The 57,671-nt window shown below is 37.8% G+C and carries 44 protein-coding genes and 1 pseudogene (2 of these 45 cut by a window edge); 30 read left to right on the top strand and 15 right to left on the bottom strand.

Going from position 1 to position 57,671, the window contains the following annotated elements; translation table 11 throughout:
- Positions 1-1,109, bottom strand: partial view of a hypothetical protein gene (locus AMQ68_RS12680; protein WP_123905692.1) — the 5' portion only. 220 nt of this gene lie to the left of the window's left edge; only the first 1,109 of its 1,329 coding nucleotides appear in the window; the start codon lies at positions 1,107-1,109; its stop codon lies beyond the left edge, outside the window.
- Between the two features lie 236 nt (positions 1,110-1,345).
- Complete coding sequence (locus tag AMQ68_RS12685) at positions 1,346-2,086, bottom strand: LytTR family DNA-binding domain-containing protein (RefSeq protein WP_054510994.1); 741 nt, start codon at positions 2,084-2,086, stop codon at positions 1,346-1,348.
- Positions 2,087-2,807: 721 nt separating this feature from the next.
- On the opposite strand from AMQ68_RS12685, the gene AMQ68_RS12690 reads away from it, so the two are divergent.
- The 4 genes from AMQ68_RS12690 to AMQ68_RS12710 all read left to right on the top strand — a co-directional run bounded on the left by AMQ68_RS12690 (position 2,808) and on the right by AMQ68_RS12710 (position 8,060).
- Positions 2,808-3,656, top strand: coding sequence for an RteC domain-containing protein (locus AMQ68_RS12690; protein ID WP_054510995.1), 849 nt, complete (start codon positions 2,808-2,810; stop codon positions 3,654-3,656).
- Between the two features lie 387 nt (positions 3,657-4,043).
- Positions 4,044-4,337 (top strand): helix-turn-helix domain-containing protein, encoded by a 294-nt coding sequence (locus AMQ68_RS12700; protein WP_054510997.1) that lies wholly within the window; start codon positions 4,044-4,046, stop codon positions 4,335-4,337.
- 97 nt (positions 4,338-4,434) lie between these two features.
- The gene (locus AMQ68_RS12705) at positions 4,435-5,943 is read left to right on the top strand and encodes a DUF4099 domain-containing protein (RefSeq protein ID WP_054510998.1); all 1,509 of its coding nucleotides are present in this window, start codon (positions 4,435-4,437) and stop codon (positions 5,941-5,943) included.
- Positions 5,944-5,975: 32 nt separating this feature from the next.
- The gene (locus AMQ68_RS12710; protein WP_054510999.1) at positions 5,976-8,060 is read left to right on the top strand and encodes a type IA DNA topoisomerase; all 2,085 of its coding nucleotides are present in this window, start codon (positions 5,976-5,978) and stop codon (positions 8,058-8,060) included.
- A gap of 79 nt (positions 8,061-8,139) precedes the next feature.
- Here AMQ68_RS12710 and AMQ68_RS12715 read toward each other — a convergent pair whose 3' ends face one another.
- Positions 8,140-8,316, bottom strand: a complete 177-nt coding sequence (locus AMQ68_RS12715) for a histone H1 (RefSeq protein WP_054511000.1) — start codon at positions 8,314-8,316, stop codon at positions 8,140-8,142.
- A gap of 143 nt (positions 8,317-8,459) precedes the next feature.
- On the opposite strand from AMQ68_RS12715, the gene AMQ68_RS12720 reads away from it, so the two are divergent.
- From AMQ68_RS12720 to AMQ68_RS12730, 3 genes are all read left to right on the top strand, one after another.
- Entirely contained in the window at positions 8,460-8,897 is a 438-nt protein-coding gene (locus AMQ68_RS12720; RefSeq protein ID WP_054511001.1) for a DUF1896 domain-containing protein, read from the top strand.
- Positions 8,884-14,241 (top strand): N-6 DNA methylase, encoded by a 5,358-nt coding sequence (locus AMQ68_RS12725; RefSeq protein WP_054511002.1) that lies wholly within the window; start codon positions 8,884-8,886, stop codon positions 14,239-14,241. Before AMQ68_RS12720 ends, AMQ68_RS12725 begins: the two co-directional genes overlap by 14 nt.
- Before the next feature lie 391 nt (positions 14,242-14,632).
- Positions 14,633-14,956 carry a hypothetical protein gene (locus tag AMQ68_RS12730; RefSeq protein WP_123905693.1) on the top strand — a complete coding sequence of 108 codons (324 nt, stop codon included), beginning with the start codon at positions 14,633-14,635 and terminating at the stop codon, positions 14,954-14,956.
- 18 nt (positions 14,957-14,974) lie between these two features.
- On the opposite strand, the gene AMQ68_RS12735 is transcribed toward AMQ68_RS12730, so the two are convergent.
- The 7 genes from AMQ68_RS12735 to mobA form a co-directional block, all read right to left on the bottom strand.
- Complete coding sequence (locus AMQ68_RS12735; protein WP_082384062.1) at positions 14,975-15,862, bottom strand: PorP/SprF family type IX secretion system membrane protein; 888 nt, start codon at positions 15,860-15,862, stop codon at positions 14,975-14,977.
- An 85-nt stretch (positions 15,863-15,947) separates the two neighbouring features.
- A complete protein-coding gene (locus tag AMQ68_RS12740; RefSeq protein WP_054511004.1) occupies positions 15,948-22,121 on the bottom strand; it encodes a gliding motility-associated C-terminal domain-containing protein in 6,174 nt (2,057 codons plus the stop codon).
- A 257-nt stretch (positions 22,122-22,378) separates the two neighbouring features.
- The gene (mobC, locus tag AMQ68_RS12745) at positions 22,379-24,373 is read right to left on the bottom strand and encodes a conjugal transfer protein MobC (RefSeq protein ID WP_054511005.1); all 1,995 of its coding nucleotides are present in this window, start codon (positions 24,371-24,373) and stop codon (positions 22,379-22,381) included.
- Between the two features lie 531 nt (positions 24,374-24,904).
- Positions 24,905-25,969, bottom strand: coding sequence for a TlpA disulfide reductase family protein (locus AMQ68_RS24930; RefSeq protein ID WP_160317988.1), 1,065 nt, complete (start codon positions 25,967-25,969; stop codon positions 24,905-24,907).
- An 84-nt stretch (positions 25,970-26,053) separates the two neighbouring features.
- Entirely contained in the window at positions 26,054-26,281 is a 228-nt protein-coding gene (locus tag AMQ68_RS12755) for a hypothetical protein (RefSeq protein WP_054511007.1), read from the bottom strand.
- A 145-nt stretch (positions 26,282-26,426) separates the two neighbouring features.
- Entirely contained in the window at positions 26,427-27,728 is a 1,302-nt protein-coding gene (mobB, locus tag AMQ68_RS12760; RefSeq protein ID WP_054511122.1) for a conjugal transfer protein MobB, read from the bottom strand.
- Between the two features lie 10 nt (positions 27,729-27,738).
- On the bottom strand, positions 27,739-28,167 hold the full coding sequence (gene mobA, locus AMQ68_RS12765; RefSeq protein ID WP_054511008.1) for a conjugal transfer protein MobA: 429 nt from the start codon (positions 28,165-28,167) through the stop codon (positions 27,739-27,741).
- Between the two features lie 783 nt (positions 28,168-28,950).
- Here mobA and AMQ68_RS12775 point away from each other — a divergent pair.
- From AMQ68_RS12775 to AMQ68_RS12800, 6 genes are read left to right on the top strand one after another with little or no spacing between them, the layout of a single operon-like run.
- Positions 28,951-29,718, top strand: coding sequence for a ParA family protein (locus AMQ68_RS12775; RefSeq protein ID WP_054511010.1), 768 nt, complete (start codon positions 28,951-28,953; stop codon positions 29,716-29,718).
- Positions 29,719-29,723: 5 nt separating this feature from the next.
- A complete protein-coding gene (locus tag AMQ68_RS12780) occupies positions 29,724-30,122 on the top strand; it encodes a DUF3408 domain-containing protein (RefSeq protein WP_054511011.1) in 399 nt (132 codons plus the stop codon).
- 12 nt (positions 30,123-30,134) lie between these two features.
- Positions 30,135-30,407: a DUF3408 domain-containing protein gene (locus AMQ68_RS12785; protein WP_054511012.1), complete on the top strand. Its 273-nt coding sequence runs from the start codon at positions 30,135-30,137 to the stop codon at positions 30,405-30,407.
- A gap of 49 nt (positions 30,408-30,456) precedes the next feature.
- Complete coding sequence (locus AMQ68_RS12790) at positions 30,457-31,089, top strand: hypothetical protein (protein ID WP_054511123.1); 633 nt, start codon at positions 30,457-30,459, stop codon at positions 31,087-31,089.
- Between the two features lie 44 nt (positions 31,090-31,133).
- Positions 31,134-31,943 (top strand): hypothetical protein, encoded by an 810-nt coding sequence (locus AMQ68_RS12795; RefSeq protein WP_054511013.1) that lies wholly within the window; start codon positions 31,134-31,136, stop codon positions 31,941-31,943.
- 7 nt (positions 31,944-31,950) lie between these two features.
- Complete coding sequence (locus tag AMQ68_RS12800; protein WP_054511014.1) at positions 31,951-32,574, top strand: hypothetical protein; 624 nt, start codon at positions 31,951-31,953, stop codon at positions 32,572-32,574.
- A 68-nt stretch (positions 32,575-32,642) separates the two neighbouring features.
- Here AMQ68_RS12800 and AMQ68_RS12805 read toward each other — a convergent pair whose 3' ends face one another.
- The gene (locus tag AMQ68_RS12805; protein WP_054511015.1) at positions 32,643-33,410 is read right to left on the bottom strand and encodes a DUF5710 domain-containing protein; all 768 of its coding nucleotides are present in this window, start codon (positions 33,408-33,410) and stop codon (positions 32,643-32,645) included.
- A 285-nt stretch (positions 33,411-33,695) separates the two neighbouring features.
- Between AMQ68_RS12805 and AMQ68_RS12810 the strand changes: the two are divergent.
- The 11 genes and pseudogenes from AMQ68_RS12810 to AMQ68_RS12860 all read left to right on the top strand — a co-directional run bounded on the left by AMQ68_RS12810 (position 33,696) and on the right by AMQ68_RS12860 (position 42,763).
- Positions 33,696-34,000, top strand: a pseudogene (locus AMQ68_RS12810) (DUF4134 domain-containing protein).
- An 11-nt stretch (positions 34,001-34,011) separates the two neighbouring features.
- Positions 34,012-34,344, top strand: a complete 333-nt coding sequence (locus tag AMQ68_RS12815; protein WP_054511016.1) for a DUF4133 domain-containing protein — start codon at positions 34,012-34,014, stop codon at positions 34,342-34,344.
- A complete protein-coding gene (locus AMQ68_RS12820; protein ID WP_054511017.1) occupies positions 34,341-36,839 on the top strand; it encodes a TraG family conjugative transposon ATPase in 2,499 nt (832 codons plus the stop codon). Before AMQ68_RS12815 ends, AMQ68_RS12820 begins: the two co-directional genes overlap by 4 nt.
- 29 nt (positions 36,840-36,868) lie before the next feature.
- Positions 36,869-37,498 carry a DUF4141 domain-containing protein gene (locus AMQ68_RS12825; protein ID WP_054511018.1) on the top strand — a complete coding sequence of 210 codons (630 nt, stop codon included), beginning with the start codon at positions 36,869-36,871 and terminating at the stop codon, positions 37,496-37,498.
- Positions 37,499-37,518: 20 nt separating this feature from the next.
- Entirely contained in the window at positions 37,519-38,511 is a 993-nt protein-coding gene (gene traJ / locus AMQ68_RS12830; protein ID WP_054511019.1) for a conjugative transposon protein TraJ, read from the top strand.
- 23 nt (positions 38,512-38,534) lie between these two features.
- The gene (gene traK, locus AMQ68_RS12835) at positions 38,535-39,158 is read left to right on the top strand and encodes a conjugative transposon protein TraK (protein WP_054511020.1); all 624 of its coding nucleotides are present in this window, start codon (positions 38,535-38,537) and stop codon (positions 39,156-39,158) included.
- A 12-nt stretch (positions 39,159-39,170) separates the two neighbouring features.
- A complete protein-coding gene (locus AMQ68_RS12840) occupies positions 39,171-39,437 on the top strand; it encodes a hypothetical protein (RefSeq protein WP_054511021.1) in 267 nt (88 codons plus the stop codon).
- Positions 39,438-39,471: 34 nt separating this feature from the next.
- Positions 39,472-40,755 carry a conjugative transposon protein TraM gene (gene traM / locus AMQ68_RS12845; RefSeq protein ID WP_241775120.1) on the top strand — a complete coding sequence of 428 codons (1,284 nt, stop codon included), beginning with the start codon at positions 39,472-39,474 and terminating at the stop codon, positions 40,753-40,755.
- 25 nt (positions 40,756-40,780) lie between these two features.
- Positions 40,781-41,701 (top strand): conjugative transposon protein TraN, encoded by a 921-nt coding sequence (traN, locus tag AMQ68_RS12850; protein ID WP_241775121.1) that lies wholly within the window; start codon positions 40,781-40,783, stop codon positions 41,699-41,701.
- A gap of 51 nt (positions 41,702-41,752) precedes the next feature.
- Positions 41,753-42,283 (top strand): conjugal transfer protein TraO, encoded by a 531-nt coding sequence (locus tag AMQ68_RS12855; protein ID WP_241775128.1) that lies wholly within the window; start codon positions 41,753-41,755, stop codon positions 42,281-42,283.
- 93 nt (positions 42,284-42,376) lie between these two features.
- Positions 42,377-42,763: a DUF3872 domain-containing protein gene (locus AMQ68_RS12860; protein WP_054511124.1), complete on the top strand. Its 387-nt coding sequence runs from the start codon at positions 42,377-42,379 to the stop codon at positions 42,761-42,763.
- A 127-nt stretch (positions 42,764-42,890) separates the two neighbouring features.
- Here the strand turns inward: AMQ68_RS12860 and AMQ68_RS12865 are convergent, their stop codons facing one another.
- Positions 42,891-43,286: a hypothetical protein gene (locus tag AMQ68_RS12865; RefSeq protein WP_054511024.1), complete on the bottom strand. Its 396-nt coding sequence runs from the start codon at positions 43,284-43,286 to the stop codon at positions 42,891-42,893.
- A gap of 269 nt (positions 43,287-43,555) precedes the next feature.
- Here AMQ68_RS12865 and AMQ68_RS12870 point away from each other — a divergent pair, with 269 nt between their 5' ends.
- From AMQ68_RS12870 to AMQ68_RS12895, 6 genes are all read left to right on the top strand, one after another.
- Positions 43,556-47,044, top strand: coding sequence for a DUF6443 domain-containing protein (locus tag AMQ68_RS12870; RefSeq protein WP_054511025.1), 3,489 nt, complete (start codon positions 43,556-43,558; stop codon positions 47,042-47,044).
- A 3-nt stretch (positions 47,045-47,047) separates the two neighbouring features.
- Complete coding sequence (locus AMQ68_RS12875) at positions 47,048-47,596, top strand: Imm26 family immunity protein (RefSeq protein WP_054511026.1); 549 nt, start codon at positions 47,048-47,050, stop codon at positions 47,594-47,596.
- Positions 47,596-48,450, top strand: coding sequence for a tetratricopeptide repeat protein (locus AMQ68_RS12880; protein ID WP_054511027.1), 855 nt, complete (start codon positions 47,596-47,598; stop codon positions 48,448-48,450). Before AMQ68_RS12875 ends, AMQ68_RS12880 begins: the two co-directional genes overlap by 1 nt.
- Before the next feature lie 252 nt (positions 48,451-48,702).
- The gene (locus AMQ68_RS12885) at positions 48,703-49,476 is read left to right on the top strand and encodes an AraC family transcriptional regulator (protein WP_054511028.1); all 774 of its coding nucleotides are present in this window, start codon (positions 48,703-48,705) and stop codon (positions 49,474-49,476) included.
- A 146-nt stretch (positions 49,477-49,622) separates the two neighbouring features.
- The gene (locus AMQ68_RS12890; RefSeq protein WP_241775122.1) at positions 49,623-51,152 is read left to right on the top strand and encodes a DoxX family protein; all 1,530 of its coding nucleotides are present in this window, start codon (positions 49,623-49,625) and stop codon (positions 51,150-51,152) included.
- A 24-nt stretch (positions 51,153-51,176) separates the two neighbouring features.
- The gene (locus tag AMQ68_RS12895; RefSeq protein ID WP_054511029.1) at positions 51,177-51,431 is read left to right on the top strand and encodes a DUF6520 family protein; all 255 of its coding nucleotides are present in this window, start codon (positions 51,177-51,179) and stop codon (positions 51,429-51,431) included.
- A 42-nt stretch (positions 51,432-51,473) separates the two neighbouring features.
- On the opposite strand, the gene AMQ68_RS12900 is transcribed toward AMQ68_RS12895, so the two are convergent.
- The 3 genes in view from AMQ68_RS12900 to AMQ68_RS12910 are tightly spaced (at most 2 nt apart) and all read right to left on the bottom strand, a layout consistent with a single transcriptional unit that may run on beyond the window.
- A complete protein-coding gene (locus AMQ68_RS12900; RefSeq protein ID WP_054511030.1) occupies positions 51,474-53,954 on the bottom strand; it encodes a S9 family peptidase in 2,481 nt (826 codons plus the stop codon).
- Positions 53,941-55,329, bottom strand: a complete 1,389-nt coding sequence (locus AMQ68_RS12905; RefSeq protein ID WP_071254796.1) for a RagB/SusD family nutrient uptake outer membrane protein — start codon at positions 55,327-55,329, stop codon at positions 53,941-53,943. The genes AMQ68_RS12900 and AMQ68_RS12905 overlap by 14 nt, the downstream gene beginning before the upstream one ends.
- Before the next feature lie 2 nt (positions 55,330-55,331).
- Positions 55,332-57,671 carry the 3' portion of a SusC/RagA family TonB-linked outer membrane protein gene (locus tag AMQ68_RS12910; RefSeq protein ID WP_071254799.1) on the bottom strand. Its footprint extends 738 nt past the window's final position, so the window shows 2,340 of its 3,078 coding nt (coding positions 739-3,078); its start codon lies beyond the right edge, outside the window — the gene reads right to left on this strand; it ends in the stop codon at positions 55,332-55,334.

A 57,671-nucleotide genomic window follows, 5' to 3' on the forward strand; every position in this document is an offset into this window, starting at 1 on the left:
GCCCTATTTGCTGCTAGACCAGGAGTTAAATCGTGTGTTGTGTTGTCAAAAACATTAGTATAGTAGGTAGGGAATCCAATAACAACATGGCTCATAGGTACATCTAATTCAGTACTTGAGGATCCATCAAGATTCGTCCAAACCCATTTAAGTTTAATATTATTTACACCAGCCTCCTGCCAATTAGCTGTAGTAGTTTTTACAAAGGTGAAGGTTTCACAGTCAGTGTGCTTGTTAGCCTCTGTATCAGCTGGTGGAGTTGTGCCGCCACTACCGCCACCTCCAATACCTGTGTAACCTCCATCAAATACGCCACCACCACCAGGTCCGGCACTTCCTGGTACACAATTAATTACATCTAGCGAATAAGAATATATCCATGTACATGTGGTTCCAAGTTCAGGCATGCCTTGAATACTTGCACAACTTTCATAATAAACATCATATGTCTGTATGTCGCAGTCGTCATTAGTATTATAAAGCATGAGCTTGTCTTCAGAACCTGTACCAAGTGAACGTCTTGACTCTTTCAATTGTAATAATTGATTTTGGCTAAGGGCAGATTTTGTTAAGCTTTTGACGATCTTGCCAGAGCTTATAGTATATCCATTTTCAAACTTGCCTGAAAAATTGTAATATGAAAGCATCCCCGTAAAAGATCCAAAATCTTTGTAGTGCACTTCACTTATCTTTTGCGGATTGTCACTTTTTAGCATCATGTAGGCTCCAGTAACTGTTTTGCTTCCTGATAAATTAAAAAGTATTAATTTGATATTTGTTTTGGCTAAAATTTTGTCTTTTTCAGCATCTGTCTGTGCTCCATTGGCAATAACGACTTTAGTTGGGTTGCTGAAGCTGATCTCCGTAACATTGTAACCATCCACCGAGGATGTTTGAGCAGTTCCCCAGTCGGGTATATATGCAGTAAATATATTACTGTTTGCATTTTGACCTTTAGATTGCTGATCATACCAGCTTTTGAGCTGGGAGATGGTTAATTCAGATGGTTCTAGTTTTTCGTTTTTTTTACAAGAGATTGTAAAAATTAACATTCCAAAGAGGAGTATACTTACCGCTCGCGTTAGTTTTAGTTGATTGAGGTTCATCATGTAGATGTTGAAAGTGAAAATTTATAAAAGTTAATTAATCAGGTATTTACTGATTGAACAGCATCTAAATTCCTAAGTATTTTTTAATAATTCAAATAGGTACAAGCCATATTACACGAATTGGTTACTTTCTCGGACGTATTGTCCTTCTGCAAGGACTAAACTATAAAATGTCAATAGATACGATAAGATGGACATTGAAATTAGGGGTGATTTATTAGAAGCTTAGTGCGAAGCTATATTGCAATTGTTCTTTTTGTAATGAAAGTTCTGTCTTTTAAAAATTTTCGAAATGCTTGAGTGTGACTTGCAGCTATAGGAATGATAAGATTATTTGCCATTTTTACGGTATCAATTTCAACGCTCTGAATGTGATTGGTATTGATAATAAATGACTTGTGTATTTTCATAAAATCAGGAAATTCCTGCAAGGATTCCTGCATTTCTTTTAGGGAATGATAGCCGATTGTTGCCTGAGAAGAAGTATAAACAGTTACATAATTTTTTGCAGCCTCTACAGCAATTATTGTGTCCACATTAATTTGATTAAAAGTGTTTTTGTTGGGCCCCTTTAAATAAAATAGTTTTGAAGCATCTCTGGACTTCTGCTCCTGGTAAAATTCACGTATCATGTGGTTAATGACGGTGAAAAAACGAAGTTCATTAAATGGTTTGAGTAAAAACTGATCAGCATGGACCTGAAAAGCTTTGATTGCATATTTTGAGTGCGCTGTTACAATAATTACATGTTTTGCCTGTTGTCTAACGATCGGAATTAAATCCAGACCGGAAATGCTACCAATTTCAATATCTAAAAACAGGAAATCAATGCTTTGGTTTTTATCCATTGATTCTAGAGCCAATATTGGATTTTGAAACGCAGCTACCAGTTGCAGGTTAAAAGACATTTCGATTAATTGAGTCAGGTATTCTATTGATTTTACATCATCATCAATGATTACACACTTGTATTTCATAATTATTATTCTAAGTACAGATGCGAGTGCATTTAAAACATACGCAGGTAAATTCTAAAATATTGTCAATCAGGGATGATCAGGATGTTGGGACAAACATATTAATAATTCTATTAATTATCATATATATTAATACACAAATTTATTTATGGCGAAGACAGGTACCATGCATTTATTTATTACAGCTGTGGACATCCTATACTTCATTAAAATAAACGTTGATTTAAGCTTATGACTTTGTTTCCTTGTTTATTGATGTGATATGCATTCTCAAGAATGGTAAAGTTTGCTTTTACTTAAATGATAAATATTTTTGATTCCATTAGATTAAAATAAGAAAGAAACTATTGAGATAAATTTGGTTTTTGTAGCATTATGGATGAAAATGTCTATAATACAGTAGAAGGTATACATTTTTACAATTTTTGTTTGTGCATATTTTCGACTTTTATACTCTAAAATGTTTTCAAATAAAGCGTACGGCCGCTGTAATCTTATTTGATCTTGTAACTAACACTATGTGCTACACAAATTAGATTTACAAGGTGAGTATATATTGATAAAAAAAGTAAACATAAAACGGTAGCGAGATAATTGTGAAAAATAACTTGTGATTATTTTTTATATCTCTGTAACGAGAGTTAATTGTGAAAAATTATTAAGTTGCTGATTAAAAAGGCATCCTTGTAGGATGTAATCATTAACTAAATCCCAAATAACCATGAAAGCTTTTTACAAAACCATTCAGGAAAGAATCAAAGATGCTGAACAGCAGGTCAGTTTGGATTCTGAAAATGCCATTGAAGAATCAAGAAGAATGGCCATTTTATTAAAGGAACTGCTAAATGAGTTACGAACGCGCGTTTTAACAGTCGGATTTCAGGACGAAAATGAGGAAATAGATTTTTTTAGGAAAATCAAGCCTGAGGTTCAGGGGAAACTGCTGTACTATAATAAGGTGTTCCGTATTGAAACTGGGCGGCCTGTTAATTTTGGCACCATGTATCAAACTTATTTTTTGACCCAATTGCATCGATTGGAGGAAAATTTCAAGGAACATATTTCCAATTCTGAATTTTATAGATATTATCGATCCGATAGTAGGGAGCGGGATAATTCTTATTTTACTCGTGGGAAAATGGATTTTAACACTGGCCTGCAGAGTCACTTTTTTGAATCAGATCCACTTTTTTCAACATACTATGATTATAAAGTATCTCGTATTATTGAAACCGATTTGCTTTATCAGTACCTTCTGATGCGTACTAGTAACGATCTTGAAAATACGCGGGTTTTACTATCTGATTTTGGGAACGAATCGGTTAACTGGACGGATTCCAAGAATGCACTGATTGAACTTATTTATGCACTATATGCTACGGAATGTATTGGGAATGGTAACATAGGTATTAGAAAGGTTGCCTTGGCATTTCAAAGTCTTTTTAACATTCAGCTTGGCGATGTTCATCATGCCTTCCATCGGATGAAATACAGGTCAGGAAGCCGCAGTATCTTTTTGGAACGTATGAAATCTTCTTTAGAGCAATATATGGACAAGGAATTTATGTAATTTTTTTGATTACAAATCACCTAGACTCAATAGTAAAGGCAGCTGTGCCTGTTGATTGATTATTGAAACTGCCTTTATTATCTGCTCTACAACTCTCTTTCTTTTATCGCATTTACCCATGCGCTGCCCATTGGCATGTTATCATTTTTTTATGCTTCTTTAGTTATACTTCCAATTCTGGGGGAGAATTTAGTGCTTTTTCTTTGAAAACAAATTTCTCCGGCAATAGAATTACTCATCGCGGATAGTTCACTGCCCATATTCTTTTCAAAAAAACTTGGCAGAAAATGCAATACACTCTGCTCAATTTTGTATGGCATCACCCTGATACTGTAAGGAGGGGTTGCGGGTTTATAAAGAGAGTACAAACGAAAAAAATTAAGAGCCATGGAAATAGACAAAATGGAATTTAGCTTTTGGATGAAAAGAATTATGCAGCGATTTGATATCCTTTCTGATCAAATGAATTTGAACGCGCGAGATCGTATGGTATTGGACGATGAAGAGTTATTGGATAATCAGGATGTACTGCACACGCTTAAAATTAGTCAGCGGACGCTACAGCGCTACCGCTCTTCCGGGAAATTGAAGTATTTCACTATTAGTGGCAAATTGTATTACAAATTATCTGATGTGAGAAGTTTTATACACAATAGTTCTAACAATATGAGCCCAAAATAGGGCCAATAAAAGACAAATAGTACCACCACAAAGCCAATTCAAGGTTACAAGGTGATATGACTTATACTTTTGATCATAAATCTTAAACAATCATATCATGAGTGAAGAAGTCCAAACAACACAAACCCCTAAACAAGAAGTGCCTGGCCCGTTATCCCCGGATCAGCTGTCCGATATTTTGCTGGTTCTAAACAAGGAAAAAATGAGAATTGAAGCTGTAAAGGGAATTGGAAAAAATGGTGAGCTCGAAACTGTATCAACTGATAAGAAGAATGAGAACCAGTTTATGAGAGTGGATAAGCATGGAGATGTGTTTTCCAACTTCTTTTCCAATTTTATCAGCCAGCTTAAAAACCCGACCAAATTTTCATTTTTTAAGGTACCCTTTAAAATTGCACTTAACACTGCCGATGAAATTCAAAAGTCTATTGATGCTCCCTCTGAAAAAGGTAGTAAAATCCTTTCTAAATACCTAATAGATGCTGAGAAACAGCATGAAAATAAACCTCAAAATCAAAATAATATGGAAACGCAACAAACAAACCAGCAAGCTGGGCAAAATACGCCGGAAACCAGTCAAAATGCACCGGCTCAAACTGAAAATCGCTATAAGGCAGAAGACATCGATTGGAATACCATGTCTAAGCTTGGTCTTAATCAGGAAAAGTTAGAGAAAATGAACGTCTTTGAGGATTTATTGAAAGGCTTTAAAACAGATAAACTTATTCCTGTTAGTCTTAATCTTGGTACGGTTATCACCCGAATGGATGCTAGACTATCTCTGCAAAGGAATGCCGAGGGTGAAGTTACCGTTGCCATTCACGGAATCCGTAAAGAACCCAATTTAGACTATAAGTTCTTCGGACATGAGTTCACAAATGAAGACAAGAAGAATTTACTGGAAACGGGAAATATGGGCCGAGTAGTTGAACTTGATAATCTTAAAAATGGTGATAAAATCCCTTCTATCATTAGTATTGATAAGCTGACAAATGAAATCGTGGCGTTAAGAACAGACAGGATCAAGATCCCAGACACGCTCAAAGGGCTTGTATTGAATACCGAACAAAAGCAGACTTTGATGGAAGGTAAACCTCTTTATCTGGAAGGAATGACCTCAAATAAAGGGGAGCCCTTTGACGGACGTGTGCAGTTTAATGCTGAAAAACGTTATGTGCAATTTTTGTTTGACAACACCATTGTGGCAAAACTACAGGATAATCAGGTTAAAGAAATTCCGAAAGTTTTCAGGGATAAAGAGCTAACTGATAAACAGCATGCAGATCTAAAAGACGGAAAGAGTGTGAAAATATCGGGATTAGTGGATAAAAAAGGAAAGGAATATGAGGGTTACATCACTCTTAATAAAGAAACGGGAAGAACAGATTTCACTTTTAATAATCCCAACGAGATAAAAGCAAGCGCCCAACCATCAGAAGAATACAAAACGCAGGTTGCAGTTAATTCAGAAGGAAAGACCAATGAGGCTACAAAAAATATTACAGAGCCATTAAAATCAGGACAGAAGGAGCCGGATAGTAAGAAACAAGCGGATCAACAGGCAGAGAAAAAGGAGCCCGCTAAGAAAAGAGGTCTTAAAGCATAATTCGGGTATACTAACATTAAAACCTAATTAATATGAAATTGATAATCGCAGAAAAGCCAAGTGTTGGCCGCGAAATTGCCGCCTTATTGGGCGCTTGTGAAAAACATGATGGTTATCTATCCGGAAATTCATATTGTGTAACATGGGCTTTCGGACATCTGATCACCTTAGCTATGCCTGAAGATTACGGTATAGCTGGCTTCAATAAAGAATCACTACCGATTCTTCCCAATCCATTTGAACTGACCATTAGGAAAATAAAAAAGGAAAAGTCTTACGTAGCTGATCCTGGCGCATTAAAACAGCTTAAAGTCATTGAAAGGAAAATAAAAGAGTGTGAGAGCATTATTGTAGCAACAGATGCGGGACGCGAGGGCGAACTGATCTTCCGATATATCTATCAATACCTAAAATGCAATAAACCGTTTGAGCGTTTGTGGATCAGTTCTCTGACGGAAAAGGCCATCAAACTGGGCTTTATGAACCTTAAGGCGGGAAATGATTTTGATAATTTGTTTTATGCTGCACAAAGCAGGAGCCAGGCAGACTGGCTGGTAGGTATTAATGCTTCACAAGCGCTGACGATTTCTGCCGGATACGGCATCTATTCATTAGGGAGGGTTCAGACACCAACATTGGCACTGATCTGTAAAAGATTTATTGATAATAAAAATTTTTCCGTCCAGAAATACTGGCAGATTCAATTGAACCATACCAAAGAGTTGATAACTTTTAAAAGTAGCTCTCAAACCAGATGGAATGATCAGAAAAAAGCGGAGGATGCATTAAAATTAATCATTAGTAAAGGAACAGTTACGGTTAGGAGTGCTGAGACAAAAAAGGTTTCAGAGCAGTCACCGCTGTTGTTTAATTTAACCGGTTTACAAAAGGAATGCAATAAGAAGCTGAATCTTACTGCCGAAGAAACTTTAAATATTGCTCAAAGTCTCTACGAAAAGCAGTTTATTACCTATCCGCGCACGGGAAGCTGCTATATTCCAGAAGATGTGTGGGTTGATGTTCCACATTTGATTAAGGCATTGAATGACCGCAAGTCTTTAATCGAAGCTGTCTCAAAATTAAAGTGGGGTCACTTTAGCAAAAGGATCGTTAATGATTTAAAGGTAACCGACCATCATGGTTTACTCATTACGGATAAAATTCCTACTGCATTGTCTGGAAACGAATCAGCCGTTTATGATATGATCGCCCTTCGCCTGTTGGAATCTGTCTGTTCACCCTGCAAAAAAGAAATTACCACAATCATTACAGAAGTTCTTCATTATGAATTTTCCTCCAAAGGCACGCAGATCATTGAACCAGGGTGGCGCATCATTCAGGGGAACTTCAGTGATGAAAGTGAAGATGGTTTAGAGCCACTTCCAGTACTTAAAGCCGGTGATGATTTAGTCATCAAGGAAGCTGGTGTTCTCGAGAAACAGACCAAAGCGCCGCCCCTGTATAGTGAGGCAAGTTTACTATCTGCTATGGAAACGTGCGGAAAGGAAATTGAAAACGATGAAGAACGTAAAGTGCTTCAAAACATTGGCATCGGTACGCCTGCAACGCGTGCGGCCATTATAGAAACTTTATTTAGCCGCGATTACATCAAACGAGAAAAAAAATCACTTCATCCAACAGAAAAGGGACTCAAAGTTTACGACTTTATTAAGGAAAAGAAGATTGCAGATGTAGCGATGACGGGCGAATGGGAACTTGCTTTACAAAAGATCGAAAACGGCGAAACCTCCAGCGAAATTTTCCAAAAAGAGATTGAGCATTATACCCGCTTAATTACTGAGGAATTATTATCAGCTCCTATAATTACTGAAAAATTACCTGAATTAATTTGTCCAAAATGTAAAACCAGGCATCTAATTATCCGGGATAAGATTGTTAAATGTCCCGATGTTGTATGTCAATGGGTCTTGTTTCGTAGTATCTGTGGGGTTCAATTAAATTTAAAGGAGGTAGAAAATCTTATTAATAAAGGAAAGACCACAATTTTAAAAGGAATGACAAGCAAGGCAGGCAAAAAATTTGATGCACGCATTGTATTGAATGAAAAAGCAGAAACAACTTTTGAATTTGAAAATAACAAATTCCTAAAAAAGTAAAACAAAATTTTAAGCAAAGCCCACTTTCATGGTGGGCTTTTAACTAAGAGAAAACCCCTGTGGCAAAACGGGGATTTTTTTACTTTTTAGCTTCTTCGACTGATATTTTTCTAAAATTCTTAAATAATTTACTCAGTTCCAAAGTTGATTTACGTGCTCTTGTTCCTGCAGCCTTATTTCCTTTTTCTACTTGTAGATCAGCATCCGTAATGAATTTTTCTAACTCTGCATTGATTTTTTCTAATAGTTCTTTCATGGAATTATTTTTTAGAGATGAAGTACTAAAATATAAATAAAAAATTGATTTATGTCAATATTAAGCTGCGGCACAATATCTAAATATCATCTTACTGGGCACTTTTCAAGCGTAATAATTACAATCATTAAATAGAATATTTTATGAAAACAACACAAAATGACCTTTCGTATTTCACCTTAAGATTACAGGAACATATTAATAACAGTTTTCCGGAACTATCAAAAGACCGGACATTTGTTTCTCTGCGGTCTGCTTTGGCTGCGAACGCCTATGAAGGTGCATTTCTTTCTGGAAATACAATTGAACAGTGTAATGAAATTGCAGATTTTATCTTATTTGAAAACCTGCATTTTTCAAAATTTGATACGATCTTCCAGGTTGTCTGTAATGAGTTCGACACGATTATGGCCGATGAGGAGTTGCGGCCATTTGCTTTACAAATGTTTCCTGTTTGTGAATCTGTTTTCAAAGGTTACGCGCTGAGCGACGACTTTGCTTATGACATACAGTATGATTTGCTGTATACAGAATTAACGGGCAGGATTCAACTCTGGATTGAAGAACATGGCCTTCAATAAAAGAGAGCATCTTCGCCATAATATTGAAGCCCTTTCTACCGCCTTTAGGTTAGAGAGAGAAAAACGACCAGCTACCCAGACAGAACAGAAACATTTACTTTTATACAGCGGATTTGGAGGGTTAAAATTTATCCTCAATCCGGTGGAAAATGAGATTGATATCAACCATTGGCGAAAAACAGAACATGATCTTTTTCCACTTACGCAGGAGCTTCACCGTCTTCTAAAAAATAACTCTTCCGATGAAAGGCAGTATCGCCGCTACCTCGAGAGTATGCGCGGTTCTGTATTGTCTGCATTTTATACGCCTCCGGAAGTAATCGATGCAATATCTGACAGTTTAGCAAGCAGCGGAGTAGATTACATCCAAAAATTTCTCGAGCCATCAGCTGGTATAGGTGCCTTTTTAAATTCTTTTTCCAACCAAAATATAAGCCGTATTACTGCCTATGAAAAGGACCTGCTCACCGCTTTGGTACTTAAACCGCTTTATCCTGATTATGATATCCGGAACGCTGGTTTTGAGGAGATCGACGAATCGGAAAAAAACAGCTATGATGTGGTGGCCAGTAATATTCCGTTTGGTGATATTTCTGTTTTTGACCTTTCGTTTTCCAGAAGCAGGGATGAGGCAAAAATTCAGGCAGCCAGAAGCATCCATAATTATTTCTTTTTAAAAGGAACTGATATGCTTCGTGAGGGTGGAGTTCTGGCCTTCATTACCTCGCAGGGGATACTTAACAGTGCCAAAAATGAGCCTATTCGCAGAGCTTTAATGAAGGATAATAACCTGGTGTCCGCCATTCGTTTGCCCAATAATCTGTTTTCAGATTACGCGGGAACTGAGGTTGGGAGCGATTTAATTATTCTCCAAAAAAATAGCATAAAACAGAACTTGACAGAAGCCGAAGAAATATTTTGTCAAAGTGTCTTGACCGAGTATAATACTCCCGGCAACGCTTTTTTTGCGGATAACCGTCGAATTGTGCATACCTCAGAGGTTGCAGGTACTGACCCTTACGGTCATCCTGCTTTGATTTATACTCACGGGGGCGGAGTAAATGGGATTTCAAGTGACCTTAAAAAAATGTTGGACGATGACTTCAGTAAATTTCTTGATTTAAAATTATATAAGGGAGACCTAAAAAATGAGGTTTCTGTAGAAATCGGAATTGCACCTGAAGTAATTATTCCTGCGCTAGTAAAACCGGTCTTGAAGAGAGAACCGGAGGAAAAACCTATAGTACCAGCAGCCGTTTATGAGGTACAGTTAAGCCTGTTTGAACTCTTTGAAGATACTGTGGTAAAACCGCTAGCTGCGATTCCAGCAAACAAGTATAAAAGCCAGAAGAAAAAGGCACCCGGTTCCTATCAATCCAACTTGTTCAGTGATGTGCCGCAGTCTAAGGTTTTGCTCAGTGATCAGGCAAATAATCGAAATAAAGTGGAAGCTATAGGGGATCTGTTCTCTATAAGTGGTAGTGGCCAGGGTAGCTCCCAAGCTGATGCTAAAATGGGTTCTGAACTATTTGGTGGAGAAATTCAAAACTTTCACCGCAATGACAGTTTGGTAACTGATCGTGGATTAGTGGGTTATCTGAAAAGTATTAAATCGGATAGCGTAAATGCTATTTTCCAACCTTTGGCATTATCGGCTCTTCAAAAATCGCGAGCTGAAGCTTATATATTTTTGAGAGATACTTATATCGATCTCTACCAAAAAGAAGCTCAAAACCATCTTGAAGATCGGGAAGCAAGGGAAACACTGAACCGCCGTTATGATTCTTATGTAAAAAAGTTTGGAAATCTAAACACCGCTGAAAATATTAAACTGATTAAAACAGACAGCGCAGGAAACGAGATGCCTTATCTGGAACGTGTTGTTGGCGGAGTCATTCATAAGGCTGATATTTTCCATCATCCGGTCAGTTTTTCTCAGGCAACCCTTGCAACAGATAACCCCGATGAGGCATTGGCTTCCTCACTAAATCGCTATGGTAAGGTCAATCTAAGGTATATGTCCCGGATCAGTAATCTTTCTGAGGAGGAACTGAAATCAAGACTTGAAGGAAGGATTCTGTTTAATCCTATAGAGAAAGAATACGAGATTACGGAGCGGTTCGTCTCCGGTAATGTAGTTGAAAAGATCAAAGAAATTGAAGATTATTTACTTATAAACCCAAATGATAGAGCGGCGAAAGAAAGCGTAAAAGCCTTGGAGCAGGCGATACCCCGGCGGATTGAATTTGAGGAACTGGATTTTAATTTAGGTGAACGATGGATACATACTGATATTTATAGCAGATTTGCCTCTCATCTTTTTGATACAGAGGTGAGGATTTATTACAGTGAGAATACCGATGATTTTTCGATTAACTGTGAGAAAAAAAATATCCTTATTAGTGAAAAGCATGCAATAAAATCTGAAAGCCGCACATTTGATGGTATTGCTCTTTTTAAAAACGCACTAGTCAACACCACTCCTGATATTACCAAAACCATTCAGGTTGGGGATCGGGAGCTCAAAGTGCGTGACATGGAAGCTATTCAACTGGCCAACACGAAAATCGATGAAATTAGAAAAGCTTTTACGGATTGGTTACATGAGCAAAATGTAGATTTTAAAAACGAACTCACCGACAAGTACAATGATACCTTTAACTGTTTTGTGAGACCTGGGTATGATGGAAGCCATCAGGACTTCCCCGGCCTTGACCGAAAGGGGTTAGGTATTGAAGATCTTTATGCCAGTCAAAAAGATGCGGTGTGGATGATTAAGCTCAATGGAGGGGCAATTTGCGATCATGAAGTCGGTGCAGGTAAAACATTGATTATGTGCTGTGCTGCGCACGAGATGAAGCGACTGGGACTCGCGCATAAACCGATGATTATTGGTTTAAAAGCCAATGTACACGAGATTGCCGATACCTACCGGAAAGCGTATCCTCATGCTAAGATCCTGTATCCCGGCAAAGAAGATTTTACTCCTAATAAACGGCAGCGAATTTTTGGAGATATCAAAAATAATGATTGGGACTGCATTATCCTGACCCACGATCAGTTCGGTATGATTCCACAGTCTGCGGAACTGCAAAAGGAAATTCTGGAGACAGAACTGCAAAGTGTGGAAGACAATTTAAACGCTTTAAAGGCGCAGGGCAAAGAAATCTCAGGAGCGATGCTAAAAGGGGTTATTGTCCGCAAGAAGAACCTTGAAGTAAAGCTCAAAACGCTGGAACATGATATTGAAAACCGAAAAGATGATGTTGTTGATTTCAAAATGATGGGGATCGATCATCTTTTGGTGGATGAAAGCCACAAGTTTAAAAATCTGATGTTTAATACCCGGCATGAACGGGTTTCGGGACTTGGCAATATGCAGGGGAGTCAAAAGGCAATGAACCTGCTGTTTGCCATACGGACTATTCAGGAGAGAACTGCCAAAGACCTGGGTGCGACCTTTCTTTCCGGTACAACCATCAGCAATTCACTCACTGAACTTTATCTATTGTTCAAATACCTGCGGCCCAATGCAATGGAGAAGCAGGGGATTACCTGCTTTGATGCCTGGGCTGCTATCTATGCCAGAAAAACCTCAGATTATGAGTTTTCTGTCGCCAACAATATTGTACTAAAAGAGCGTTTTCGTTACTTCATCAAAGTACCGGAGCTGGCGCAGTTTTACGCAGAGATTACCGATTACCGGACCGCAAAGGATATTGGTATTGACCGGCCTGAAAAAAACGAGATCTTTTATAACATCCCGCCTACACCTGATCAGGAAATTTTTATTAAAAAACTGATGCAGTTTGCTAAGACAGGAGATGCTACACTTCTTGGTCGGGCACTATTGTCAAAGTCAGAAGAAAAGGCTAAAATGCTGATCGCTACTGATTATGCCCGAAAGATGTCATTGGATATGCGGTTAATCAGTTCGATCTATGAAGACCATCCCGATAACAAAGCCTCACACTGTGCTGCCAGTATCGCAAAGTATTATAAGGAGTTTGATGCGCAGAAAGGTACCCAATTCGTTTTCTCAGATTTAGGCACATACAAGCCCGGTGAATGGAATGTTTATTCCGAGATTAAAAGAAAACTGGTCAACGATTATGGTATTCCCTCCCATGAAATACGGTTTATTCAGGAAGCTAAGAATGACAAAATGCGGAAAGAATTTATTAGTGCGATGAATGAGGGGCGGATCAGGGTGATGATTGGTTCGACTGAAATGCTTGGGACGGCCGTTAATGCTCAGGAACGTGCTGTGGCCGTACATGACTTGGATACGCCTTGGCGTCCAAGCGACTTGGAGCAACGTCACGGAAGGGCAGTAAGAAAAGGTAACCGGATTGCCAAACATTTTGCCAATAATAAAGTGGATATTCTCATCTATGCCGTTGAAAAATCTTTAGACAGTTATAAGTTTAATCTTTTATTTAACAAACAGCTTTTCATCAGCCAGCTTAAAAATAATAATCTGGGAAAACGAACGATAGATGAGGGTGGGATGGATGAGCAATCAGGGATGAATTATTCTGAATATGTGGCAATACTTTCAGGAAATACCGATTTATTGGACAAGGCCAAACTAGAAAAGCAGATTGCAGGTCTGGAAAGTGAGAGACAGTCTTTTATCCGCTCGAAATTGATGTCAAAATATAAACTGGATGATACATTGAGTACTTTAACAGAATCGAAATCCAGACTGGAAAGATTTATCCTTGATTGGGACAATCTGCAAAAAAGAATACAAAAGAATAGTGATGGTAGCGTAGTAAATGCGATTGCATTAACAGGGCTGCCTGCTAATGCAGATGTAAAACAGATTGGAGCTAAGCTTAATGATCTGGCAGAAGATGCCAGAACAGCGGGGGAATACCGGGAAATTGGAACATTATATGGATTTTTGCTTCTTGTAAAAACAGAGGTTTCAGAAAAGGAAGGGGTGAATGTTAAACTGAACCGCTTCTTTGTTACGGGTGAAAGCAACCTGAAATACTCTTATAACAACGGCCAGATGGCAGCTGATCCTAAATTAGCCTCTATGAACTTTCTCAATGCGCTGGATAAAATCCCCGTTTTAATTGAAAAGGAAAAGACTGAAATTCCAGGACTAGAGAAAGATCTGTCTGTGCTTGAGGATATTGCAAATTCAACTTGGAACAAGGAAGCGCCGCTTAGTGTGCTAAAAACGGAATTGGCTGCAATAGAAAGAAAAATCATGTTATCTATTAATGCTGAAAATACAAAAGAAGAGGAGAGTAATCCACTTTCAACTAACTCAGCGCAAGATAAAAGTAAAGCTACAGATATTAATCTTTCTAACAAGGTTAGATTTTGATAAAGGAAAGTCAGAGATTAAACAATAAATAACTTTGAATTACAGATGAAAATTCGAAAATTGCAATATAAATCCCTTAAAAAATGACTAGAAAAATTGCAAGCGGCCCTATCAGGGATAAGGAAAGAACAAAGGACAAATTTTTGACCGCGGTGGGATTGATTTTAAAGGAAGAAGGTTTACCGGTTTAAATATAACCAAGGTAGCTACAAAAGCAAATGTTGACCGGAAACTCATTTATGAATATTTTGGCGGTTTAGAAGGGCTGGTTAAAGATTACTTAAACAGTCGTGATTATTGGAGCAGCAACGCAGAGTACACTCAAGAAATTATTGAGAAAAGCAAAGATGACTTCGGGCAGCAAATGCTATGTAGTTTACTGGAAAAACAGTTGGATTCTCTTATAGATGATGAAGAATTACGTTGGATCATTAGCTGGGGAGTGTCTGAGCGTTCAGTAGCCCTTGAGGAATTAAATCAGAAACGTGAGCTATTTGGTGAGCAATTTTTAAATGAAATTGCGGATGAATACTTTAAAGACAAGGATATAAAAATTCGGCCAGTTGCAGCGCTTTTGATTGGGGGGATTTATTATATGACCTTGATAGCGCACACCAATAATGGCCTTATGTGCGGAATTGATATCAGAAAAGAGGAAGCACAAACAGAAATAAAGAAGACCCTTAAACAAATTGTTGAATGGGCTTATTTGTAGAAGGATCTTCTTTATTGATTATTTAAAACTGTAATGGAAGGCGATCTCAAACTCACCATTGCTGTATTTTTGTAAGTCTATGGTACCAGTTGTGTAAAAGCATAAAATGCGCAGCTGGTTATTGTACTGAGTACCTATGCCAATAGTACAACTGCCTGTGCTGTGATAGATGGCGTTTATCATAAATTTTTCTCCGTAGCATTCGATCTGAGTGCCAAGGTCTATCATGTCGCGGAAGTTTTCAACGCCCCGGTACATGACCTTTGGCTCAATAGAGTTTATGGGATTCCCTGCAAACATAAATTTGTAACTAACCGCTCCCATGTAAAGGGAACGATCAGCCACATTTCTTTTAAAATCGCGGTCTAACAGCCTCTTTAGGTTAGATAAACTTCCCTGCAAGGTTAGTTTATCGTTTCTGTAACTGAACCCAAAATCTCCGTCAATATATATAGGACGGTTGTTAAAATTAGAAATACTTTGATCATCTCCCTGGGCGACGACTTCCCGATAATCAATCCATTCACTGGTAATGCCAGCAGTAATGCCGAAGTCAATAAAATTATCTTCGTTATTTAAAGGTAAATGGTAAGCATAGGTTGCCCGGGCTGTATTCCGGCCGATAACGCCCGACCGTTCCGTGTAAAAATTCAGTCCCAAACCGATTTTATTATTTAAGGTGCCATAGGCTACTGTAAAAGACTGCATAGAGGGCGCACCTTCTATTGCTGTCCATTGGGCTTTATAACTTCCTGCCATTTGCCATCCTTTTGTTATCCCCGCCATTGCAGGATTAGCCAGATATTGGTTTTGATAATAGGAAATTCCCATTGGATTAAGCTGCGCATAGGTTTTAGTCACCAGAAATATCCCTGCTGCGATGATCATATATTTAATGGTTTTCATTTTTCTTTGTTTTAAGTAAACTAAATTGGAGGATATGAAGTAAACACGCCATCTTCTAATCCTTTTTGAATAATTTTTGTAATTATTATTGATTATCCCTTATAATTGAAACGGTTCCCCTAATAATGCCCAGGTTGTTACCCATATCTATGATGTAGACGTAAGCATCTTCATTGAGCTGTTTTCCATTCCAGGTCCCATCCCAATCATTATTATAAGCTGTTTTGCTAAAAAGCAGACGGCCCGCACGGTCATAAAGTCTTACTTTATTATTGGGATATTGTTCAATATTTTTAATGACCCATGTGTCGTTTTTACCGTCCCCATTGGGCGTAATTACGTTATTGGGGATTAAAGATTGGTGCTCTGTTACCTGTATAGTCATATCCATTACTTCGCTGCATCCGTGAACATTGGTAGCGATTACGGTATATGTTGCGGTTTGTAAGGGCTTGACCTGGATTGTTCCGGTATTTTGTCCGCTAATAATATTGGGGCCAATCCAGGCAAAGCTTATTCCGCCTGTTGCGGTAAGGGTAATGGTCTGTCCCTTTGGAATTGTTGTCCCCTTATCACTGGATATGGTAATTACCGGTAAAGCATTAATTGTAATCATGGTGGCTGTTTTAGACGCTAAAGACCCATCCATATAAGTATAAGTAACGGTATAGCGACCGGCCAGACTCCACGATAAATCAATACTGCCCGTTAACTCATCAATTTTCAACGAAGGCGAAATGGCAGAATATTTTCCACCTGTCGGACCTGTATGAGTAATTTTGACTGTACCAACAGCGCAGTAATCAGAAAGTGGGTAAGCAATAATTGCGGGTGTTGAATTAATTTTTACCTTGGTATTTGCAGTTGAAGAGCATACGCCGTTTGTAAAGGTATAGGTAACCAGATAAAGCTGGTTCGGCGAACTATGCGCCAAATCTATGGTTCCCGTTTTAGCATCAATGATGAGTCCCATAGGAGCGGCTGAGTACATTCCGCCAGTCTGCCCGTTTTGAATCACCTCAATATTTCCTGTTGCCTGAAATTCATTTGCACTATAACGAATGCTGGCAGTAGGCAGTGCAGGCTGTGGATTTACGTTGATAAGAGTAGGCTCGCTTATACATCCTTCAGTATTTTGAGCAGTTATGGAATAATTACCAGGTGCTAAGTCAAAATGGTTGTCGGCAGAATACGGACTACCATTGATACTATAGGTAACTCCTTCATTTTGGGTAATATCAATGTGCCCGGTAATACGCTCGCAGGTTGGCTGTGATATGATCAATATGGGTTTTGGCAGACTTTCAAAAGTTACTTTAACTTCTTTTACATTACTCTCGCAGGCATTACGTCCTTTAACTGTTACCCAATACGATCTTTTTGAAAGTGGTGAAACCTGAAACACAGCGCCTGTGCCTAAAACGTTATCCTGCAAAGGATTATCATACCAGGAGAATACAGGGTTTGTAACGTTACTAGAGGGAGGTAACGATGCAGTCAAAAAGACGCTATTTTTTTTACTGCAATTGTTTACGCTTGGTGCAATTATATCCAGCTCATCTGCCTGCGGATTTGAAATAATTACAATATCATCCGACACCGAACAGTTCTCGCCATAAATGACTTTTATACGGTATGTTCCGCCGGCAGTAATGGTCTGTGTAATTTCGCTTCCTAACATCTCGCCTGTCCCTATGTTGCTCCATTGAATTTTTGAATCGCTGTTGGGCATAAATGAGCTTCCACTTACTACGATCGGAAGATTACTGGCGCAAAGGGTAATGTCCGAACCCAACACACCGATGCCTGTTCCGAGGATAGGTTGAAAAAAAATATTCTTATTATTTCCTGCATCGGTACTTTGGGGCAAAATTTTAAAAGGAAGACAGCCTGCCTCAATATCTTGTATAGATATGAAATTAAAAGTCGCATTGCCTGCTTTCAAACATATACTTGCCTGTTTGCCTGCTATCGTAGACTGCAACTGAACAGTGGCACAATTATTACCGCTCATTTGAAGAGCCTTTTCAACGGTAATGGTTTTTCCGGACTCAATTTGATAAGTGGAATTTTTGGAGGCAAAAATTAACTCATTAACGAAAATTGAACCATACAGGAAGTTGGTCTGGCCCGATGCTGCGTCGAAAGTTACAGCATTGTAACGTGAGCCATCTTTACCCTTAAAATAATGTGCAGATAAATAAATGTGGCTTGTTTCTGCATCTAAATTATCAGCCGTATACGACCAGCCCTCGCTTCCATAGCTTAAATAAATATTGGAAGAGCCGAGTATTAAAGATTGACCCTCATTTGTATTTTGCCCATTAAAGGATAATGCAGTTACCGTTTTTCCGTTAGTGTTGAGGGTTCCTTTGGTGAAATTTATTCTCGAATTTGTCGTAAAATCATCTGTAAAAGTATAGCTTCCTGGAGCGGAAAAATTAATATCGTAATTGTTAGCTAGAATAGCGCCATTAGTTGTTATGGTTTCCTCTAGATCTAAAGAAAGGAAATTAATTCCTCCGCTATGCGTTAGAGAAGATTGCAGGGTCATTGAACCATAACAAGAAAGTGTTCCCCCAATTGAGGGAGCCCCTTTTACACCCTCCCAACTCATATTGTGGAAATCTGCTTGTCCTGAAATGTTAACAGCAGGACTTTCGCCAGAAAAACGGTTGAAGAAAACGTTGTCAAAACGTGTAGGAATACAATTGTCACCAGATGAGGTTCCATCGCTATTGGTGGTCCAGTGTGATGGATCAGTCCAATTTCCATTTCCTCCAATCCAGTACAGGTTATTCGGGGCAGGTGAAGAAAAGCTCCATCCGGCATTATTTCCCATATCTACTCCTGATGCGATAAATGATCCCTTTCCCGTAACCGAAATCCCACTTAATCTTACATGGGATAAATTAATATTTGTAGCACTAATGATTGTAGCATTAAGGATAGAATTGCAGCCCCCGTTATCAGATATACAATTATTATCAAAATCCCAGCTGCCGCAGGATGAATTGTTGATCAGTTGGTTTACGGTTTGAGTAGAGCCCGCCATCAAATGGCTGTTTTTATTCGCAGCAAGAGCGAGGATATTGAAAGTGTTTGATCCATTAATAGCGGACTCACCGGCAAAAGTAACAGCATTAAAGGTATTACCGATGTTGGCATCATAGCCAAGTATTTTACCGGGTAATACCGTATTCTTGAAGTTGAGGTCATTAAAAATGAGTCCGGGAGTTGATCTAAATTGGTAATTGTTTACGCCTCCGTTTGAAGAATTTGATGCAGGCATACTACCTATCATATTAATGATACTTGTACCTGCATTTATTTTTTTTATGTAACCGCCATCCCAATATCCACTTATATTAAGGGTTGATGATCCTAAAACTAAATTAGGATTTTTGCCTGAGGGATCATATTCCGAATTATAATTTTCAGCATTAATAATTTGGTTGGCGGTATTAAGTGTTCCATTAATAACTCCAAAGTTTTTTACATTGAATGTATCCGATAGCCACCATGTTCCGGAGGTATTATTAAAAAAAACGCCTTTATTTGAACGGTTAACGCCATCGTAATATAGGTGGACCCCATTTGTGGTGATGGTATTGTCAGAATTTATGCTGGAAAAATTTAGTCGTTCAACATTGAAATTCATTCCTGTTTGTAAGACCAATGAGCCTCCAATCGTAAGCGGGTTTTCGATAAGACCTTTTAAAACAGGTGTAGTTCCAGTAACTTCTTCCCATTTCATGTTATTACATGAAGCAGGAATGTCGAGATTAACTGTATAATTTATTCCTGAATACTGGTTAAAGAAAACATTGTCAGCAGCGCCGGGTATACAACAGCCACCTGTACTTGAAGTTCCATCTTGGTTTAAAGACCAATGAGCAGGATCACTCCAATTACCTGATCCACCGATCCAGTAGAAGTTGTGTGCGGATGTCGGGCTGATTGAAACATTTAAATTATTTCCCCCATCGAGTCCTCCGGTAACGTTTAAAGGTGAGCCCGACGCATTAATATCTGTTATTTTGGCATTGGTAATTGTTATAGGATTTATAAGATTTAAATTTGCCCTTGTACCGGATAAGTAAGAGCTGATCTCAAGCAAACCGGAACACGCAGGCCCTGAGATCAACAGCTTATCAAGTCTAACTTCCATGTTTGTTCCTAAAACAAACTTTTTAGAAGCCGCCAAATTTAAAGTGGTGATGTTTAACGGGGTTGGACTACCTGCTGGATTAATAGAAGTGCTACCGGCAAAAGTTAACATATTAAATGTGCAGGGAGTAGTTGTACTGTATGGTAGTGAAGTCAAAGTTGAAAGCCCTGGGCTATTAGAAAACACCAAATCGTAGTAAGTCAAACCCGAATCATAGTAAAAGTTTGCTCCGCTGGAAGTCAGATTGATCTGACTAGTGCCTGCATTAAGATTGATGGCAGGCCCACCATAATTTATATATGCCCAATTTCCGTTAACCGTTATAATGGAATTTCCAAGCGTTAATGTGCGTAAGCCTGTCCCTTTATTTAATGGGCCAAAATTCTTTAGGGTTAGAGCCTGATCGTTTATATTTAAATTGCCACTGGTCAGATTGAGATCATTGGCCGGACTTGAAAATTCATCACTAAGAATCCATCCCCCGCTGCCTGAAAAGTGAGTGTTTCCCTGAATAGTTACACCGTTTGAGGTAAGGGTTTTTCCAATATTTGAACTCCTGTAATTCGTAACAGCAACCTCATAAAGCAAGCCACGCTGCCAAACGCTTGATCCATAAATATTCAGTACATTTGATGCGCTGGCTGATTTAAATACAGGTGTACCCGCAACATTGCTCCATGTGATATTGTTACATTCAGCGGTATTAGTATTAACAATTACCGGAGAGGCAGAATAGATTGTGCCAGAAAATTTATTGAAAAAGACATGATCATTTCTGGTTGGTACACATCCTCCAGGAATTGGAGTGCCATCGCTATTGGTTGTCCAGTGCAAGGGATCTGTCCAGTTCCCACCGCCTCCAATCCAATACAGATTTTTAGAGGCGGTCGAAAATGTCCAGCCTGTATTACCGCCCATATCCACACTGTTATTGGCTAAAAATGGTCCGGTTCCCGCGATTTTAATATTAGTAATCGTGGCATTTGTTAATGTAATTGGATTCGGGCTTTTTAGTGTTGATGCGGTTCCATATCCGGTTAATTCCCATTTGCTTTGACAATCCGGCGTATTATCGGTTATGAAATTAATGGTCTGGTCAGCCACTTGGTATTTTCCCCCATTAGCAAGCACTAGCTGGTTGATTACATTTGAAGTGGTAATAGCCCCCCAGGAAGCAAAAGTGACTTTATTAAAAGTCATGTTGCCCTGCGCGATAGAGGGTCTGTTATAACCTACTGGAATCGCTGTATTGGTAAAAGCCAGATTATAGTAAATATGTCCATTTTTTCCATAAAAGTCCGCTCCATAGCCATCATCAGTTGCCTGGGTTATATTGATTTGTGAAGTGCCGGCATTCAGGTTAGTCCCTGAATATACCCAAGAACCTGAACCTTGCGAGTTTCTGGAAATAAGGGTAATGGTGCTGGTTCCTAAATTTAAACTTCTTGGTTCTGTCATTGAAAAAGGGACGGAACCACAACAGCCTGATTCAGCAAAAATACCCGAAGTAATATTACTGGAACCAAAATCCAGTGATCCCTTTGTAAAATAAATTCTTCCAGTATTCACCAATGAACCTGAAACCAGCCAGGAACCGCTGCCATTAAAATAAAAATTGGCTGTTCCTGTTACACCATCATTAAAGGCAATCAGGTTTCCATTCATAGATGAAGTAAAATAAATCTGATTATTCAGCGTGGTTCCTGTCTGATAGTAAGCACTACTTTTTATTTCAAGAACACCACCGTCAAATATTGGGCTTACTGTACTGCCTGCAACTGTAATTGTATTGCAAACAGAAGTTTGATTGATGATAACCGTTTTACTGTTAGGAGTAAAACCAGCGTTTTTATCAAAGATTACATGATCACCAGACTGCGGAATACTAGGTGATAAACTTTCGCATGCATTCCCCGATGATAGCGACCAATGGTTGAGGTCACTCCAATTGCCCGAGCCTCCAATCCAATACAGATCGGCGGCTTTTGTAACAGATGCAAACAGAAGAAGTATGAAAAATAATGCGGGTATTTTTTTTAAAATACCCGCATTTGAATGATACGATTTATTTATAGGTCGTAAAGTCATGATTGAAAAATTAATGTTGAAAAAATAGAAGCATCGCAGATGTTTTTTACTATATGAGCATCAAAACCCATAAATGATTCAGTGGGGGCTTTCTGCTTGGCTTCAATAGATTAATGAGTTTGCTGTGAATGAGTAAGCCATTTATGGCGATTATCTTTCAAAATTAACTGTGGTCTAATTTCATAGTTTTGAGTTTGTAGGTATAACCATCCCTGAATATTGTTTATGCTCCCATGCAGGGTTTTATGGGAGATTGGCTACTGAATAAGGTGCTTGAGGTCAGGATCATTTTTTATCCTTTCCATTTCATCGGTGATAATGAGTACGATATCCTTTTTGATCTGCTTGTAATTAGCTTCAATGGTGTCCTTCATTGTATCTTCACCCTGCTCATTTTCAAAGGACCGGATCTGCGGTATTTTTTGGTACGCTTTTGTTTCTTTCGTTACTTTTTCATTATCCACCACAATCTCCGCATGAAAGATTTTCTGCTCAATCCGTTCATCAAAATTGTCAGATACCGCACCCACGAAAACCCCTTGAGTCAGGGTAGATATTTTTGAAGCGGGTATTAAGCTATCCAGTTGAGTAGAAATAGAGGTGGATTTGTCTGTGCGATTTATGCTGAGGCTTTGCCGTTTTTGCAGTACTTTTCCAAAACGTTCTGATAAGCTTTTTGCCGTTTCTCCAACCACCTGCCCGCTAAATACATTCCCAATTGTATTTTGAATAACCTTACTTTCTTTATCCCCGTAATCGCGGGTTAACTGTGAGTAATCCTGAAAGCCAAGGCAGACGGCAACTTTATTGCTTCTTGCTGTTGCGATAAGATTATCCAGTCCACGGAAATAAATTGTGGGAAGTTCATCGATAATTACCGAGCTTTTTAGCTGCCCTTTTTTATTGATGAGCTTTACAATTCTTGAGTTGTATAAACCCAGCGCGGCGGAATAGATATTTTGACGGTCCGGATTATTCCCGACGCAAAGTATTTTGGGTTCTTTGGGATTATTGATATCCAGAGAAAAATCGTCCCCCGTCATTACCCAGTATAATTGCGGTGAGATCATTCTAGAAAGTGGAATTTTAGCTGAAGCAATCTGACCTTGCAACTGATCCTGAGCACCGCCCTGCCATGCGTCCATAAAAGGGGAGAGGTAATTTTCCAGATCGGGGTAAGAGGTCAGAACGGTAAAGATGTCGGCGTACTTCTTATTTAATAGTTCTATAGCGTGTGGAAAGGTGCAGTATTTGCCATCCTGATATATTTTCAAAAACCAGATAATTGCGGCGAAAAGAATAATTGGTGACTCGACGAAAAAATCCCCTTGCTTCTGAATCCACGACCTATTAAGATTTAGCATGATCGTATATGCAGATTCGTAAGCATCTGAAATATCTGTCATGAAAGAAGGATTGATCGGATTGCAGCGATGGCTCTTACGGGGATCATCAAAATTTATCACATAGAATTTTGGTTTTACTTGGTATTTACCGGTATGCTTTAAAAGATGGTTATAGGCAATGGTAGAAAGATCGTCGAACTTGAAATCGTAGATATACATGGCGAATCCTTTCTCAATTTGTTGTTTGATAAAATTGTTGACTATTGCATAAGATTTACCGGAGCCCGGGGTGCCCAGCACCAATGTCGCACGAAAAGGATTGACGATGTTTATCCAGCCATCATGCTGCTTTTTATTATACCAAAATTTAGTTGGAAGGTTAACAGAATACTCATTTTCCATGAGTTTGGTTTCCTGCATGAAGCTTTCATTTTCGATATTGAATACATCCTCCATCAGATTGTTTTTTAGGAGTCTGCTCATCCATACGCCAGCCTTCAATAGTGCAATGAAACCTAAGCCAAGCGTAAGAATATAGAGGAATACAGCTACATTCAAAGACAGGGTTAGCAAAGGCGTATTTAGGAAGAACAGGATAAAACCGACTGATAAAGCAGTATAGATTTTTGGCCATGTTATTTTCTCATTTTTTACCCCTTTGGTTCCCAAACAACTTAAAGCAAGTAATACTAATGCGAAAATTTTGGTATAAAGCGGGTGAGAGAACAATCCTGCGGTACGCTCGAAATTGGTTAGTATTTTATCAATGATGGATAGTTGCCATCCCTGATCCCGAAAAAACTCATAACAGTACCAATAGCTGTGCATCAGCAGCAACAGGATACTTACTGCGCGCATAAATTCTACAATTTTGGCGAGTCCCCTTAAATCATCTTCTCCCTGCATTATTTTAGATTTAATGTTAGAAAAGTGAAAGTAAAGTGAGATTATAGCATTTATTGTCTGTTGGCAGCCAGTGACTTTATATGGCTTTTATTGGCTTCGGTTTTAATGAAAAGGAGATTCATAATTACCGTTACTCCTCGGCGAAAGGAAATCAAACTTCCAGCCGACAGCATTAATTTCTTAGAAATTTGTTCGCTTTTTGATGAAAATATAGGGTCAGACAGACTGTATTATTGTTTATCTGACGATATGGAAAGCAATATCAGGAAGAATGTATGATCTGAATGATACTAACAGAGATTGTAAAGAGATTGAGTTTTGGTGCGGGAACTTGAATATTGTTTGATGTGATAAACAAATGAATCCCTCTGGTTATACACTACCTTTACAGATACAATGTTATCTTACAATGGAAGTGCAAGGTGCGATTGTTTCAAGATGCTGTTTAAATATCTTTGAGATTTAAACGTTTTTGACGAAATAGTGGTTGACTAACCCTTTAAGATTTTCACTTTTAGTTTTAATATAAGCTTATTTGAGACCTATTTTTTTTCGAATTCCTGAAATATCACTACCGACATAAATTATTTTCCCTTTTGGATCAATAACTAAGTTATAAGGTATTTCTTTGACATGGTAAGATATTGGTAGCTTTGAACCAAATCCTTCTACATCGGATAAGTTTACCCAGGGCATTTTTTCTTGCTTTAAAGCATTAATCCAAGCGGCTCTATTGTCATCCAGGGATATGCTGATAAATTCAACCCTTTTATTCTGAGAAGTTTTTTTATATATTTTTTTTAGCTCTTGAATTTCATTTCTGCAGGGAATGCACCAACTTGCCCAAAAATTCACGACAACATATTTACCGCGGTAATCTTTTAATTTTTTAAAAGATCCTGACCTAGTTAAAGATGTAAAATCGGGTGCTTTTCCACCAACTGATAGTATTTTTTTACCACTTTTTATTTTGGCTTCGATCACTTTGCCCAAGGAATTTTTTCTTAAATCAGGAGATAACTCATCAAACAACCTTTTAGTGACCGCAAGTTCAAAATTGTCAAAATTGTCATCTAATATGTAGAGAGCCCAATACTTATTTGGATTACTCCTTACTATTGAATCTTCCATAAACTTATTTTCTCTTAATTGGTAAGCTCTTTTTCGCCCGTCCAGTTTTCTATATTCACTAATATTATTGACCTTTTTAGATCTTTTTAATTTATCATCAATCAATTCTGTTAATGAATCCAATATGTTTTTTCTTTTAGACCATAGCTCATGAATAGGATTCTCTCCATTGTCTTCAATTTTGATGTTTTTTATATCATTAAAGTCGCCGTAAATTTTTATTAGTCCGTCTTTAATGACAAAACTAGCTATAAACTTACTGCCTATAATTGCATAAATTCCTGCTTCATTAACAGATCCTTCAATTTTGAAAATACCATCGATTGTCTGTAGAGAATCTATTTTTTTTTCTGAGCCTAACTTATACAAAGATACTTTACCACTTAGGTTTTTAAGATTAACGTCAATGATATATTTATATGCAAGGGAAGTATACACAGAGCTTAGTGTAATAATTACTATCAAGATTATTTTTTTTATTACCATATGCTCCAAATATAAAAGATCTGCAACAATAGTTACAGATCCTTTTTTTCTTATTTGTACTTCTTAAGGATTACTAGGCCAGCAACTATTGCCAACACAGTAATTACCTGAACAACATGATTTTTTCGAGCCACAGGCTTGGCCACGAGCGGCGCATTTAGTTCCATAGTCGTCATCGCCATCGCCGATTTCACCACCACCGTTACCACCACCGTCTGTGAGACCTCCTTTCATGAACCTCAGTTCATTTCTTGTGAGCTTTGTTCCAAAGAGCATTACATTTTTTTTCATAATAAAAATATTTATTTAGATAGCCTTTTGATGCTAAGGCTTTTAAGCCGCAATGGATTGCAATTTAAGAATTTTGTAAACACGAATCTTAAATAAGTAGCTTTTCAGCCAATTGGTGAAGTTTGCTTTTGTTATAGTACTGAATTTACTTTTGGCTTCCACGCTTTCGCTTTTTCTTCTTCATTTGATTCTCAAAGTTTAATTCTTCAAAGTCATCAGCAAGAACTTCAGGAAGTGAACCTCCAAAAGATTCCATGAAGCTAGTTTCGTCATTTGAGAACACAGGCTCATTTTTATCAAGAAAATCAAAAATAGGATGTGCTTTTTCAACAGTATTTTGATCACCAGATTGCATTTTTAAAGATGTTTTTCCCGGTTCAGTATTTTTGAATTGGGGCTTCTGGTTGTTACTCCACCATTCATTAAATACATTAGCTGAAAAATTTTTACCTAAACGAGATCCATTCCATACTATTTTAGAATTATGATCAATAAAGGTAATGCCATAAATACGTCCATCCGGATTTCGCCGAACCACTGTATTGATGCCCTGTTCAAGCAATTGCTGTTTGAAACCTTTCTCATCACCAGAGGTATGCATTGCAACTTCTATGGAATCTATAAGTATAGTTTTTGTCTTTTCTTTTTTAAGGGCCTCCTGGTTTTGTTCAAAATGGCTTTGAAGCTTTAGATATCCGGCATCTTTTCCAAATAGAGATGCCTTAAAAGGGTTACTGACCTTTTCTTTATTTTCATTGAGGGCAAAATATACCAGTCCCTGCTTAGCTTTACCCTGTAATTCACCTTTAACTTCTTCCGCTGTAATGTTGAAGAGTGACAATAGAGTATTGTATTCTCCTAAACTTTGAAAGCGGTAATGTTTTGGTAAGTACCGCACCAGAGAGGCAAGCTGGCTCTTAATGTCCCCCTTTTTATAATCTACAGGATTGAAAATTTTTTCATTTTGAGATAAGCTCTGTTCTGTCGCAGCAATCAAATTATATTTTTTTTCAATGGTTCTGCAAATTTCCATTGAGCGGGGATGGTCAAATTTATCTGAAATCTTTTTTCCATCCAAGGTTACACAGGTTGATACGATATGAATGTGAGTGCGCTCGGTATCGGTATGTTTGAACACAACAAAAGGCTGTTGTCCATAGCCCATTTCTGTCATATATTGTTGCGCTATGGATATAAACTGTTCATTGTTAACTTTATCTTTAGGATCAGGATTCAATGAAATATGTAATACAGGCTTCTCTACTTTATGGTTTGCTGTGAGGTAGAACTCAAAGGAACGGTATAATTGTGATGCTGAATATTTGCCATTTACTGTTTCAGCTATCCTTTGTGTGAATAAAATTTGGCCATTTTCCTTGTCTACTTTTTGTTGATTATAGATGAGTGCTCCCAACATATTTGCTCCTTTACCAATTTTTGCAACCATTTTATCAGTCTTATTTAAGGTGGTTATTTTCAAATTCCTGAGTCAAATGAATGATTTCCTGAATTAATTTTACCATTTCAATGGTTTGTTTTTCGAGTTTAAAGAGATATGCAGCGGCTTTTTTTTCGGAAAAGTTGTGATACATAATTTTGACAACCTGATTGTAATTTATACCAACCGACCTGAATTGACCATACAAATTAGTCAACCGTACATGATAATCCATAGCTGAAACATCAATTTTCACGGTTTTAATTGTTTTCTGAAACACGCAGGCTGTAATAAAATGTGCCATTACTTTCATTCCAGATTGCTGAAAGAGCGAGCGGAAACGGTTGTTTTCTTCCTCATTGAGACTTATCGAATACCGAAATATGGCAGGATTCTTTTTAAGTTTTCGGCCTCCTTTATTTTGTTTGGGCGTAATATTATCTTCCATGTTTAATCCATTTATAGTTTTATAAAACTGCGACTTCGGAGCGGTTTTCCAGCCCCCTGCAAGGGCAAGTCGTTTTGAGCTGCGGAATTCATTTCCAGCAGCTCAAAACATAACTTGCTCTGTTCGGGTGAACAGAGAATTCACCCTACGGGATGAATTAAATAAAGCAGGGAAAACCGGCTTTGAGTTGCCCGTCCTTTTACCTGATTTATTACAATAGCTGTGCATGAAATTCATATCCGAAATCTTTTTACAAAGTACGGGCTGAATAATGAAAGTATTGATATTCAATGTAATGCCAAATGAAGCCAATGGAAGCCAAAGAGGGTCATTCATATAAAAACGGAGGAAGTTGTGCATTTCTTTGTGGCAGCTATCAGGCAAGAAAGGCTGTTCGCCAGCGTGCATTACGATAAATTATTGTGAAGGACATACATCGTGAAGGCAAGAATGCCAGAAGACTTGAAGGAATTTGATACTGAAGATTGTAATGCTGTCTGATTGTAATTTTTGCTATCCGGACAACCAAGCGGCTGTCAATCGTGTGGATGTACCAGACATCTAGCTTGAACGAATTATGACAGGCGTGAAAAAGTATTTGCATAAATGGTAGCTGGCTTGCCAGTAATGATGGCGACAAGTATGCACGAAAATTATCAGGCAGGCATTCAGTCTGGCAGGTCAGAATGATCTTGATCCTTCAGGTTCGCAGCCTGTTATCCGTGAATGATGCGGTGACGGCCAGCAAGATGGCAAAGAAGACTTAACATAAAATTTAATACAATGGACAAAAAAAACAAAACCTTATTTATCGCTTTTGCAAGCCAAAAAGGAGGCGTGGGCAAAAGCACTTTCACTGCAATTGTTGCCAGTGTACTGCATTTCCGAATGGGCTATAATGTCGCCGTGTTTGATTGTGATTACCCACAGTACAGTCTTATGCAGATGCGTGAAAGAGATTTGCAGTCAATCATGCATAATGAAATATTTAAAAAACTGGCATATCGCCAGTTCTCTACCATCAACAAAAAAGCCTATCCTATCATGCAATGCAGGGCAGATGAAGCTTTATCAGAAGCCGAGCGGTTTATCGAATCTTCATCGATTACTATTGATATTATCTTTTTTGATTTGCCTGGAACAGTGAATACATCAGGATTACTAAATACACTGGCGGGAATTCAACATATTTTTTCACCAATCACTGCGGATCGTTTGGTCATGGAAAGCACATTGAGGTTTACCGATGTGATGGCCAATGTATTGATGAAAAAAGGTAGCACGTCCATTGAGACCATTCAGTTGTTCTGGAATCAGGTGGACAGGCGTGAAAAATCGCCTTTATATGAATCTTACGAAAAGGTCATTACAGATCTCGGACTGCACCTTATGGATAGCAGAATTACAGATAGTAAACGATTTCGTAAAGAAAGTGAGGCCGTAGCTAAGACCATCTTCCGTTCTACTTTACTTCCACCTGATGAAAAGTTGATGAAAAGCTGTCATCTTGATTTATTTATCGACGAATTTTTAAGAACAATCAAATTGTAAACAGTATGGAAAATGAGAATAAAAGAAGTAATAATACAAAGGTAGATGAAGAGCAAGTAATGGCAATCATTGCAAAAAGCACAACGCAGCTCCATCCTGTGGAAACACCAAAAGAATCTCTCGAAGAGAAGCCGATAGTTAAGGAAAAATCGAAACCGAAAAAAATACTCGATGCGGGTTACGGTGAGCGTTTCCTGAACAGTCACTCGATGACACGAAGGGGTGAAAAAAGTATATACATTCGACAGGAACATCATGAGCGTTTATCTCGTATCATACAGGTAATAGGTGAGGAAAAGATTCCGCTTTACGCCTATCTCGACAATATTCTTGAACATCATTTTGAAATGTTTGAGAAAGCTATTACAGAAGATTTCAACAAAAAATATAAACCCATTTTTTAAAATATTTCAATTATGAAAAAGACATCAAACAAGAAGAAAAGGGCAATAGCTAATACTTCGTACAAAGAGGTATTTCTAATTAACCGTTATCCATCGGGGCGCAATGGTAAAGTTGTATACATACGGCCTGAATATCACGAGCGGCTTCTTCGCCTTGTTCAATTAACCAGGGAAGAAAAGACGACACTTTATTCCTATATCGATAATATTTTTGAGCATCATTTCCATGAATTCGGAGTTGATATTACAGACTTTTTTAATGAGAGAAATAAACCTATCCTATGAAAAAATACATTTTTCTCAATTTCACAGAACACCTAAATCTATCATAGCTATGGAAACACTCATTGTAATATGCCTGCTCGTGGTGATCTTTCTACTTCTAGAGGATAAAATCATCATCAAAAGAAGCCAGGTCCAGAAAGAAAACCAGCAGAAAACTGACATAATTTTGCCGGAAATAATGGGCTTGCCGAAGGCTGTAACAAGACTTTCGACGCCAAAGAATGCCTCTGAAAGCCAAAGTATTGAACCCGAAAAGGAATCGAATAATTTAGCCAATGAAATCAAAGAAGAAGATTTCGATATAGAAATTCCGCAGGAAGAACCGGAGAAAGTTTTAGGCCAAATGCCTGATTTTGAAGACGAGGAAAAAGAGTGGGGGCAATATAGAGGATCTGATGGTGAAGACGGTTTTGCCACAGGGGTCACCTTTGAAGAACTGAGTACCGTGGGGATGTTGCTTAGCCAAGAAATGTCTGAGCCATCTTTAGAAAGGAAAGCGGTGGAAATAGTTCAGAAAATACAGGGAACCGAACTCTTTAGTTTATTAGAGAACTCTATAGAGGGTGCTTCGAGAAAAATAGCTAAGCTTTTGGATCGAAGCCTTTCGCTTGAAGCAGACTCCGGCTCTTCCATTCTGCGGAAGAATGATTTAAGAGATTTTGATATTGGAAACTTTGTTTAAATGGGGTTTTCCTTTATCAATAATACTAATTAATATGATCAATTATGGAAAGAGCGTTGCCTATTTTGGAAATTGAAGGAACAGATTTTTTAGTTGATGTAAAAAAGCTGGAATTTAAAGAGAAAGAAAATCCGAAGAATAGTATATCACTCTTTGATATGAGAGATCTTGGAAAGGGCCGGGGTTATGTGCTTGAATATAGTCCGCAAGAAAAAAATATACCATCCCTATTTAGCAGCACAATGACAGTTAGCGTGACAATACCCGAAATGGTCGCGCTTGATCCTGAAGGGATGTCGGAAAAATATGGAGTTCCCTTAGAGATGTTTGCAACTAAGAATGATTTCGATCTGATGGTTGACCAGACGGCACTGAAAGAACGGTTCTCTGGCCTTTTACCAATTGTTGATATTGCCGGACATCCATTTTATGTCGATTTGCGAATGGATATGTTACGGCCAAAAGATGACTTTTTATCCAACGGGATTGTATTTTCCAATATAGAAGACTACTACGTTGATGAGAAAGAAATATATTCCATCCCGTACAATCCTAAATCGCATGAATTTCAGGAGATTGATTTTAGCTCGATAACAGAAATCCCAAAAGATATTATTGTGGTTAGTTTTCCTCATGAAACTATCCTTGATCCAGTTGGGTACAATAGAAAGCATGGATTGGATGAGCTGGCTAATTTAAAACAAACCAACCTAAAATCTCATTTCAAAGCCGGTCAGGTATCATGGAAGGATACCGGTATCGTAGAAGCAATCCGTGAAAATAAAGCAAATTCGCTCAAAAGTGAAACACCCAAATCCGTTGATCAGGTAAAGAGAAGAGGACCTAAACTTTAAGATACTTATGAAAATTGAATTAAAAAATATTCAATATAGTGAGGCACTTAGCGAGGAGACTAATGCATTTGCAGCCAATCTTTATATTGAAGGAAAAAAAGCAGGAACTGCTTCTAATCGAGGACATGGTGGGTCAACGGACTACCAGGCTGTTGATGAAAATGGCAAAAAGCTGATCGCGAAAGCTGAAACGTATTGCAAATCACTTCCATCAGAGAAATTTAAGTCGGGAGGTAAAGATTACATGTTTGAAATGAATCTTGAAAATTATATCGATAAACTACTGGATAAGTATTTGCAAGCCAAGGATCTTAAGAGGTTTCAAAAAAGGATTGAAAAGGAAATGGAAAGGGGAATTGTTGTAGGTATTCCCGATAAATCCTATTCCGTATGGCGCTTTAAGATGCCTTTGGCGAATTACCTAAAGAACGCAAGTGGATTACAAATTATTAAAATGGCTCTAATAAATGAAATTATTCCAAGTCTTACCAAGGACAAAATAATTATGAATACTAATATTCCTGAAAAATTGCTGAAAGAAGCCGGCTTAAAAGAAAATCACTATGCAAAAATAGTCTACAAAGATAGTAGCCAACGAGCTGACAATAAAAAAACGCAACGGAAACTGTGATTGGAGCAATTGAATTCAGCCAATGACAACCTTCGCTTAGGACATAAGTATTGTAAAAACGATATTTTTTATTTGTTAAATACCTTATTCAGAATGCCCGTAAAAGGTGTTAACCAATTTGGAGCTTTGCTGGCCGTGGAGATATTTTGATGTGCTGGAGCAGTTGTTGGTCTATCGCTTATTAATTTATCTTCTTTCGTGTCTGTTCTCTTTGAATATTGGAGTATATCATTTCTATTAGTGCTCCAAGACATATCTGCGTTTATTTCTACATCGTATTTTGTATTAACTAAGTGTAAGCTTAATCGTTCGCATTCTTCAATATTGAGGGGATAAAATTCACCGCCCGGTTCGGAATGCATATGAAAATCTCCCTGTAAAGCATTACAGTGAATGCAGTGGTTGGCCCAATATTTTCCCCCAAAGGTTCTGGAATATCCTATTTTATAATAGGGGTACTTTATATTAAGTAGGCTAGTGACTTCTTTATTTAGGTAAGTAGGTGTACTAAAAAACGAAAATTCAGCAGAAAATATCCATTCCTCAAAGTCCTCACCATCATCATTATCCTGATGTTCTAAACTATAGTACTTCTCGGCAGCCAATGCTATAACTGGGGTTGTGTCACCACATTTATAGCAGTCTCTCGTATTCTCTGCGATATAAAAAGGCGAACGTACAATGATAGAAACCTTATCATTATCTAACCATTGCGTAAAATCACTCAAATCTTTATGATTTGGAATAAACCATGTTTTTTCTTCTTTATCCCAGAAAGCACCTTTCGATTTTGCGATGTCCTTTTCACTAAAAGGGACATTGATTCGTATTGACATACTTATTATTTCTTTTTTCGATTGAACATAATTTTCGATACGAAAGTTAATAATTTTTGCAATAATGTTTTTTCCAACTAATAATAGTATAATTCAAGATTTAATTTTTAAAGTTTTAGGACGATGACTATGCAATTTTTTAGCGTTTAAAATGAGTTCTAAAGCCATTGGAAGACAAGTGATTCCACTGACTGCCAATGTATTAGTTTGCCATTTCTTCCCCGATACATTTGTTTCCAGATCCCGCAAGGTGTGGGAAAATCTTTAACAAATAATTCAAATAAAATGGAGAAACAACGAAAAAAGCTGATGCTGGCAGGGTTGATTTTACTGTCGGTTTCTGGGGTGTTTGCGCAGGGAAATGGTTCTGCGGGAATCAATGAAGCCACCCAAATGGTGACTTCTTATTTTGATCCAGCCACCAAGCTGATCTATGCTATTGGTGCAGTAGTAGGACTGATCGGGGGGTAAAGGTTTATAATAAGTTTAGCTCCGGAGATCCGGACACGAGCAAAACAGCAGCAAGCTGGTTTGGTGCCTGTATTTTTCTGATTGTGGCGGCTACGATCTTACGTTCATTCTTCCTTTAATCCCTTGCCTTATGAATAATTACAATATTAATAAAGGGATTGGAAGGACGGTAGAATTTAAGGGACTCAAAGCGCAGTACCTGTTCATTTTTGCAGGTGGTTTATTGGGCATCCTTATTCTGGTGATGGTGATGTATATGGCAGGGGTTAATTCTTACGCGTGCCTTCTTACGGGAGTGAGCGGAGCTTCACTGATCATCTGGCAGACCTTTTCGCTCAACAGGAAATATGGTGAGCATGGACTGATGAAACTGGGCGCGAGGAAAAGTCACCCAAAGTATATTATCTGCCGCAGGTCTATTTACCGCTGTTTGAAAGTGCAACCGAAAACACCTGTAGCATGAGAAATGTAAGTAAAGCAACTACGCTGGAAAGTAAATTTCCATTATTGGCGGTAGAAAACCATTGTATTATTTCGAAGGAAGCTGATGTTACAGCATGTTTTAGGGTTTACCTGCCAGAACTGTTTACGGTGGCTGCACCTGAATACGAAGCGATCCATTCTGCATGGCATAAGGCTGTTAAAACATTGCCCGATTATACGGTAATCCATAAACAGGATTGGTATATCAAAGAAAACTATTCACCTGATTTGGCTAAAGATGACATGAGTTTTTTGGCAAAGTCCTACCAGCAGCATTTTAACGAGCGCCCTTTTCTGAACCACTACTGTTATGTGTTTATTACCAAGACCTCAAAAGACAGAATGAGAATGCAGAGCAATTTCTCTACACTCTGCAAAGGGGTGCTGGTACCTAAAGAAATCAGGGACAAAGAAGCGGTTTCCAGGTTTATGGAAAGCGTAAGCCAGTTTGAAAGAATTGTTAACGACTGCGGATTTGTGAAATTGGAAAGGTTGAGTGAAGAAGATATTACTGGTAGCAATGACAAGCAAGGATTACTCGATCAGTATTTTACCTTATCAAGACAAGCTGGAACCGCTTTGCAGGATATTGCAATCGGCGCTGAAGAAATGAGGATCGGTAATAACAGGCTGTGCCTGCATACTTTATCAGATACTGATGAGCTGCCTGGTACCGTTTCTACAGATACGCGATTTGAAAAGCTTTCTACCGATCGGAGCGACTGCCGTTTATCCTTTGCAGCTCCGGTGGGACTGCTCTTAAACTGTAATCACATTTACAACCAATATCTGTTTCTGGATAACAGTGATGATAACTTAAAAAAGTTTGAGAAATCTGCAAGAAATATGCATTCACTGGGCAGGTATAGTAGAAGTAACCAAATTAATAAGGAATGGATTGAGCGCTACCTGAACGAAGCACATTCCTATGGCCTTTCTTCGATTCGGGCGCACTTCAATGTGATGGCATGGTCTGACGATCCATCCCAATTGAAACAATTGAAGAATGATACAGGTAGTGCACTAGCACTAATGGAATGTAAACCCCATCATAATACTACGGACTTGGCTACATTATATTGGGCAGGTATTCCCGGCAATGCAGGCGATTTCCCGAGTGAAGAGAGTTTTTACACGTTTATAGAACCAGCATTATGCTTTTTCACCGAAGAAACCAATTACCAAAACTCACTGTCCCCGTTCGGTATCAAAATGGCGGACCGTTTAACCGGAAACCCTATTCATTTGGATATTTCAGATCTGCCGATGAAAAAAGGAATCATCACCAACCGGAACAAATTTATTTTGGGTCCATCGGGCAGTGGTAAGTCATTTTTTACCAACCATATGGTCAGACAGTATTATGAGCAGGGAGCCCATGTATTATTGGTTGATACCGGGAATTCATATCAGGGATTATGTGAGCTGATTAAAGGAAAAACTAAAGGAGAGGATGGAGTTTATTTCACCTATACCGAAGATAACCCGATTGCTTTTAACCCTTTTTACACTGATGATGGTGTCTTTGATATTGAAAAAAGAGAAAGTATCAAAACGCTGGTACTCACGCTCTGGAAGCGTGATGATGAACCTCCAACGCGCGCAGAGGAAGTTGCGCTTTCCAATGCGGTAAGCGGTTATATTGAAAAGATCAAAAAGGAAAACGAGCATCCTTCTTTTAACGGATTCTATGAGTATGTAAAAGGTGATTATCGCAAGATTCTTCGGGAGAAAGAAGTAAGGGAAAAAGATTTTGATCTGGCCAATTTTTTAAATGTATTGGAACCTTACTATAAAGGTGGGGAATATGACTATCTCCTTAATTCCGATAAGCAGCTTGACCTGCTTTCCAAGCGCTTTATTGTGTTTGAAATTGATGCGATCAAGGACCACAAAATCCTTTTTCCCATTGTCACGATCATCATTATGGAGGTCTTCATAAACAAAATGAGAAGGCTCAAAGGGATCAGAAAGCTCATATTAATTGAAGAAGCCTGGAAAGCCATTGCCAAGGAAGGGATGGCAGAGTATTTAAAATACTTGTTTAAAACGGTTAGGAAATTCTTTGGTGAAGCGATAGTAGTTACACAAGAGGTAGATGATATTATCCACTCGCCAATTGTAAGGGAAAGTATCATTAATAATTCGGACTGTAAAATCCTGCTTGACCAGCGTAAGTACATGAATAAATTCGATGATATTCAGGCGATGTTGGGACTGACCGATAAGGAAAAAGCACAGGTTTTATCCATCAATATGAATAACGATCCCTCCCGCTTTTACAAGGAAGTTTGGATAGGACTGGGTGGCACTCACTCGGCGGTATATGCTACCGAAGTGTCGGCCCAAGAGTATCTCGCCTATACGACCGAGGAAACAGAAAAGCTTGAAGTCATGCAGCTGGCAAAAGAACTCGGCGGAAATGTTGAGCTGGCAATCAAAAGGATTGCTGCCGCTAAAGTCGAAAATCAATAAAATTTAATAACATTTTTAAATCCAAAACAATGAAACAATTTATGTTAATGGCATTTGCTGCCCTATTATTAGGGTTTACGCCCGTCAAAGCTCAATTTGTGGTTACAGATCCGACCAATCTTGCCCAAGGTATTGTGAATAGCGCCCAGCAGATTGTACAAACCTCCAGCACCGTCACCAATACGCTGAAGAGTTTTCAGGAAGTGCAGAAAGTCTACACGCAGGGAAAAGAGTATTACGATAAGCTTAAAGCAGTCACCAATCTGGTTAAGGATGCCCGAAAAGTCCAACAGACGGTACTCATGGTCGGAAATATTTCGGAATTGTATGTGAACAATTTTGGGAAAATGATTAATGATCCCAACTTCTCACCGCAGGAATTAACGGCCATAGCGTTCGGTTACTCCAAACTATTAAATGAAAGCGGAGATCTGCTCAAAGACCTCAAGGAAATCATTAATGCGTCCAGCCTTTCGATGAATGATAAGGAGCGTATGGAAATAATTGACAGGGTATACAAGGAAGTCAGCGAATACCAAAAATTGGTTCGGTACTATACTAACAAAAATATTTCTGTCAGCTACCTGAGAGGCAAAAAGAAAAACGATGCACAGCGTGTACTTCAGTTATATGGCAACTCTAATCAAAAATATTGGTAAACCCTATTAATTATTTTATTATGGAATTTGATAATCTTCACGAAGTCCTGCGCTCGTTATATGATGAGATGCTTCCGATGTCCGCTACGATGTCCGCGGTTGCAAAAGGTATTGCAGGCTTGGGTGCATTATTTTATGTTGCGCTCAAAGTATGGCAGGCACTAAGCCGTGCCGAATCGATCGATGTATTTCCACTTTTAAGACCATTTGCACTGGGCCTTTGTATTATGTTTTTTCCAACCATCGTGCTGGGAACCATTAATGCAGTGCTTAGTCCCGTAGTCAAGGGTACACATAGTATGCTCGAAAACCAGGTTTTGGATCTTAATAAACTACAGGTACAAAAAGACCAGTTGGAACGGGAAGCGATGCTGCGAAACCCAGAACAGGCGTATTTAATTTCCGACGAAGAATTTGATAAAAAGCTGGAAGAACTGGGCTGGTCACCTTCGGATCTTGGAACAATGGCAGGAATGTACATGGAACGGGGAAGCTATCAGTTGGAGCAGAAAATTAAAAACTGGTTCCGCGATTTGCTTGAAATTCTCTTTCAGTCGGCGGCATTGGTCATTGATACAATACGTACATTCTTTCTGATTGTGTTGTCTATACTGGGCCCAATCGCATTTGCTATCTCCGTCTGGGATGGTTTTCAGTCGACATTAAGCCAGTGGATATCCCGTTATGTGAGCGTGTATTTATGGCTTCCCGTTGCAGATATTTTCAGCGCTATGCTGGCTAAACTTCAATCGTTGATGCTCGAAAAAGACATTGCGAACCTGTCTGACCCCAATTTCATACCCGACGGATCTAACACGATCTACCTGATTTTTATGATTATCGGCATAGTGGGTTATTTCACGGTACCGACAGTAACAGGCTGGATTATTCAGGCTGGTGGTGCCGGTAATTTCATGCGTAATGTTACACAAACCGCGCAGAAAGCTGGAAATGTTGCAAGTGCGGGGGCAGGTGCAGCGGCAGGGAATGTAAGCGGCCAACTTATGAAATAATTAATCACCAAAAATCTTCAATAATGGAATTTAAAACACTTAGAAATATTGAAAACAGTTTTCGCCAGATCAGACTATATGCCATCATTTTTGCAGTGCTGTGTACTTCGGTTATGGGATACGCCATCTGGCAGTCTTACCATTTTGCCGAGCAGCAACGGCAAAAGATTTATGTGCTGGACAATGGTAAATCCTTGATGCTTGCATTAGCTCAGGATGTCACAATCAACCGTCCGGTGGAAGCAAAAGAACATGTACGCCGTTTTCACGAACTGTTTTTTACGTTGGCTCCTGATAAAAACGCCATCGAAAGTAATATGAAAAGAGCATTTAACCTGGCAGATAAAAGTGCTTTCAATTATTACAAGGATCTTTCAGAGAAAGGCTATTACAACAGGATTATTTCAGGCAATATCCAACAGCGGATAGAGGTGGATAGTGTGCTGTGCAATTTTGATACTTACCCATATGCGGTACGTACTTATGCTAAACAATTCATCATCCGGTCTAGCAACCTAACGGAAAGAAGCCTTGTAACCTCCTGTTATCTGGTTAATTCCGTTCGCTCAGATAACAACCCGCAAGGCTTTAATATCGAGAAATTCAGCGTGCTGGAAAATAAGGATTTACAAGTCGTTGAGCGCTAAAATTAGCATAACATGAAAAAGCTAAGAGTATTTATTGATGCCTGTGCGTACAGGCTAGAAAAACGTTGGCAGAGACTATCCGCCAGAGAACAGCGTAAATTTTTGATTCTTTTTTTTACGGGCTACCTGCTGGTTACGGGGTGTGTGATTTTGAACGTTTGGTATGACGCTAAATCGGCTAATACCTTACAGAAAGCAAGGATCGATCATATCAGAAATCCCACTTTGCAAAAGGACACGTCATTAAAAGATTCAGCATCAATCATTTTAAAAAAATAATCGACATGAAAGAAAATGATAACAGTAAAGGGGGGTGAGGCTTACCGAAGTAGGGCAAAAGCCTGTTGTTGATCCCGAAAGATCTCCAAACGATAAATTCCAGAAAATAAAAAAACCTATTATTTTCTGTTTGATGGCACTCGTATTTGCAGGGTGCATGTATTTAATTTTTGTGCCATCATCTGATAAAAAAAATGAGGATCAAACAGGATTGAATGAGGTTGTTCCTCAGGCTACCGAAGCTGGAATGCAGGCCGATAAGGGAAAGGCTTATGAAAGCGAACTTTTGGAACAAAAAGAGTTGGATAAAAAGAAATCCCTCTCGACGCTTTCTGAGTATTGGAATGCGGACAGCATAAAATCACAAACGCTCGCGAATACGTCAGGGGATAATCTTGCGGTTTCTGCTCCTAATCATCAAAATGATGCTCTCAATAGCTATCGCAATATACAGGGGACGTTAGGCTCTTTTTATCAGGACAAGGGAGAAACCACGCAATTGCAAAATGAGGTAAAGTCGCTAAAAGCACAACTGGCGCAAAGGGAAACGCCACAAACGAATCCTGTTGAAAGTCAACTGGCGTTGATGGAAAAGAGTTACCAAATGGCGGCCAAATATTTTCCTAATACGCCTTCGAAGACAGAGGAGAAAATTGCTAAAAGCCCAAATGATACAATGGACAAGATTAAATCCAAGGGGCCAGTGGTAAATGTTTATCCAACTAAAAAAGGCATTGTTTCCGCGTTGTATCGTGAACCCTCAGACGGTGCTTTGCTGGCTGGTTTAATGCGTATGGACGGCAGAAACTTTTTCACTGCCGGAAAAGTAAATGATGAGTTTCAGCAGGCCAATAGTATTCGTGCCTGTATTCATGAGACTCAAATTGTTACCGCTGATAATGGCGTGCGAATAAGGCTTTTAGATCCAATACGGGTTGCAAAAATGGTGGTGCCTAAAGGAACTGTAGTTACCGCTATTGCGAAGTTTCAAGCTACAAGGCTTCAACTAATAATCACTTCCATTGAATTTGCAGGTAACATTCTTCCTGTTGAAATTATGGTATACGATCTGGACGGTCAACCGGGGCTTTCTGTTCCTTATTCACCGGAAAGAAATGCACTCACCGAAGTGGCCGCCAATATGGGCAACACATCGGGAACAAGTGTTTCATTAAGTTCAACGGCCGGACAACAGATTACTACAGATTTAAGTAAAAGTCTGGTTCAGGGCGTTTCGGGATACTTTGCCAAGAAAGTACGAATGCCAAAAATTACACTTAAGGCCGGATATCAGTTGTTTCTGATGGCAAATAAATAATGATTAATGCAAAAAAATAGAAAATATGCTACAATTTAAATATATCATGCTGGTGTTGTGCCTTACGGTATGCACTTTAAAGCTATGTGCCCAGGAACATGGAGGCGCTCCTGCCATTGATACGATAAAAGCTGACTCCAAATTGAAAGCCGGATCAATAGAACCCTATTGGCTAACGGTTACCTATGATAAAACGACACATATCATTTTCCCCTCAAAGATAAAATATGTTGACCTGGGAAGTGAATTCCTCATTGCGGGAAAAGCCGAAGAAGCGGATAATGTACTCAGAATAAAGGCTGCCATACGGGATTTTGAACCAGAGACCAATTTTTCTGTGATTACCGAAGATGGTCATTTCTATAATTTTGATGTGTTTTACAGCCGTTATCCATCTACCTTAAATTATGATGTGCTTAAAATGCTCCAGACCGAAGAGAAAGAAAAAGTGAACGATGTCCTTTTTGAAAACCTTGGCGATACTCAGCCTTCGTTGACAGAAGCTGCTCTTAAAACTATTTATAACAGGGATAAGAAGCTGATTAAGCACATTGGTTCGTACAGTTTTGGGATCAGTTTCTTATTACAAGGTATTTACATTTACAATGGTAAGTATTATTTCCATATTCAGGTAAAGAACAAATCCAACGTCCCTTTTTATGTTGATTTTATAACATTTAAAATTGCTGATAAGAAAACTACCAGACGTACTGCTGTTCAGGAAAGCGAGATGAAGCCACTCAGGGTATATCTTCCGTTAGAAAGCATAAATGCTAATCGAAGTGAAAGAAATGTTATACTGCTTGACCAGTTTACCCTCGATGATGATAAAGTGTTCCGTATTGAAATTTTTGAGAAAAATGGCGGGCGGCATCAAATATTGGAAGTAGAAAATACAGATCTGATAAGGGCTAAACCAGTGACTGATCTGAAACTAATTTTTTAATCCTTAAAAAAAATTGAAATGTATAAATATATAGCAGCTATAATAATATGTATGGTGAGCGCAAGGTGCCTTCAAGCACAGCGGCTGATTAAGGGGCAAAAAGGCTTTGAAATTGGTGCTGGACTAATCTCCGATCGTAAGCCGATACATGATTATTTTTATCTCCGTGCAGCAATGACGATTAACGGAAAAAACGGGAGATATCAATTTTGGGGAATCGAGTATACCTATAAAAAACACCAATTTGCAGGTTTTAATATTCCTGTTGAAACCTATTCAGTTGAAGGAGGCTATAGCTTTCGTCTGCTGGGTGATTGGTCAAAGAACATCTCATTAAATCTGGGATTAAGCGGAGTGGCCGGTTATGAAGTAATTAACGAAGGCGAAAGCTTGCTTTCCAATGGTGCTGTCATACAGAATAAAGACAGTTTTATTTATGGGGGTGATTTGCGGCTTTCTGTAGAAGCTTATCTAAGTGATCATATCGTGATGCTTATAGATGGGAGGAGTAAAGTAATCTGGGGAACTTCGGTCGAAGGACTTCGTCCCTCAGCAGGTCTCGGCTTTCGTTATATTTTCTAATTCTTAAATCTCAAAACAATGAAATTTTTAATAATAAAAAAAGTCTCTTTTGCTGGCCGTTTGAAGTTCTTGGGCTCAATAGCCGGACTTGTGATGTTATTATTTACCATAAGTTCCTGCGACAAGGAACTCGATGTAAAGACAGATTTTCCATTCGAATTGGAAGTCATGCCAGTACCAAAAAGCATTACGAAAGGTGAAAAAGTAACTATAAGGTGTACCATTAAAGCAGAAGGTATTTATGAAGGTACGCAATATTTCATCAGGTACTTTCAATTTGATGGAACAGGTAAATTATCAATGGGTAATGGTAAAATGGTTACCCTCAATCCCAATGATTTATATCTGGTTCCAGAGGAGGTCTTCAGACTATATTATGAATCAACCTCAACTGTTACTCAGGCATTTGATGTCTGGATTTCTGATACGAAAGGGCATGAGCAAAAAGTGAGTTTTCAGTTTAACAATACTCAGAAATAGCGTTGCTAAAACGCTAAACTAATTGTGTTAAAAAGGCGAATATCTACATTTAGATATTCGCCTTTTAGGTTTAATTCAGCGTGTCATTACATTTGTTCCTTAAATATCTGCTCGAAAATTATTAGGTTCAAGAATAGATATAGTTGTATTTCCTACTGTTGCCATGATATTCCCTATTTAAATCCATTCCGAAGGTTACAGTTTCACCAGCAATAGTGTATGGAAATACCAGCTGATATTTTTTTTGAAGAGCGGTGAAAATTTCTATTAAAACAACATCATAACCATCCGCTTTGCCAGCAAGCACTATTGCTGATGCTTGAATGTCAGAATCTTTTAAATCTTGTTGAACACCATTGAGAAGTGATAAGTACTGTTCTTCAATAGAGCAGGGTTCCACATTGCTGATTGTATCTATTATTTGTCCATCAACTCGAATATTTGTGCTAAAGGGTTTGAAATCCTCCATTTTTAATAAAAAAGATCCAGCACGTTTCTTAAGCGCTTCTAAAAATTTTTCCATTTTTTATTTAACTATTTATTTTTATGTGTGATATTACATTGTGAGGTTTCCTTGAATATTTTATATTGTAATAAGATGTACTATTGGGAAAATATTATTTATTACCTAAACCAGTAAAATAAAGGCGTATATTATGACCTTATCGAAAATATTTTAACACGTCAGCTTTTGTCGCAATGGGATAAGACCTTTATCCAAAGAAAAATCAAATAACTAAAAAGCGCTTCATTTAATATTTCGTAATAAAAGAGAAAGTCTCAACATAAAATATGGGGAAAACCCCCATGTTGGGAAATATTATTTTCAATAATTTTAGCGCCTCTAAAAACAACATGAGTATGATAAAAGAAATATCTACATTTCTTGGAGTGTTAATGGTAAGCATTTGCTTTTCTCAAACTCCAACCTCAGACGAAAATTATGTTCAGGTAACCAAATGTCTCGGTGCAGACTGCGTTAAAAAAGCCGTAACTGTCGAATATCTGGACGGACTTGGAAGAATCAAACAGATCGTTCAGGTTAAGGCTTCACCAACAGGAAAAGATGTCGTTACTCATGTTGAGTATGACGGATTCGGAAGACAGGTAAAAGATTTCTTACCTGTACCGCAGTCAAACACACTGAACGGGAATATTGTTCCGAACCCATTAGCCAATGCAACGAATGCTAACATTTACGGTAATGAAAGAATTTTTGCAGAGAAAAAACTCGAAAACTCGCCACTAGACCGATTACAGGAACAGACTAAAGTCGGTACAGATTGGGCAAATAAGCCTATCAAGTATGAATATTTGGCTAATTCAGAAAATGATATTCGTAAATACGCTACGACAACCAATCCCGTAGAAGGTATATTTAACTCAACAATTAAGGTTGCTGACGATACAGGTTCACAGAACGGCTTTTATAAAGAAGCAATGATTTATAAAAGAAAAGCAACGGATGAAGACGGGAACGTTATTTACGAATACACTAATGGACGGGAACAGCTTTTATTATTGAGAAGAGTTCTAAGCCCTACGGAAAATGCAGATACTTACTATGTCTACAATGAATATAACCAATTAGCCTATACTATTCCTCCGAAAGCGTCTGAAGCAATCAAAAACCTACCCGCAGGAACTCCAATTCCTGATGATGTATTGAATAATCTTTGTTATCAGTACAGATTGGACGGTAGAGATCGTTTAGCGGAGAAAAAATTACCTAACAAGGGATGGGAGTATTATGTGTATGATAAACAGGACAGGCTTGTTTTTACGCAGGATGCGGTATTAAAAACTACAAACAACAATTTTCAAAACAGAGGTTGGATATTTACCAAATATGATATGTTTGATAGAGTTGTTTATACAGGGTTCTTTAACAATACCCAATCGAGGTCAGAGTTACAGACTAATGTAAACAATGTAAGTGCCAATGGTGGAAATAATGAAATCAGAGTAACTAATCCTATAAACCTTAACGGGGCAGAGCTTTATTACAGGAATCTCGCATTTCCGTCAACAAACATTACTATTTTAAGCATTAATTATTATGATACTTATCCGCCACAAGCTCCTGCTATTCCGACAACGGTTTTAGGTCAATATACTTTACCACAAAACCTAGATGCTAACAACCATGCTTCGACAAATAGCCTTCCGACTGCTGTTTATTTAAAAAATATTGAAAATGACAGTTGGACGAAAACATTTACATACTATGATAGTATGGGAAGAGCAGTTGCAACAAAATCTACTAATCATCTAGGCGGTTATACTAATAAAGATCTTTTACTTGACTTTACGGGAGAAATCATTGAAAAAAGCGTCACCTATCATAAAAGATTAAACACTGACACTGAAAAAGTGATTACAGAAATCTTTGAATATGACAATCAAAACAGGCTTTTAACTCAAACGCACCAAGTAGACAACAATCCCATTGAAATATTGGCTCAAAACGAATACAACGAACTCTCACAGGTTAAAAATAAGAAAGTCGGTGGAACAAATGTAACAACTCCGATTCAAAGCATTGATTACACCTACAATATTCAGGGGTGGCTTACCAAAGTCAACAATCCGCAAAGTTTAGGAAATAAACTGTTTGGCTATGAACTCAAATTTACCAATCCTGCTAATACTAATCTTTCGTCACCTTATTACAACGGAAACGTTGCGGAGGTAGATTGGATTGCTTCAAACGGTAACGGTTTAAAAAGATATTCTTACCAATATGATGCAATGGGAAGATTAAAAAGCGGTGTTTATTCCGAGCCCAACGCTTCAATTCCTGAAAACAACTATTACAACGAGGTTTTAACCTATGACCTGAACGGTAATGTAAAAACACTTAAAAGAAACAGGAATGCGCAGTACATCGGGGCTCAGCTCATGGATGATTTAACGTATTCTTATACAGGGAACAGACTTGATACGGTTACAGAGGGAGCAGGTAATTATTTTGGCTATCCTGATACATCGGGCAATCTCATAACGTATGACGACAATGCCAATATGAAAAGCCAAGTCGATAAAGATATTTTACAGATTAATTATAACTATCTGAATCTGCCTAATTATATCAAATTCAATAAGTACGTAACAGGTCGTTTCGGAAACTCGTATTACAATACCAATTACACTTATAGAGCTGATGGAGCCAAACTGAACAAAACTTACAATTATTTTTCAGGACGAACACAATCACCGACCGCATCTATTACCGATTATTTAGATGGGTTCCAATATAAGAATGAAAACGAAGCGGTAGGCATATCACTTGACCCCATGATGGGCTTACAGTTTGTACCAACTGAAGAAGGCTATTTCGATTTCAAACAAAATAAGTATTTTTACCAATATAAAGATCAAGTCGGCAATGTAAGATTAGCGTTTTATAAAGATGCTTCAGGAAATGCAATTATAGACAGAGCAAACGATTACTACCCGTTCGGATTGGAGTTTGGAGGTGGTGGACTTAACACCTTTGGCTCATTATCTCCTAATTATTTATATTCGTTTCAGGAACAGGAAAAACAGGAAGATACAGGATGGAGCTCATTTAAATGGAGAAACTATGACCCAACTTATGTAAGATTTTTTAATGTAGATCCTCTTGCTGAAAAGTATGCGTATCAGTCACCGTTTAATTTCTCTGAAAACGCAGTTGTAGCACACAGAGAATTAGAAGGTTTGGAAAAACAACACGTTTTTTATACGCCTTTTGGAACTTTAATCTATACTTCGGGTGCAGGTGGTCATTATACAGGTGGAGCAGGAATCTACCAAGAAATGAAAAGTAATGCAATAGGCAATTACAATGGCTTAGTAAGAATTGCAGGCAACGGTTATAATATTCTTAAAACAGGAGCTACTGTAGGTATTGCATTAGGAAGTCGTCTTTTAAACAGTGAAGGTGATAGTAAAGCTGAAAGTAAAGAGAAAGACAGCAAGAGTAGTAATGAAAACTTGGATGATGAAGGTATTGTCTATAAAAGAAAAGATAAGAACGGAGAAGAAAAAGATTATGTGGGACAGGCAAAAAATAAAGGTAGATATGAAAAACGTCAAAAGGAACATGGTAAATCAAATCCAGATGCCGATTATGAATTTAAAGAGATAGATAGGGGGAAACCTGGAAAAGATCTAGATAAAAAAGAACAAAAACATATAGATGAAGGTGGAGGACCAACTAATAAATCTAATCCTAATGGAGGATTACAGAATAAGCGAAATCAGATAAAACCACCAAAACCACCAAAAACCCCATAAATAATGGCTAAAAGATTTAAATTAAGCGAAGGAGATATTTTTACTATTCCTTTAGGAAATGGAGAATTTGGAATAGGACAAATTGTATGTTTTCCTCGGACAAAAGATGTTTTTATAATGATTGTGTATGATTATAGAGCTAAAAAATATGATGAAAATAACATTATGTTAGCTCTGAAGTCTTCAATTTTATTTTTGGGATACTCCACTGAAGCAAGACTATATCATAAAATGTGGGAAATAATAGAAAATAGTACAAAGAATTTAGACGAAGTCAAAATGCCTTATCATCGTTTGGGGACTCCGCCAGAGGAAATTTATCTGACTAATTATAAAAATGAAAGAATTAAGGCGATAAATGAGAAAGAGTTTCAGAGATTAGAGTATTTAACAAGTTATGCTCCTATACGTTTTGAAAATGCATTGAAAGCACATTTCGGATTACAAGAATGGATTTCTGAAAATTACGATTCGGTTTTATATGAGAAAACCTTAGAATCCATTAGAGTGGCAAATGAACTATTAAATATTGATGGCGACATTAAAAAATAATGGAAGATAGATTTATAAGTTGGTATAATTTTACCGAAGGTTTTGGAAAAGAAATGTCTCTAGCAGAAGACGTTTTTACTAATATGATCAAAAGCGGGCTTGAAGACAATTGCTTAACAAAAATGGATTTCACTTTTATTTCTGATAAAAAAGAAAATTTAACGAATCTGAGCGATTTTATTAAAGAACATTATTCTTATACTATCAAAGAAGTAAAAAAGTGTGATGATATTTGGGAGATCAATGGAGAAACAAATGAGATTCCGTTAACCCGCGATAATTTAATGTATTGGGTTTTGGATATGTATAAAAGAGGGTATGAGTTTGATGCTGGTCTTGATGCTTATGGTGGGTTGTTTGACCCTAAAATTCAAAATTTCCCAGATTTAAAGATTTTCAAGGCTGATCATTATTTTAATATGGGTATTGAATGCTATAATATGGGAGATTTGAGTGGCTCAATATTTAATTTATCATTGGCAATTACTATTGATCCAAAAGATGTTGACATCTATTATTCGCGGGCAGTTGTAAAGAATGAACTCTATACATGGAAAGCTGCATTGAGAGATTACGACTTAGCGATAGAAATTTCTCCAGATTTTATTAATGCACTTATTAATAGAGGCAGCCTTAAAGATGAGAATGGCGATTATTCTGGCGCGGTTTCGGACTATCAGAAAGTACTTCAACTAGAAAACGTTGATATTGAAAGCTTGCAACAAGCTTATTTTAATTTAGGGAATTCGATGCTAAACTTAAACAACAGAGAAGATGCTTGTAGAAATTGGGAAAAAGCGTTATCCCTTGGAGCTGAATACGCCTTGGAAAGAATTAGCACTCACTGTAAGTAATAATATTAGAAAACAAATAAAGATTTTCTACAATGTATGACCTCATTCATTTAGTTGAAAAATACACATTACTATATTTAAATGAAGAGCAGTATTCGTTTCGAACACTGCTCTTCATATTTTACGTTGAAGTCTGAATTTTCATGTCTCATTATATAATTCTCATTTGTATGATTTATTTTTGATTTTTTGTAATAAATAGTTTAAGTTTACTTTTTATTTAGTTTTTGTCTCAAACTAAAATAACGGCTCATGAATATCTTTCTACTGTCTATAATTGACAAAAGCATTGAAGGAGCGATGATCAGGTTTTCGCAACTCCCAATAAAATCATCCTTGCTGAATAGTAATCATCTTGAAGTGCTTGGTAATTCAGTTAAAAAGATTGTGGATACCTATATTGGTTTTTTCAAAAGTGTCAATATTGCTCCTTTTCAATATCATTATAATACCAGCAGAATTGAAAAGAGATTTGAACTCGCCGTAATAAATAAAAAACCGCTTGACGGTATTGGTAAAAAACTCCTTAGTTTAGTTACTTTCCCAATCGACACAGCGGTCATACCAGTAAATCTTCACCTGCACCAGTCTAGCAGGATTTATCTATATACTGGAATTGGTGTTTTTGAGAGTATGAATAACACAATTGTGTTTTTTCTTTATGAGTTATCTATCTCTGATGACCTCATACGGTATACGCCTACATCTCTGCGTTACCTGGATGACATATTAACTCGAGATGACCTTTCAAAGTTTAAATCGCTACGGGAACTGGCAAACAGCATAGGCAAGAACTACAATAGGTTCCAGCAAGATTGCAGAGAATATTTTAGGGATACTTTTCATCAATTTCAGAACAAAATCAAGATGATGAAGGTTTTAGAAGATGTGATTTTAAGTGATTTAAGTTTGAAAGAAATTGCTTATAAAAACAATTTCGCAGATTATAACAGTATGTATGCGATGTTTCGGAAAAAGTACAATTTTCCCATTCATTCTATTCCAAGATTAATGATAGAAATTTAGTCAATATTCCCGATCATTACGTTTTACCATGTTTTCGATACTTTTTTCAGTGTTTTTGATACTTTTTCCCATGTTTTTGATACTATTTACTGTTTTTATTTAAAATTTATGTAGTGAGATTTACATCAGGAAATTAAATCACATCCATGATGAGAAAATCTATTACTCTCTTGCCAGTTATAGCTGCTTATTTTTTTGTTCTGCTGTTCTTTTACGCCAGCATCAGCAAAGTGTTAGATTTTGAAAATTTTCAAGTACAGTTGGCACAATCTCCACTACTGAGCGCATATGCTGGATTTATTTCTTATGCTGTTATCATAACTGAACTTGTCATTTGCCTTTTGCTTTGCTTTCCGGAAGCCAGGCTTATTGGCTTGTATGGTTCTTTAAGTTTGATGTCGGCATTTACGATATATATTTACCTTATACTTAATTACAGTGATTTTGTGCCTTGCTCATGCGGCGGCATTCTTGAAGAACTAGGCTGGACCGAACACTTGATTTTTAATGTTTTCTGTATTCTCGTTTCGCTTATTGGTATTTATGTTTTGAGTAATTTAAACTCAGTAAGCAAATTCAGAACAAGCGTTAGTGCATTGGGGGCTAGTCTCCTTTCTGCTGGAGTTGTTTTAAGTTTATTTTTATTGTCCGAGGATATTATAAAAAAAGAAAACAACTTTACCAGGCGCTATCTTAATCATCCGATTGTAGAAGATAAACAGTATAATCTTAAGTTTAATTCCTATTATTTTGCAGGATCATCGAATGGAAAAATATTTCTGGGAAATCATACAGCTCCTAAAATACTCAGTGTTTTAGATGTAATTACTGGTGTTATTACGGCATTCAAAGTCGAGCCAGATGAGGTTGGATATACTTTTCGCGCATTAAAATTCAGGGTGAAACCTCCTTACTTCTATTTGTATGATGGCTCAGTACCGATTATTTACCGTGGCAAGCTTGGTGAAACCGACGCAAAAACAATAAGCTATCGTGATGGCTATTTTGATGAAATGGTCGTCATGGATAGCAGCCTTTTTGCCATTCGTACGCAAAGCAGCACAAATAAAAAGCACATATTAGGAACTATAAATGTTAGTAAGGGCGTTTTACCCAGGCTATTTATAAGTGACCAACTACTAGAAAAACAACAAGATGGCATTTTTGATTCAGATGGTCAACTGGTTAGTGATGATAGAAATCCGGATAACTGTTACTATGTCTATTCCTATCGTAACCAAATTTTATCAATTGATAAAGGCCTGAATTTGTTACGAAGACAGAACACTATTGATACCAATTCGAAGGCAAAAATCAAAGTGATGCAGCTATCGGATGGTAAACGCAAAATGAGTGCTCCGCCTGTAATAGTCAATAAGAAAACTGTGGTTCACCAAAATCTTCTTTTTAACGAATCCGGAGTGATCGGGAGATATGAACAGAAAAAGCAATGGAGAAATTCTTCGATTATCGACATTTATAATGTTCAGGAGCCGTCTTATGTTGGTAGTTTTTATGTGCCGCATAATGGAAAAAATAAGATGTCTCATATGCTTGTTTCAGATAAATACCTATTTGTACTCTCGGGAACCATGCTTATAAGATATCACTTTACAAAAAACATGATACAAAAGTTCAAAAACGGGGGAAGCCGAAAAACCGTTTACAAAGAGTAGGCATTAACTTCAAAACTTTACATTATGAAAAGGTTTAAAAAAATCGTGTTACCAGTAGCTATTGTTATGATTGCTGCTTTAGGTGCTTTTGCTACCAACTCAAGCAAAAAAACGGCTATGCATGACGGCTACCGCTACGATGAATTAAGTGAAACTTGTGTGAATACACAGATTCAGTGTAGTGACGTTCCTAGTTCGTTCATTTGTACGGATGGTTCTGCAAACCAGCTACGCCAAATCAGTGGTACAAGTTGCCCTGATTTATTGTTCAAACCTTAAAAAAGAAAGGTGTCCGTAAACTTCGGACACCTTATTTATAGACTAAAACCAGGAAGGGCGCATAGAGCCTTTAAGATAATAGTCGAACCATTGCATAAATCTTGTTGTAGCCTCTTTCTGATGCTCTTTCCGTACGATCGCGTGACCTTCCCTTGGAAATAATAATAATTTGGAGTCTTTTTTTAGGCTTTTCATGGCAATAAACATTGCAACACTCTGATTCCAGTTGACGTGATAATCTTCTTTGCCTGCCCAAAGTAGCAGGGGAGTGTTAATTTTCTCCACATGGAAAATCGGATTGTTTTCATAATAAACCTCTTTAATGTCATAGAATGAACCGGAAAACCGGAAACTCTGATCAGTATACCTGTAAATCTCAGGACGGAGCCAGTTCTGATTGAGAGAAAAATACGAAGCCGTAATATCTGATAAGGAGGCCCCGCTGATGGCCGCTTTGAAAATATTGGAATGAGAAACGAGATAATTAACCTCGAAGCCACCAAAGGAATGACCAATAATGCCTATCCGGTTTAGATCAATATTGTAGAATGAAGCTGCCGTTTTTATTGCTGTTTCTACACAGGATAATGCAGACTGGCCGGGTTCATCTTTCTTGTAAACAATGCGGGGCAATAAAATAATGTAACCATTCATCGCTGAAAGGGACCTGTTAAAACCGTTCTGGCCGTAATAGCTTGGGTAAACAAAATCTTTGTAGCCTTTGGCTTCATTCTCATAAATCCTTACGATCATAGGATACTTCTTTGATGCGTCATAATCTGGGGGCAGTATTACTCCACAATAGTCTGATTCTCCATCTTTATTTTTCCAAAAATGAACTTTTGTGCTGGGGAAAAGTGAGGGCTCAAAATTTTCCTTATTGCTGTAATATGTTGTTTTTTTCTTTTTCGAATTAATATTATACAGTTTTAGAACATAGGGCTCATTTCCATTTTCTGTTACGTAGGTAACCATATTTTCTGCATATACCAATTGACTGATCGTATTTGCACCGAGCGACTCAATGACATCAATTTTCTGATCTTTATAGACCGCTAGACCTTGCATGGAGCCATCATCCTTGCTAATATCAAGCAGTAGAAAATTTTCGCCTATTTCATTAAAATTGGTCCATTTTAATCTTTCCACTGGTTCATTAATACTGTTATTAAGTATTCGATAGGAAATATGACTGTCAATGGAATGGGTGAGCCTAATTGCTTTATTGATTACCAAATCATATTCCCAAATATTATTTTCATCTGTCAAAAATACTTTTTTGTTGTCGTGGCTTAGAAACAGCCTGCTTATTGCAAGGGTTACTTTTTCATTCAGCCTGTTAAACTGATAAAAATTTGTAGATAAGCCAGCAGTTAGGTTAACCTCTTTTCTCTTATCATAATCGTACATCCACCAATCTTTGTTTTTAAAATAAAACAACTGGTTAAACTTTTTAGACACATGGAAATATTGACCGCTTATATGTTGCGCAGTAAAAATAGTTTCACCACTCTTCAGGTCTCTGAGCCTGAAAGTTGGAGATGCAATCTCCTCGGTGAAATCATCGTTTTCCAGGTCGTAGAAATCTAAAACCACTTTATTGTCAAAAATAAGAGAACTGCGTGTTGCCCCAAAAATAGGAGGGTTTTCGTACTTCGCAGAAGTATTTACCTCGAAAATCAGATCTGTGTAGCCTTCGATCTTATTTTTCATAATTTTAGGCTTTATCCCTTTATCTTCTGAAGACCAGACTTCAATAGAATCTGAGTTCTTAACGTTTTTAAAAGGCTGTTTGGAAGCACTTAGATAGCCAGAGTCAAAAAAATTGTAGCGGGAATAAGCTGCGAACGCTGCCGGAAGTTCTTTCTCCAGTTGAAGGTGGCCTTCGAAATCATAAAACCTTGCAATTGTTATACTATCTCGTGTCAAAATTTGTTTAAAAAGTTTTTCATCTATGCTTACTTCTTCCTTTAATACGCTCCAGCGCTGAAAATTATCCACAAGGATTTTTTCTTTTAGTGTTTTTAAATTGAGAAGGGAGACTACATTTTTCTTTCTGATCCATAAATTCCCGTTTGTTATTGTTAATTTTTCAACGTTCGCTGTTTTATATCGAACCAGCCCTGAATTATCTACAACCAAAATCTCCTTTGCTGTTGTTGTCAGTATAGTATTGCTCGTATCTGAATCATGGGTGAAACCCGAAATTTGCTGAAACTGAAATTCTTCCTGCTTTTTCAAGTTTCTGATGAAAACGGTATTATCCTTATTCTTTAGTATCAAAACCTTATCATCAAGATATACCTCACCTGGATTTCTGAAGATGGTCGTTTTTAAAGTAGCGCCATTTTGCAAAACACCTTCCTGTTCCCCATCATCATAATGTTTTACAAAATATATCCAGTTACCATTTTTGGTCACACTTTTATTAAAGACCTGATACCATTGGGAGTTCTGCCCAGATAAAAGTTGAGCAAATACTAAATAGGTAAAAAGGGCAATGCATGATCTAGTAGCCTTCATTTTGCGGTTTAAGATTTTGGTTAATTAAGAGTTCTTGTTCCGGCAGTGGCAGATTTCTGAAATAGGTTTTCCAATTGGATTTTAGGGGTAAAATCTTCTGGTCTAAAAGGTCTTTTCTTTTCAGGTCAAAAAATCGATGTCCGAATTCAGTGAAAAGCTCATGTTGTCTTTCATTAAGGATGGCTAATCGCAACTGGGTCTGGGATGATGAGCTATCTCCCTGTAAACCGGCTTTTGAGCGTATAACGTTGAGGTATATCTTAGCCTGCGCGGAATTGCCCATCTCATTTTCTGCTTCCGCCAATATCAGATATGCTTCTTCAATACGGAAAACGATGGTGTACTCAACAGAAGCAGCTGTTTTATTATTCTGCTTGTATTTATAAGGATGATAAAAAGTACTTTGGCCGTTAGAAACTTCTTTAGTCCATTTAAGCTTCCGTAAATCTCCATTCTCAAAAGAGCTCATAAAACTTGAAGAGAGCACAGCATTTGGCGGTGGCAGTGTTTGGAAAATAAAATACTGCCCCTCTAAAGTATTTGCTGCTACCTCAACAGGCATAAATTGAAGTACAGCACTTTTGGAATCTTTGAGGAAGGCCATGTCCAAATTTTGAACAACGGAATAATCGGGATTTGCGATCACCTTTAAAGCATAATCTTTTGCCATTGCCCAATTATTTCGATAAAGGTAAGCTCTGGAAAGAAGCAATTGTGCCGTGGATTTATTGGCTCTTGTCCGCCCAGTGCCGGGATAGCTGTTACCAAGTTTTGATTCGGATGATAATAAATCTTGAATCAAAAGATTATAGACTTCCGAAGCTGATTTTTTTGGAATATTTTGGTTAATAATATAGTTTGTTGACTGTACATACGGAATTTGGTCATATAGATTCACAAGATAAAAGTGTAGAAGGGCCCTGATAAAGAAAGCTTCACCCAAAAGTTGGTTTACTGTAGCTGGGTCAAGATAGGAGCTATTTTCCTGTACGCCTTCAATGATATTATTTACGGCATATATCTGCTGATATGCATTGGTCCAAAGACTGCTGACAGCTAAATTATTGGGCTGAATGCTTAGTTCGTAAAAAGTCCGAAAGTCTGTCTGCTGGGCAGTGACAGATGTCAGCTCGTCAGTATAGCATCCCAGTAAATAATTCATCCCTGAAGTATCTCCCGTAAGGATGCCTTTAGATCTTAAATTTGTGTACACATCGGTTAGTGCAGCAGTTGCCGTTTCTTTGTTTCTGAATACTGTTGTCTGTGATATTTGGTTTTTGGGATCATCAAGTTCCAAAAAATTTTCACAGCTGATTGCTGTCATTGTAAGGGCAATAAGTATCAGGATTAGGTAGTATTGTATATAATTTTTCATGATCAGAATTTTAGTGTGACATTGAATGAATAGGTTTTGGCAAATGGAAGATAAATTCCTTCGGCTTCTGGAGATAGTCCTTTGTAGCGGGTTATGGTAAATAGATTTTGGCCTTGAAGTGTCAATATCATGGATAACTCCTTAATGGGAACTGTATAGGATAACTGCAGGTTGTTAAGCCTTATAAACGAAGCATCAACAATAACCGCATCGCTGCTTTGATATAGGCTTTGTGCTTTAACAGCATTAGAATTTAGTCCCGTAGTCGGCAATTGGTAGCTGCCATTAGTATGCTCAGGAGTCCAGTAATCCAGCATATAGGTCGGTATGTTTCTCATTGATCCAATTGCGGGCAATGAGTAATCAAGACTATAGAGACTTTGTTTTGCAAACTGTAAAAGGAACCCTAAGGATATTTTTTTGTAGGAAAACTGTCCGGTAAGTCCACCATAAAGTCTGGTGCCATATTTTACTGTTTTTGTACGGTCGTTGATATCAATTTTTCCATCGCCGTTAAGATCGGTAAATTCGTAGATACCTGTGGTTGGATTTATGCCTTTAAACTCGTAAACTTTCTTAATATTCATGGATTCTCCCACGATATATGAATTTGCATAAGAAGTAGATGCGATATTATCGAAAGCGAGTAATTTACTTCTTGGTATACTAAGGTTTAGTGAGGTACTCCATTTAAAAGGTGTTTTTTGAATAGGTGAAAAACCAAGATCGAATTCAAACCCTGAATTTTGCACTGTCGCCGGAAAATTACTTAGTATTGTAGGGAATCCTGTAGTAGCTGGCAAAGGAAATCCTACCAATTGGTTAGAGGAACGGTTTTGGTACCATGATGCGGTAAGAGATATTCTATCTTGAAGCAAGCCCAATTCTAATGCAGTCTCTAATTTTTTTGTTTTCTCCCAGCTGAAATTCGGATTGTATAAACGGGAGGGGTAGAGTCCTGTATTCCCGTCATAAAGCGTAGATGAAATGGTATAGGTATTTAGGAATTGGTAGTCTCCAATAAGATCACTACCAGCAACCCCATAACTTCCTCTGATTTTGCCAAAACTTACTACTTTATTATCTTTTAAAAATTGTTCTTTTGAAAATATCCAGGCAGCTCCAACAGCACCAAAATTTGCAAAACGGTTGTTGGAACCAAATCTGCTTGAGCCGTCCCTTCTAGCCGTTAAGTTAACAAAGTACTTGTTAAGGAAGCCATAGTTGAACCTTCCAAAAACAGCCATATATCGATAACCTGTTTCGGTGTCCTCATTCACTTTTTGAACTTTTGCATTTGAAAGATTATATATCAGCTCATTGGAGGTGAAATCACTGCCTTGTATGCGAAACAATTCTTCGTTTTTTGATTCAAATGTTGTACCCAGCAAAGCATTAAACTGGTGTTTTTCCGATTTTTTTGTCCAATGAAGCTGGGGTTCTAAAATCCAGCTGTATTTATTTACATCTCCGAAATAGATGACCGAATTTCGGCTTGTTCTGCCAAGGCTCGGATTGGAAGCTGTGGAGGGATTTGTTCGCACTTCCTTTTGGTTAGTATTGGTGTATCCGCCGTTTAGTTTGAAGGTAAAATCTTTTGATATTTTGTATTCTGAAGTTAGCTGAACGTATAGGGTATATATCTTAGCTTTATATTCATTGTTCAGCTTGGCGACTGGGTTGGCGAAAGTATTGTTTGCCCAGTTAAGCGTACCATCTGGCAGGTAAATGGCGGGAGCGTTTGGCGTGAGAAAGATTTGATTGGTAAGATCAGATTCAAAGAGGTTATTTCTTTGAAAAGAATACAAAACTGTTGGACTGATCTTAAATTTTTTGTCTTTCGACTGATGGGTGGCGCTGAAATCAATACCCATCTTTTGATATCGGAAACCATTTCCATAAGCGGTAGATTGTTCGAGATGGTTCACGTTCATAAAAAAACGAGTAAGGTCATTACCACCGCTGACAGAAAATTGTGCTTGTTGGCTTAGAAACGTTTTCCCTATAAATTGTTTGTACCAATCTGTATAACGGTTTTGGTCCCATGTTCCGTTTAGGTCAAAGGCATTGGCCGGATAATTCGTACTACCATCATTTTTATATGCATCTTTTCGCATCTGCAGATATTGTTCGGTATTGGCCAGTTCTAAAAAACGGCTTGCTTTACTGACAGAAGTATTCAGGTCAAGAATATAGGAAGTACCCTGACCTTTTCCCTTTTTTGTGGTCACCAATACTACTCCGTTTGCTCCTCTTGAACCGTATATGGCTGTCGCATCTGCATCTTTCAATACTTCAATACTTTCGATGTCGTTCAGGTTTAAGGCATTGAGGGGGCTTGC

This window comes from Chryseobacterium sp. ERMR1:04, from assembly GCF_001297705.1.
Taxonomy (GTDB): Bacteria; Bacteroidota; Bacteroidia; order Flavobacteriales; family Weeksellaceae; genus Chryseobacterium.

What these genes read in the sequence shown, in the direction of transcription:
- AMQ68_RS12685 (WP_054510994.1), bottom strand. Translation starts at nt 2,086, where the DNA reads ATGAAATACAAGTGTGTAATCATTGATGATGATGTAAAATCAATAGAA.
- AMQ68_RS12690 (WP_054510995.1), top strand. Translation starts at nt 2,808, where the DNA reads ATGAAAGCTTTTTACAAAACCATTCAGGAAAGAATCAAAGATGCTGAA.
- AMQ68_RS12700 (WP_054510997.1), top strand. Translation starts at nt 4,044, where the DNA reads ATGGAAATAGACAAAATGGAATTTAGCTTTTGGATGAAAAGAATTATG.
- AMQ68_RS12705 (WP_054510998.1), top strand. Translation starts at nt 4,435, where the DNA reads ATGAGTGAAGAAGTCCAAACAACACAAACCCCTAAACAAGAAGTGCCT.
- AMQ68_RS12710 (WP_054510999.1), top strand. Translation starts at nt 5,976, where the DNA reads ATGAAATTGATAATCGCAGAAAAGCCAAGTGTTGGCCGCGAAATTGCC.
- AMQ68_RS12715 (WP_054511000.1), bottom strand. Translation starts at nt 8,316, where the DNA reads ATGAAAGAACTATTAGAAAAAATCAATGCAGAGTTAGAAAAATTCATT.
- AMQ68_RS12720 (WP_054511001.1), top strand. Translation starts at nt 8,460, where the DNA reads ATGAAAACAACACAAAATGACCTTTCGTATTTCACCTTAAGATTACAG.
- AMQ68_RS12725 (WP_054511002.1), top strand. Translation starts at nt 8,884, where the DNA reads ATGGCCTTCAATAAAAGAGAGCATCTTCGCCATAATATTGAAGCCCTT.
- AMQ68_RS12735 (WP_082384062.1), bottom strand. Translation starts at nt 15,862, where the DNA reads ATGAAAACCATTAAATATATGATCATCGCAGCAGGGATATTTCTGGTG.
- AMQ68_RS12740 (WP_054511004.1), bottom strand. Translation starts at nt 22,121, where the DNA reads ATGACTTTACGACCTATAAATAAATCGTATCATTCAAATGCGGGTATT.
- mobC (WP_054511005.1), bottom strand. Translation starts at nt 24,373, where the DNA reads ATGCAGGGAGAAGATGATTTAAGGGGACTCGCCAAAATTGTAGAATTT.
- AMQ68_RS12755 (WP_054511007.1), bottom strand. Translation starts at nt 26,281, where the DNA reads ATGAAAAAAAATGTAATGCTCTTTGGAACAAAGCTCACAAGAAATGAA.
- mobB (WP_054511122.1), bottom strand. Translation starts at nt 27,728, where the DNA reads ATGGTTGCAAAAATTGGTAAAGGAGCAAATATGTTGGGAGCACTCATC.
- mobA (WP_054511008.1), bottom strand. Translation starts at nt 28,167, where the DNA reads ATGGAAGATAATATTACGCCCAAACAAAATAAAGGAGGCCGAAAACTT.
- AMQ68_RS12775 (WP_054511010.1), top strand. Translation starts at nt 28,951, where the DNA reads ATGGACAAAAAAAACAAAACCTTATTTATCGCTTTTGCAAGCCAAAAA.
- AMQ68_RS12780 (WP_054511011.1), top strand. Translation starts at nt 29,724, where the DNA reads ATGGAAAATGAGAATAAAAGAAGTAATAATACAAAGGTAGATGAAGAG.
- AMQ68_RS12785 (WP_054511012.1), top strand. Translation starts at nt 30,135, where the DNA reads ATGAAAAAGACATCAAACAAGAAGAAAAGGGCAATAGCTAATACTTCG.
- AMQ68_RS12790 (WP_054511123.1), top strand. Translation starts at nt 30,457, where the DNA reads ATGGAAACACTCATTGTAATATGCCTGCTCGTGGTGATCTTTCTACTT.
- AMQ68_RS12795 (WP_054511013.1), top strand. Translation starts at nt 31,134, where the DNA reads ATGGAAAGAGCGTTGCCTATTTTGGAAATTGAAGGAACAGATTTTTTA.
- AMQ68_RS12800 (WP_054511014.1), top strand. Translation starts at nt 31,951, where the DNA reads ATGAAAATTGAATTAAAAAATATTCAATATAGTGAGGCACTTAGCGAG.
- AMQ68_RS12805 (WP_054511015.1), bottom strand. Translation starts at nt 33,410, where the DNA reads ATGTCAATACGAATCAATGTCCCTTTTAGTGAAAAGGACATCGCAAAA.
- AMQ68_RS12815 (WP_054511016.1), top strand. Translation starts at nt 34,012, where the DNA reads ATGAATAATTACAATATTAATAAAGGGATTGGAAGGACGGTAGAATTT.
- AMQ68_RS12820 (WP_054511017.1), top strand. Translation starts at nt 34,341, where the DNA reads ATGAGAAATGTAAGTAAAGCAACTACGCTGGAAAGTAAATTTCCATTA.
- AMQ68_RS12825 (WP_054511018.1), top strand. Translation starts at nt 36,869, where the DNA reads ATGAAACAATTTATGTTAATGGCATTTGCTGCCCTATTATTAGGGTTT.
- traJ (WP_054511019.1), top strand. Translation starts at nt 37,519, where the DNA reads ATGGAATTTGATAATCTTCACGAAGTCCTGCGCTCGTTATATGATGAG.
- traK (WP_054511020.1), top strand. Translation starts at nt 38,535, where the DNA reads ATGGAATTTAAAACACTTAGAAATATTGAAAACAGTTTTCGCCAGATC.
- AMQ68_RS12840 (WP_054511021.1), top strand. Translation starts at nt 39,171, where the DNA reads ATGAAAAAGCTAAGAGTATTTATTGATGCCTGTGCGTACAGGCTAGAA.
- traN (WP_241775121.1), top strand. Translation starts at nt 40,781, where the DNA reads ATGCTACAATTTAAATATATCATGCTGGTGTTGTGCCTTACGGTATGC.
- AMQ68_RS12855 (WP_241775128.1), top strand. Translation starts at nt 41,753, where the DNA reads ATGGTGAGCGCAAGGTGCCTTCAAGCACAGCGGCTGATTAAGGGGCAA.
- AMQ68_RS12860 (WP_054511124.1), top strand. Translation starts at nt 42,377, where the DNA reads ATGTTATTATTTACCATAAGTTCCTGCGACAAGGAACTCGATGTAAAG.
- AMQ68_RS12865 (WP_054511024.1), bottom strand. Translation starts at nt 43,286, where the DNA reads ATGGAAAAATTTTTAGAAGCGCTTAAGAAACGTGCTGGATCTTTTTTA.
- AMQ68_RS12870 (WP_054511025.1), top strand. Translation starts at nt 43,556, where the DNA reads ATGGGGAAAACCCCCATGTTGGGAAATATTATTTTCAATAATTTTAGC.
- AMQ68_RS12875 (WP_054511026.1), top strand. Translation starts at nt 47,048, where the DNA reads ATGGCTAAAAGATTTAAATTAAGCGAAGGAGATATTTTTACTATTCCT.
- AMQ68_RS12880 (WP_054511027.1), top strand. Translation starts at nt 47,596, where the DNA reads ATGGAAGATAGATTTATAAGTTGGTATAATTTTACCGAAGGTTTTGGA.
- AMQ68_RS12885 (WP_054511028.1), top strand. Translation starts at nt 48,703, where the DNA reads ATGAATATCTTTCTACTGTCTATAATTGACAAAAGCATTGAAGGAGCG.
- AMQ68_RS12890 (WP_241775122.1), top strand. Translation starts at nt 49,623, where the DNA reads ATGATGAGAAAATCTATTACTCTCTTGCCAGTTATAGCTGCTTATTTT.
- AMQ68_RS12895 (WP_054511029.1), top strand. Translation starts at nt 51,177, where the DNA reads ATGAAAAGGTTTAAAAAAATCGTGTTACCAGTAGCTATTGTTATGATT.
- AMQ68_RS12900 (WP_054511030.1), bottom strand. Translation starts at nt 53,954, where the DNA reads ATGAAGGCTACTAGATCATGCATTGCCCTTTTTACCTATTTAGTATTT.
- AMQ68_RS12905 (WP_071254796.1), bottom strand. Translation starts at nt 55,329, where the DNA reads ATGAAAAATTATATACAATACTACCTAATCCTGATACTTATTGCCCTT.